General features: G+C 63.8%; 55 protein-coding genes, 1 tRNA gene and 3 pseudogenes (1 of these 59 cut by a window edge). 38 read left to right on the top strand and 21 right to left on the bottom strand.

Annotated features, from left to right (window positions below):
* Nucleotides 1-135: 135 nt before the first annotated feature.
* Complete coding sequence (cobF, locus tag X741_RS146470) at nucleotides 136-900, bottom strand: precorrin-6A synthase (deacetylating) (RefSeq protein ID WP_023779118.1); 765 nt, start codon at nucleotides 898-900, stop codon at nucleotides 136-138.
* 131 nt (nucleotides 901-1,031) lie between these two features.
* On the opposite strand from cobF, the gene X741_RS146465 reads away from it, so the two are divergent.
* The 6 genes from X741_RS146465 (at nucleotide 1,032) to X741_RS146440 (ending at nucleotide 6,658) form a co-directional block, all read left to right on the top strand.
* A complete protein-coding gene (locus tag X741_RS146465) occupies nucleotides 1,032-2,048 on the top strand; it encodes a DUF4424 domain-containing protein (RefSeq protein WP_023779119.1) in 1,017 nt (338 codons plus the stop codon).
* Nucleotides 2,048-2,566: a dihydrofolate reductase gene (locus tag X741_RS146460; RefSeq protein WP_023779120.1), complete on the top strand. Its 519-nt coding sequence runs from the start codon at nucleotides 2,048-2,050 to the stop codon at nucleotides 2,564-2,566. The genes X741_RS146465 and X741_RS146460 overlap by 1 nt, the downstream gene beginning before the upstream one ends.
* Nucleotides 2,567-2,734: 168 nt before the next feature.
* Nucleotides 2,735-3,850, top strand: a complete 1,116-nt coding sequence (gene hflK, locus X741_RS146455; protein ID WP_023765058.1) for an FtsH protease activity modulator HflK — start codon at nucleotides 2,735-2,737, stop codon at nucleotides 3,848-3,850.
* Nucleotides 3,850-4,794, top strand: a complete 945-nt coding sequence (locus X741_RS146450; protein WP_023765057.1) for a protease modulator HflC — start codon at nucleotides 3,850-3,852, stop codon at nucleotides 4,792-4,794. Before hflK ends, X741_RS146450 begins: the two co-directional genes overlap by 1 nt.
* Nucleotides 4,795-4,801: 7 nt before the next feature.
* Complete coding sequence (locus X741_RS146445) at nucleotides 4,802-4,990, top strand: DUF2065 domain-containing protein (RefSeq protein WP_013894746.1); 189 nt, start codon at nucleotides 4,802-4,804, stop codon at nucleotides 4,988-4,990.
* Nucleotides 4,991-5,140: 150 nt separating this feature from the next.
* On the top strand, nucleotides 5,141-6,658 hold the full coding sequence (locus X741_RS146440) for a DegQ family serine endoprotease (RefSeq protein WP_023779121.1): 1,518 nt from the start codon (nucleotides 5,141-5,143) through the stop codon (nucleotides 6,656-6,658).
* Nucleotides 6,659-6,687: 29 nt separating this feature from the next.
* On the opposite strand, the gene X741_RS146435 is transcribed toward X741_RS146440, so the two are convergent.
* The gene (locus X741_RS146435; protein WP_023779122.1) at nucleotides 6,688-7,260 is read right to left on the bottom strand and encodes a GNAT family N-acetyltransferase; all 573 of its coding nucleotides are present in this window, start codon (nucleotides 7,258-7,260) and stop codon (nucleotides 6,688-6,690) included.
* Nucleotides 7,257-8,144, bottom strand: a complete 888-nt coding sequence (gene serB, locus X741_RS146430) for a phosphoserine phosphatase SerB (RefSeq protein WP_023779123.1) — start codon at nucleotides 8,142-8,144, stop codon at nucleotides 7,257-7,259. The genes X741_RS146435 and serB overlap by 4 nt, the downstream gene beginning before the upstream one ends.
* Between serB and miaA the strand changes: the two genes are divergently transcribed.
* Both miaA and X741_RS146425 read left to right on the top strand, forming a co-directional pair.
* Complete coding sequence (miaA, locus tag X741_RS0135480; protein ID WP_031250267.1) at nucleotides 8,134-9,099, top strand: tRNA (adenosine(37)-N6)-dimethylallyltransferase MiaA; 966 nt, start codon at nucleotides 8,134-8,136, stop codon at nucleotides 9,097-9,099. The two genes, serB and miaA, sit on opposite strands and share 11 nt — an antisense overlap.
* A 105-nt stretch (nucleotides 9,100-9,204) precedes the next feature.
* Entirely contained in the window at nucleotides 9,205-9,996 is a 792-nt protein-coding gene (locus X741_RS146425) for a GGDEF domain-containing protein (protein WP_023765052.1), read from the top strand.
* Nucleotides 9,997-10,211: 215 nt separating this feature from the next.
* On the opposite strand, the gene X741_RS146420 is transcribed toward X741_RS146425, so the two are convergent.
* A complete protein-coding gene (locus tag X741_RS146420; RefSeq protein ID WP_023765051.1) occupies nucleotides 10,212-12,047 on the bottom strand; it encodes an ATP-binding protein in 1,836 nt (611 codons plus the stop codon).
* A gap of 166 nt (nucleotides 12,048-12,213) precedes the next feature.
* On the opposite strand from X741_RS146420, the gene X741_RS146415 reads away from it, so the two are divergent.
* The 3 genes from X741_RS146415 to X741_RS146405 are packed head-to-tail and all read left to right on the top strand — an operon-like array spanning nucleotide 12,214 to nucleotide 13,679.
* Nucleotides 12,214-12,777, top strand: coding sequence for an XRE family transcriptional regulator (locus X741_RS146415; RefSeq protein WP_023779125.1), 564 nt, complete (start codon nucleotides 12,214-12,216; stop codon nucleotides 12,775-12,777).
* A gap of 4 nt (nucleotides 12,778-12,781) precedes the next feature.
* Nucleotides 12,782-13,090 carry a hypothetical protein gene (locus tag X741_RS146410; protein ID WP_023779126.1) on the top strand — a complete coding sequence of 103 codons (309 nt, stop codon included), beginning with the start codon at nucleotides 12,782-12,784 and terminating at the stop codon, nucleotides 13,088-13,090.
* 55 nt (nucleotides 13,091-13,145) lie between these two features.
* The gene (locus tag X741_RS146405; protein ID WP_023779127.1) at nucleotides 13,146-13,679 is read left to right on the top strand and encodes a GNAT family N-acetyltransferase; all 534 of its coding nucleotides are present in this window, start codon (nucleotides 13,146-13,148) and stop codon (nucleotides 13,677-13,679) included.
* Here the strand turns inward: X741_RS146405 and X741_RS146400 are convergent, their stop codons facing one another.
* Nucleotides 13,680-14,567, bottom strand: coding sequence for a LysR family transcriptional regulator (locus X741_RS146400; protein ID WP_023779128.1), 888 nt, complete (start codon nucleotides 14,565-14,567; stop codon nucleotides 13,680-13,682).
* A gap of 119 nt (nucleotides 14,568-14,686) precedes the next feature.
* Between X741_RS146400 and X741_RS146395 the strand changes: the two genes are divergently transcribed.
* Genes X741_RS146395 through X741_RS146385 form a run of 3 tightly spaced genes read left to right on the top strand, consistent with a single transcriptional unit; the run spans nucleotide 14,687 to nucleotide 16,646 of the window.
* Nucleotides 14,687-15,838, top strand: a complete 1,152-nt coding sequence (locus X741_RS146395; protein WP_023779129.1) for a gamma-butyrobetaine dioxygenase — start codon at nucleotides 14,687-14,689, stop codon at nucleotides 15,836-15,838.
* Nucleotides 15,835-16,419, top strand: a complete 585-nt coding sequence (locus X741_RS146390) for an HD domain-containing protein (RefSeq protein WP_023779130.1) — start codon at nucleotides 15,835-15,837, stop codon at nucleotides 16,417-16,419. The genes X741_RS146395 and X741_RS146390 overlap by 4 nt, the downstream gene beginning before the upstream one ends.
* 29 nt (nucleotides 16,420-16,448) lie before the next feature.
* On the top strand, nucleotides 16,449-16,646 hold the full coding sequence (locus tag X741_RS146385) for a hypothetical protein (protein WP_023779131.1): 198 nt from the start codon (nucleotides 16,449-16,451) through the stop codon (nucleotides 16,644-16,646).
* A gap of 58 nt (nucleotides 16,647-16,704) precedes the next feature.
* On the opposite strand, the gene X741_RS146380 is transcribed toward X741_RS146385, so the two are convergent.
* A complete protein-coding gene (locus X741_RS146380; RefSeq protein WP_023779132.1) occupies nucleotides 16,705-18,507 on the bottom strand; it encodes an NAD(P)/FAD-dependent oxidoreductase in 1,803 nt (600 codons plus the stop codon).
* A 594-nt stretch (nucleotides 18,508-19,101) separates the two neighbouring features.
* Between X741_RS146380 and X741_RS146375 the strand changes: the two genes are divergently transcribed.
* The 9 genes from X741_RS146375 (at nucleotide 19,102) to X741_RS146335 (ending at nucleotide 28,957) form a co-directional block, all read left to right on the top strand.
* On the top strand, nucleotides 19,102-20,853 hold the full coding sequence (locus X741_RS146375; protein ID WP_023779134.1) for an acetolactate synthase 3 large subunit: 1,752 nt from the start codon (nucleotides 19,102-19,104) through the stop codon (nucleotides 20,851-20,853).
* Nucleotides 20,854-20,936: 83 nt separating this feature from the next.
* Complete coding sequence (ilvN, locus tag X741_RS146370; RefSeq protein ID WP_013894763.1) at nucleotides 20,937-21,512, top strand: acetolactate synthase small subunit; 576 nt, start codon at nucleotides 20,937-20,939, stop codon at nucleotides 21,510-21,512.
* A gap of 77 nt (nucleotides 21,513-21,589) precedes the next feature.
* Nucleotides 21,590-21,829, top strand: coding sequence for a hypothetical protein (locus X741_RS146365; RefSeq protein WP_023779135.1), 240 nt, complete (start codon nucleotides 21,590-21,592; stop codon nucleotides 21,827-21,829).
* A 136-nt stretch (nucleotides 21,830-21,965) separates the two neighbouring features.
* Nucleotides 21,966-22,562 carry a LysE family translocator gene (locus X741_RS146360; protein ID WP_023779136.1) on the top strand — a complete coding sequence of 199 codons (597 nt, stop codon included), beginning with the start codon at nucleotides 21,966-21,968 and terminating at the stop codon, nucleotides 22,560-22,562.
* Nucleotides 22,563-22,777: 215 nt separating this feature from the next.
* Entirely contained in the window at nucleotides 22,778-24,073 is a 1,296-nt protein-coding gene (locus X741_RS146355; protein WP_023779137.1) for an efflux RND transporter periplasmic adaptor subunit, read from the top strand.
* Nucleotides 24,070-27,240 (top strand): efflux RND transporter permease subunit, encoded by a 3,171-nt coding sequence (locus tag X741_RS146350; protein ID WP_023779138.1) that lies wholly within the window; start codon nucleotides 24,070-24,072, stop codon nucleotides 27,238-27,240. The genes X741_RS146355 and X741_RS146350 overlap by 4 nt, the downstream gene beginning before the upstream one ends.
* 79 nt (nucleotides 27,241-27,319) lie before the next feature.
* On the top strand, nucleotides 27,320-27,943 hold the full coding sequence (nthA, locus tag X741_RS146345) for a nitrile hydratase subunit alpha (protein ID WP_023779139.1): 624 nt from the start codon (nucleotides 27,320-27,322) through the stop codon (nucleotides 27,941-27,943).
* Entirely contained in the window at nucleotides 27,940-28,599 is a 660-nt protein-coding gene (nthB, locus tag X741_RS146340) for a nitrile hydratase subunit beta (protein ID WP_023779140.1), read from the top strand. Before nthA ends, nthB begins: the two co-directional genes overlap by 4 nt.
* Complete coding sequence (locus tag X741_RS146335) at nucleotides 28,586-28,957, top strand: nitrile hydratase accessory protein (RefSeq protein ID WP_023779141.1); 372 nt, start codon at nucleotides 28,586-28,588, stop codon at nucleotides 28,955-28,957. The genes nthB and X741_RS146335 overlap by 14 nt, the downstream gene beginning before the upstream one ends.
* Before the next feature lie 41 nt (nucleotides 28,958-28,998).
* Here the strand turns inward: X741_RS146335 and X741_RS146330 are convergent, their stop codons facing one another.
* Nucleotides 28,999-29,298 (bottom strand): DUF1330 domain-containing protein, encoded by a 300-nt coding sequence (locus X741_RS146330; RefSeq protein ID WP_023779142.1) that lies wholly within the window; start codon nucleotides 29,296-29,298, stop codon nucleotides 28,999-29,001.
* Between the two features lie 111 nt (nucleotides 29,299-29,409).
* Here X741_RS146330 and X741_RS146325 point away from each other — a divergent pair, with 111 nt between their 5' ends.
* Complete coding sequence (locus X741_RS146325; protein ID WP_013894771.1) at nucleotides 29,410-30,537, top strand: ATP-dependent RecD-like DNA helicase; 1,128 nt, start codon at nucleotides 29,410-29,412, stop codon at nucleotides 30,535-30,537.
* Between the two features lie 2 nt (nucleotides 30,538-30,539).
* Here X741_RS146325 and X741_RS146320 read toward each other — a convergent pair whose 3' ends face one another.
* Nucleotides 30,540-30,959 (bottom strand): STAS/SEC14 domain-containing protein, encoded by a 420-nt coding sequence (locus X741_RS146320; RefSeq protein WP_013894772.1) that lies wholly within the window; start codon nucleotides 30,957-30,959, stop codon nucleotides 30,540-30,542.
* A 150-nt stretch (nucleotides 30,960-31,109) separates the two neighbouring features.
* Between X741_RS146320 and X741_RS146315 the strand changes: the two genes are divergently transcribed.
* The 5 genes and pseudogenes from X741_RS146315 to X741_RS146305 all read left to right on the top strand — a co-directional run bounded on the left by X741_RS146315 (nucleotide 31,110) and on the right by X741_RS146305 (nucleotide 37,173).
* Complete coding sequence (locus tag X741_RS146315) at nucleotides 31,110-31,850, top strand: pyridoxine 5'-phosphate synthase (RefSeq protein ID WP_023779143.1); 741 nt, start codon at nucleotides 31,110-31,112, stop codon at nucleotides 31,848-31,850.
* A gap of 100 nt (nucleotides 31,851-31,950) precedes the next feature.
* Nucleotides 31,951-33,864, top strand: coding sequence for a potassium transporter Kup (locus tag X741_RS146310; protein ID WP_023779144.1), 1,914 nt, complete (start codon nucleotides 31,951-31,953; stop codon nucleotides 33,862-33,864).
* 177 nt (nucleotides 33,865-34,041) lie between these two features.
* Nucleotides 34,042-35,760: pseudogene (locus tag X741_RS0135485) on the top strand (potassium transporter Kup); the annotation flags it as partial.
* A gap of 8 nt (nucleotides 35,761-35,768) precedes the next feature.
* Nucleotides 35,769-36,101, top strand: a pseudogene (gene trkD, locus X741_RS0135490) (potassium transporter Kup); the annotation flags it as partial.
* A gap of 31 nt (nucleotides 36,102-36,132) precedes the next feature.
* Entirely contained in the window at nucleotides 36,133-37,173 is a 1,041-nt protein-coding gene (locus X741_RS146305; RefSeq protein WP_023779145.1) for an aldehyde reductase, read from the top strand.
* A 34-nt stretch (nucleotides 37,174-37,207) separates the two neighbouring features.
* On the opposite strand, the gene X741_RS146300 is transcribed toward X741_RS146305, so the two are convergent.
* On the bottom strand, nucleotides 37,208-38,101 hold the full coding sequence (locus tag X741_RS146300) for an SDR family oxidoreductase (protein WP_023779146.1): 894 nt from the start codon (nucleotides 38,099-38,101) through the stop codon (nucleotides 37,208-37,210).
* A gap of 134 nt (nucleotides 38,102-38,235) precedes the next feature.
* Between X741_RS146300 and X741_RS146295 the strand changes: the two genes are divergently transcribed.
* Nucleotides 38,236-38,646: a helix-turn-helix domain-containing protein gene (locus X741_RS146295; RefSeq protein ID WP_013894778.1), complete on the top strand. Its 411-nt coding sequence runs from the start codon at nucleotides 38,236-38,238 to the stop codon at nucleotides 38,644-38,646.
* A 47-nt stretch (nucleotides 38,647-38,693) separates the two neighbouring features.
* Nucleotides 38,694-39,944: pseudogene (locus tag X741_RS146290) on the top strand (NAD(P)/FAD-dependent oxidoreductase); the annotation flags it as partial.
* Here X741_RS146290 and X741_RS146285 read toward each other — a convergent pair.
* Nucleotides 39,907-40,635 carry a glutathione S-transferase family protein gene (locus tag X741_RS146285; RefSeq protein WP_023779148.1) on the bottom strand — a complete coding sequence of 243 codons (729 nt, stop codon included), beginning with the start codon at nucleotides 40,633-40,635 and terminating at the stop codon, nucleotides 39,907-39,909. The pseudogene X741_RS146290 and the gene X741_RS146285 sit on opposite strands and share 38 nt — an antisense overlap.
* Before the next feature lie 98 nt (nucleotides 40,636-40,733).
* Here X741_RS146285 and X741_RS146280 point away from each other — a divergent pair, with 98 nt between their 5' ends.
* The 3 genes from X741_RS146280 (at nucleotide 40,734) to ilvC (ending at nucleotide 43,034) form a co-directional block, all read left to right on the top strand.
* Nucleotides 40,734-41,192, top strand: a complete 459-nt coding sequence (locus X741_RS146280) for a MarR family winged helix-turn-helix transcriptional regulator (RefSeq protein WP_023779149.1) — start codon at nucleotides 40,734-40,736, stop codon at nucleotides 41,190-41,192.
* Nucleotides 41,193-41,335: 143 nt separating this feature from the next.
* On the top strand, nucleotides 41,336-41,989 hold the full coding sequence (locus tag X741_RS146275) for a TetR/AcrR family transcriptional regulator (protein WP_023779150.1): 654 nt from the start codon (nucleotides 41,336-41,338) through the stop codon (nucleotides 41,987-41,989).
* A 25-nt stretch (nucleotides 41,990-42,014) separates the two neighbouring features.
* A complete protein-coding gene (ilvC, locus tag X741_RS146270; protein WP_023779151.1) occupies nucleotides 42,015-43,034 on the top strand; it encodes a ketol-acid reductoisomerase in 1,020 nt (339 codons plus the stop codon).
* Between the two features lie 183 nt (nucleotides 43,035-43,217).
* Here the strand turns inward: ilvC and X741_RS146265 are convergent, their stop codons facing one another.
* Nucleotides 43,218-43,781 carry a BA14K family protein gene (locus tag X741_RS146265; RefSeq protein ID WP_023779152.1) on the bottom strand — a complete coding sequence of 188 codons (564 nt, stop codon included), beginning with the start codon at nucleotides 43,779-43,781 and terminating at the stop codon, nucleotides 43,218-43,220.
* A 188-nt stretch (nucleotides 43,782-43,969) separates the two neighbouring features.
* Between X741_RS146265 and X741_RS146260 the strand changes: the two genes are divergently transcribed.
* Both X741_RS146260 and X741_RS146255 read left to right on the top strand, forming a co-directional pair.
* Nucleotides 43,970-45,085, top strand: coding sequence for an endonuclease/exonuclease/phosphatase family protein (locus tag X741_RS146260; protein ID WP_023779153.1), 1,116 nt, complete (start codon nucleotides 43,970-43,972; stop codon nucleotides 45,083-45,085).
* A 2-nt stretch (nucleotides 45,086-45,087) separates the two neighbouring features.
* Nucleotides 45,088-45,804, top strand: coding sequence for a hypothetical protein (locus X741_RS146255; RefSeq protein WP_023779154.1), 717 nt, complete (start codon nucleotides 45,088-45,090; stop codon nucleotides 45,802-45,804).
* Here the strand turns inward: X741_RS146255 and X741_RS146250 are convergent.
* The 4 genes from X741_RS146250 to X741_RS146235 all read right to left on the bottom strand — a co-directional run bounded on the left by X741_RS146250 (nucleotide 45,801) and on the right by X741_RS146235 (nucleotide 49,393).
* A complete protein-coding gene (locus X741_RS146250; protein WP_023779155.1) occupies nucleotides 45,801-46,043 on the bottom strand; it encodes a hypothetical protein in 243 nt (80 codons plus the stop codon). The genes X741_RS146255 and X741_RS146250 overlap by 4 nt on opposite strands.
* 125 nt (nucleotides 46,044-46,168) lie before the next feature.
* The gene (locus X741_RS146245) at nucleotides 46,169-47,386 is read right to left on the bottom strand and encodes an ABC transporter permease (RefSeq protein WP_023779156.1); all 1,218 of its coding nucleotides are present in this window, start codon (nucleotides 47,384-47,386) and stop codon (nucleotides 46,169-46,171) included.
* 2 nt (nucleotides 47,387-47,388) lie between these two features.
* Nucleotides 47,389-48,096, bottom strand: coding sequence for an ABC transporter ATP-binding protein (locus X741_RS146240; RefSeq protein WP_023779157.1), 708 nt, complete (start codon nucleotides 48,094-48,096; stop codon nucleotides 47,389-47,391).
* Nucleotides 48,097-48,100: 4 nt separating this feature from the next.
* Nucleotides 48,101-49,393, bottom strand: coding sequence for an efflux RND transporter periplasmic adaptor subunit (locus X741_RS146235; protein ID WP_023779158.1), 1,293 nt, complete (start codon nucleotides 49,391-49,393; stop codon nucleotides 48,101-48,103).
* A gap of 101 nt (nucleotides 49,394-49,494) precedes the next feature.
* On the opposite strand from X741_RS146235, the gene X741_RS146230 reads away from it, so the two are divergent.
* On the top strand, nucleotides 49,495-50,403 hold the full coding sequence (locus X741_RS146230; protein WP_023779159.1) for a PhzF family phenazine biosynthesis protein: 909 nt from the start codon (nucleotides 49,495-49,497) through the stop codon (nucleotides 50,401-50,403).
* Between the two features lie 107 nt (nucleotides 50,404-50,510).
* A tRNA-Lys gene (locus tag X741_RS146225) sits at nucleotides 50,511-50,586 on the top strand.
* 76 nt (nucleotides 50,587-50,662) lie between these two features.
* On the opposite strand, the gene X741_RS1000000169950 is transcribed toward X741_RS146225, so the two are convergent.
* From X741_RS1000000169950 to cobM, 6 genes are all read right to left on the bottom strand, one after another.
* Nucleotides 50,663-50,932 carry a hypothetical protein gene (locus tag X741_RS1000000169950; protein WP_156934365.1) on the bottom strand — a complete coding sequence of 90 codons (270 nt, stop codon included), beginning with the start codon at nucleotides 50,930-50,932 and terminating at the stop codon, nucleotides 50,663-50,665.
* 88 nt (nucleotides 50,933-51,020) lie between these two features.
* Nucleotides 51,021-52,031: a nicotinate-nucleotide--dimethylbenzimidazole phosphoribosyltransferase gene (cobT, locus tag X741_RS146220; RefSeq protein ID WP_023779160.1), complete on the bottom strand. Its 1,011-nt coding sequence runs from the start codon at nucleotides 52,029-52,031 to the stop codon at nucleotides 51,021-51,023.
* A 39-nt stretch (nucleotides 52,032-52,070) separates the two neighbouring features.
* Complete coding sequence (gene cobS / locus X741_RS146215; protein ID WP_023779161.1) at nucleotides 52,071-52,850, bottom strand: adenosylcobinamide-GDP ribazoletransferase; 780 nt, start codon at nucleotides 52,848-52,850, stop codon at nucleotides 52,071-52,073.
* 3 nt (nucleotides 52,851-52,853) lie between these two features.
* On the bottom strand, nucleotides 52,854-54,167 hold the full coding sequence (locus X741_RS146210) for a cobyrinate a,c-diamide synthase (protein WP_023779162.1): 1,314 nt from the start codon (nucleotides 54,165-54,167) through the stop codon (nucleotides 52,854-52,856).
* Nucleotides 54,164-54,982: a uroporphyrinogen-III C-methyltransferase gene (gene cobA / locus X741_RS146205; protein ID WP_023779163.1), complete on the bottom strand. Its 819-nt coding sequence runs from the start codon at nucleotides 54,980-54,982 to the stop codon at nucleotides 54,164-54,166. The genes X741_RS146210 and cobA overlap by 4 nt, the downstream gene beginning before the upstream one ends.
* A protein-coding gene (gene cobM / locus X741_RS146200) for a precorrin-4 C(11)-methyltransferase (protein ID WP_023779164.1) crosses the window boundary here: on the bottom strand, nucleotides 54,979-55,279 show its 3' end. 464 nt of this gene lie beyond the right edge of the window; 301 of the gene's 765 nt are visible here — the last part of the coding sequence; its start codon lies off the right edge, out of view; it ends in the stop codon at nucleotides 54,979-54,981. The genes cobA and cobM overlap by 4 nt, the downstream gene beginning before the upstream one ends.

A 55,279-nucleotide genomic window follows, 5' to 3' on the forward strand; every position in this document is an offset into this window, starting at 1 on the left:
GGGCAGTAGGGCAGTAGGGCAGTAGGGCAGTAGGGCAGTAGGGCAGTAGGGCAGTAATTCGTAGCTGTTTTCCAGCATAAAAAATCCTTCACCTACTGCCCTACTGCCCTACTGCCCTACTGCCTTATTGTCTTCCTATTCGCCTGGCTTGCGCAGCAGATACGTATCCATGATCCAGCCCTTTTTCCGGCGGGCTTCCTCGCGGGTCTGTTCGATCCTGGCGCCGACATCGCGGAGGCGGCCTGAAATGAGGATCTCGTCCGGCGTGCCGAGATAGGCGCCCCAATGGATGGTGACATCCTGGTCGGTCAGCGTGTTGAAGGCGCATTTGCCGTCCAGCATGACGACGGTGCTGCCGGCATTGCCGGCCAGGCCCTCTTCGGTAAGCCTGCGGCCGGTGGTGACCAGGATGGAATCGCCAATGCGGTTCAGCGCCATCTTGTGGCTGGCCGCCAGCGCCTGGATGGCGGTGATGCCGGGGATGACCTCCAGTTCGAAGGCGACATTGCCCCTCAGCCGCACGCGCTCGAGAATGCGCAAGGCGCTATCGTAGAGCGACGGATCGCCCCAGATCAGGAAGGCGCCGCAGCCGCCTTCGGCGATCTCGTCACGGATCAGGGCTTCGTAGATGGCGGCGATGGCTTCGTGCCAGTCGTCGACGGTCGAGCGGTAGGAGGGCGCAGGCTCGGCGCGCACCGGCACGTCGAACTCGACGCGGCGCGATTTCGGATTGGTGACGAAGCGGTCGCAGATCCCGCGCCGCAGGTCGGCGAGTTCGTTTTTCTTCGCGCCCTTGTCGGGAATAAACAGGACGTCCGCCCTGTTCAAGCCGGTTATGGCCTGCACAGTCATGTGGTCGGGATTGCCGGCGCCGATGCCGATGACGAGAAGCGTGCGCATGGAGCGAACTCCTGCCCGATCGGAGCCTGTTAGTCCAGACACCGTGGCGCGGTCATGGGATATGGAAGGGCTTTGAAACGCCACGTTGAAACGGCTAGGGTCATCGCGACATTCTCGCCGAGGGAGCTTTCATGTTGCGATATATGCTGAGCGCGGTGCTGGCCTTCTCGACCGTGCCCGCATTCGCCAATGATTCCGTCGCCGAACTCGGCACCGGCGGCTTGATCCTGTCGCGCAGCGACGCCGTGGCGATGCAAAGCGAGGATCTCTTCATCTCGCCCGAAAAGGTGACGGTCGACTACGTCTTCCACAACAACACCGACAAGGATGTCGATGCGATCGTCGCCTTCCCGATGCCCGACATTTCCGGCAATCCCGAAGAGATGCCGGCCATTCCCGAGAACCAGAGCGACAACTTCCTCGGCTTCGAGGTGACGATCGACGGTGTCGCGGCAAAGCCGCAGCTCGAGCAGAAGGTGTTCGCGCTCGGCATCGACATCAGCGCCGATTTGAAGGCGCAGAATGTGCCGTTCAATCCGTTCGGCGACGCGGCCAAGGCTGCCCTGGCGAAGCTGCCGCAAGCGGTGGCCGACGATTGGGTCAATCGCGGCATCATCATCGAGGACACCGCCGATGACGGGAGCGGTATGAAGTCCAGCTATGCGCCGTTCTGGCAGCTCCGCTCGACCTATTGGTGGCGCTCGACGTTTCCCGCCAACAAGGACGTTCATGTCGCGCACCGCTACAAGCCGAGCGTCGGCGGCACCTCTTCGGTCAGTTTTTTCAACGAGGGCCAGTTCCAGGGCGCATATGCGGCCTACAAGACTCGCTACTGCATGGACGACACGTTTGAAAAAGCGGTGCGGAAGGCTGCGAAGGACAGTCCCGACGGCTACCCGAAATATTATGAAAGCCGCATCGCCTATATCCTGACCACGGGTGGCAATTGGGCGGCGGGTACCATCGGCAAGTTCAAGCTGACCATCGACAAGGGCAACCCGAAGGCGCTGGTCTCGTTCTGCGGCGACAATGTCAAAAAGGTTGGGCCGACGAGCTTCGAGATGACCGCTGACGATTTCTATCCCGAGCGCGACATCGACATCCTCCTGCTCGAACCGTCGGACAGCAGCGGCGGGGACGCGAACTGATGCATGTCGCGATCTACGTTGCCATCGCCGAGAATGGCGTGATCGGCCGGAATGGCGGGCTGCCCTGGCGGCTCTCCACCGATCTCAAGCGGTTCAAGGCCGACACGATGGGCAAGCCCATCATCATGGGCCGCAAGACCTTTGAAGGCATCGGCCGGCCCCTGCCGGGCAGGCTGAACATCGTCGTCACGCGTGACAAGGCCTGGCGCGCCGAGGGCGTCGAGGTGGCGCATACGCTGGAAGCCGCGATCCAGCTGGCGAATGTGCGCGGACGCTGCATGACCGGCGTGGACGAGGTCTGCGTCATCGGCGGCGGCGAGATCTATGCCCAGGCACTGCCACTGGCCGACCGGCTGCACGTCACCCATGTTCTGGCCACGGTCGATGGCGACGCGCATTTTCCGCCGATCGACCCGAAATCCTGGCGTATGGTGAGTGCGCAGGAGGTTCCCGCCGGGGAAAAGGACAGCCACGCGACGCGCTATTCGGTTTACGAGCGCCGCCGCGAGATACATTGATAGACAAAAAGGGCATTGAAAGACGACAAAGGGTCGCGAGCGGTCCAAATCGGACGAAGTCGGCGGCGCATCGCGTTGAAAGCGTGCCGTGGCGACCCTATAGAAGAACAACACTGGATTTGCGCCGTAACTCCGGCGCTTGAGGGAATTCCAAGCGAAAGGACATTCATGCCCTGGAACGACAAGAGTGGCGGAGGCGGCGGCCCGTGGGGCGGCGGCGGCAACAATCAGGGACCCTGGGGGCAGGGGCCAAAGGGACCGAGCGGCCCGCAGGGCTCGCCTCCCGACCTCGAAGACATCATCCGCCGCGGCCAGGACAGGCTGCGGCGCGCGCTGCCCGGGGGTGGCGGCGCCAGCCCGGCCGTGTTCGGGCTGATCGCCGCTGTACTGGTCGTTCTATGGGCGTTCCAGGCGGTCTATACCGTGCAGCCGGACGAGGTCGCGGTCGAACTGCGCTTTGGCAAGCCGAAGCCTGAACTCTCCCAGCCCGGCCTGCATTTCCACTGGTGGCCGCTTGAAACCGTCGAGACGGCAAAGATTTCCGAGCAGCTCGTCGACATTGGCGGCGGCAACACCAGCGGCAACGGCCTGATGCTTTCGGGCGACCAGAACATCGTCAACGTGCAGTTTTCGGTGGCCTATCAGGTGTCCGATCCTCGGGCCTATCTGTTCGACGTCTCCGACCCGGACGGCATGCTGCGGCAGGTCGCCGAAAGCGCCATGCGCGAAGCCGTGGGCCGCAGGCCGGCACAGGACATCTTCCGCGATGACCGCCAGGGCATAGCGGCGTCGGTGCGCGAAATCATCCAGACGACGCTGGACGGCTACAAGGCCGGTCTCAACGTCAACGCCGTCTCGATAGAGGACGCAGCACCGCCACGCGAAGTGGCCGACGCCTTCGACGAGGTGCAGCGTGCCGAGCAGGACGAGGACAAGTTCGTCGAGCAGGCCAATCAGTATTCCAACCAGAAGCTTGGCCAGGCTCGCGGTGAGGCGGCACAGGTTCGCGAAGACGCGGCCGCCTACAAGAACAGGGTCGTGCAGGAAGCCGAAGGTGAGGCCCAGCGCTTCATCTCGGTCTATGACGAATATGTCAAAGCGCCCGACGTCACGCGCAAACGCCTTTATCTTGAAACCATGGAGAGGGTTCTGAAGGACTCGAGCAAGGTCATCGTCGAGCAGGGCAACGGACAAGGTGTCGTGCCCTATCTGCCGCTGCCTGCACTGCAGCCCAAGCCGCCGGCACCAGCCGCGCCTGCCGCGAACACGGGAGGGAACCAGTGATGGCCAACCGTCTTCCCATCGTCGCCGTCGTCGCGGCGGTCATCCTCTTCCTGATCTATTCCTCCGTCTTCGTGGTCAATGCGCGCCAGCAGGCGCTGGTGTTGAGGTTCGGCGAGATCGTCGACGTCAAGAGCGAACCCGGCATCTATTTCAAGGCGCCGTTCTCGTTCTTCGACGCCGACACGGTGCAACTGATCGAGAACAGGGTGCTGCGCTTCGACCTGGACAATATCCGCGTCCAGGTGTCGGGCGGCAAATTCTACGAAGTCGATGCCTTCATCGCCTATCGCATCTCGGATCCGCGCGTCTTCCGTGCCGCCGTGTCCGGCCAGATCGAACTGGCGGAAGCGCGGCTCAGGACGCGTCTCGACGCTGCCTTGCGCCGCGTCTACGGTCTGCGCGACTTCGAGGCCGCGCTTTCGGAACAGCGTGCGGTGATGATGCGCGAAGTGCGCGATCAGCTCCGGCCCGACGCCACGTCGCTTGGCCTGCAGATCGAGGATGTCCGCATCCGCCGTACCGACCTGACGGCCGAGGTTTCGCAGCAGACCTACGATCGCATGAAGGCGGAGCGGCTGGCCGAGGCCGCCAGGCTGCGGGCACGCGGCAACGAAGCGGCACAGCGCATCACGGCACGCGCCGATCGTGAAGTCGTCGAGATCGTGGCCGAAGCGCAGAAGGAGTCCGAGATCCTGCGCGGCGAGGGCGAAGCCCAGCGCAGCGCCACCTTCGCGGGAGCTTACCAGCGCGACCCGGCTTTCTTCGATTTCTACCGGTCGATGAATGCCTATGGCACCGCGCTGGACAACACCGGGACGACGATGGTGCTGTCGCCGAGCTCCGAGTTCTTCCGCTTCTTCCGCAATCCCGACGGCAAGGAAGGGCCGGCAAACCCGGCACCGGCGCCCGCCGCGCCGGCGACACAACCCAGCACCGGCCAGTAACGGGCCGGTGCAGGATTTCTTCGCGGCGATAGGCCTGGTCCTTGTCATAGAGGGCCTGGTCTATGGCGGTTTCCCCGGCTTTGCGAGGAAGCTCGCGGGCGAGGTGCTGTCCATGCCGGAAAATGCGTTGCGGATCGGCGGCCTGGTGGCGATCGCCATCGGTGTCGGCATCGTCTGGCTGGTGCGCGGCGGATGAGAGCGGCCGGCTTTCGTCTCCGGAATAATGGAGGATTTATCCTCTGCCGACAGTCATAGCCGCAAACGTGCCGTATTTTTTGCCAACATGGCGCAACGCGGTATCTTGGCCATTGCGCTTTCTTTTTCAGACATACCGGGAGGCTTCTCAATGACATCCACACTCTTCTTGCGCGCGGCACGGCGGACGTTCATCGCTGGCGCGGCGGCGCTTCTCGTCGGCGCCGTTGCTGTCCCGTCCTTCGTGACCCCGACATTGGCCGCCGACGGGCCTGCCTCGGTGGCGGACCTTGCGCAAGGCCTGCTCGGCGCGGTGGTTAACATCTCGACCTCGCAGACGGTGAAGGGCACGGAAGGTCCGGGCGCGGTGCCGATGCCGCAGCTGCCCGAGGGCTCGCCCTTCCAGGACTTCTTCGACGATTTCTTCAAGAACCGCGGCGGCGACAAGGACAATGGCGCGCAGAAAGTGCAGTCGCTGGGGTCCGGTTTCGTCATCGACGCCGAACAGGGCATCGTCGTCACCAACAACCATGTGATCGCCGACGCCGACGACATCGAGGTCAACTTCTCCGACGGCATAACGTTGAAGGCGACGCTGGTCGGTACCGACACCAAGACGGATGTCGCGGTGCTGAAGGTCGATCCGAAAGGCCACAAGCTGACGGCGGTGAAGTTCGGCGATTCCACCAAGATGCGCGTCGGCGACTGGGTGATGGCGATCGGCAATCCGTTCGGCCTTGGCGGCACGGTCACGGTCGGCATCGTCTCGGCCCGCAACCGCGACATCAATTCCGGCCCCTATGACGATTTCATCCAGACCGACGCCGCGATCAACCGCGGCAATTCCGGCGGACCGCTGTTCAACAGCGCCGGCGAGGTCATCGGCATCAACACGGCGATCATTTCGCCGTCCGGCGGCTCGATCGGCATCGGCTTCTCAATCCCCTCGCAGCTCGCCTCGGGCGTTGTCGAACAGCTACGCCAGTATGGCGAGACACGGCGCGGCTGGCTTGGCGTGCGCATCCAGCCGGTGACGGACGACATCGCCGAGAGCCTTGGCATGGCGACCGCCAAGGGCGCGCTGGTCGCCGGCGTCATCAAGGGCGGTCCTGTCGACAACGGCACCATCCAGGCCGGCGACGTCATCCTCAAGTTCGACGGCAAGGACATCCATGAAATGCGCGACCTGCCGCGCGTGGTCGCCGAAAGCCCGGTCGGCAAGGCGGTCGACGTGCTGATCGTGCGCAAGGGCGTCGAGCAGACCGTGAAGGTGACGCTCGGCCGGCTCGAGGATGGCGAGAAGGCTGCCAGCGCCGAGGAAGGCGGCAACACCGACCAGGACAAGGGCGACAAGGCTCCGGCCGTCTCGACGGCTTCCGTGCTCGGCATGACCGTCGGCGAACTCAATGACGAGACGCGCAAGAAGTTCAGCATCGCGGCCGACGTGTCGGGCGTCGTCATCACCGATGTCGCCAAGGATTCGGCTGCCTCGGAGCGCGGCATCCAGCCCGGCGAGGTGATCACCGAGATCGCCCAGGAATCGGTCGCTACGCCCAAGGACGTCATGGACCGGATCGGCGCCCTTAAGGAGCAGGGGCGCAAGAACGCGCTGCTGATGCTGGCGTCGAAGACCGGAGAGTTGCGCTTCGTGACGATCAGGATGGATTGAGATTTCAATCCGGCGATTCAAAAAGGCGGCTAACCGGCCGCCTTTTTTCTTGCTTGCCAGTCCTTGCGCGAAAGCCGGTAGAGCACATGCCGCTTGAGTGCGGGGTGGCTGTCGGGAATGTCGGGATGATCGAAATCGGCCGATGGATCGGCTGTCATGCCGAGACGTTCCATGACGGCCGTGGAGGGGCGGTTGGCCGCGACGGCGAATGACACAATTTCATCGAGGCCAAGCGTCTCGAAGCCGTAAGCCAGCCACGCCTCGGCTGCCTCGGTGACGTAACCCTTGCCCCAGAACTCAGGCGCCAGCCGCCAGCCGATCTCGACGGTGCCGGCCGGCAGGGACGGCACATGATCGGTGTCGAGCAGGCCGACAAAGCCGATGCACTCGCCCGTGGCGACAATTTCGGCTGCCGCGAAACCGTAACCATCCTCAGCGATCCGGGCGCGGAACTCATCCATCTTGGCGTCCGCCTGGGCGCGGTCGCCGCGGAACGGGAAGAATTCCATGACCCGTTCGTCGGAGTTGATGCGGTGGAACAGGTCGCGGTCGCGATCTTCCCAGTTGCGCAGGATCAGGCGCTCGGTTCGCATTGGTTTCATTGCACGAATTCTTCCTGGCGATAGCCCTGCAGATAGAGCAATGCGGTCAGGTCGCCATGGTCGATCCGAACCTTGGCCTGGGCCGCCACGGTCGGCTTGGCATGGAGCGCGACACCGGTGCCGGCCATGCGGATCATGTCCAGATCGTTGGCGCCATCGCCGACAGCGATCGCATCGGCCGGAGTCAGGCCGAGGCGGGCCGTGATTTCGAGCAGCGCGTCGGCCTTGGCGGCGCGGCCAAGGATCGGCTCGCCGACCAGCCCGGTGAAGCATCCGTCCTGTTCAAGCAAGCGGTTGGCACGGTGCTCCTGGAACCCAAGCATGGCCGCGATGCGCGTGGTGAAGACTTCGAAGCCGCCAGACACGAGCGCCGTCCAGGCGCCGTTGGCGCGCATGGTCTGGACCAGGGCGCGGCCGCCCGAGGCCAATGTCAGCCGGTTGGTGACGATGCGGTCGACCACGGCGGCTTCGAGGCCCTTCAGCAGCGCCACGCGTTCGCGCAGCGCTGGTTCGAAAGCGATCTCGCCATTCATCGACCGCGCCGTGATGACGGCAACACGATCCTTGACGCCGATCTCGTCGGCCAGTTCGTCGATGCATTCCTGGTCGATCATGGTCGAATCCATGTCGGCGATGAGGATCTTCTTTCGCCTGGCGTCAGCCTGCTGGACGATCACGTCGACCGGCTCCGCGGCCAGCGCGGCGCGCAGGACGGCGGTGGTTTCGGCGGCGTCGGCTTCTTGCAGCAGGGCAAGATCGCAAGCAATTCCTTCGGCCAGCCAGACGACGGCGCTTGCGCCCACCGACCGCGAGGCCATATTCGCAAGCGACGGCGACAGAGCGCGGTCAGCGGGACGGGAAACAAGCGTGGCAATGAGCGGCATCGAGAATTCCGGCGCAGGTGCGGGCCAAGGCCGCGTGACGAACGCGATCCTGATAGCCGGGCCGACCGCCAGCGGCAAGTCGGCACTGGCGCTCGACGTGGCCGAACGCACGGGTGGCGTCATCGTCAACACCGATTCCATGCAAGGCTATTCGGTTCTCGACCTGCTGACCGCCAGGCCGGAGGCAGCCGACCTCGCACGGGCGCCGCATTTTCTCTATGGGCATGTCCATCCCGGCACCGCCTACTCGACGGGAGCATGGCTGCGCGACGTCACGAAGCTGATCGATGACGGCGCGCTCTCGCGGCGGCCGATCTTCGTCGGCGGCACAGGGCTCTACTTCCGCGCGCTGGCAGAGGGCATTTCGGACATGCCCGACATTCCCCAGCAGGTGCGCGACCGTTGGCGCTACGAGCTGAAGGAACGGGGATCGGTCAAGCTGCATGGCATCCTGCTGCGCGAGGATTCGAGAACCGCCATGCAATTGAAGCCCACCGACAGCCAGCGCATCGTGCGCGCGCTCGAGGTGCTCGACGCATCCGGCCGATCGATCCTGGAATGGCAAGCCGAGCGCGGCCGGCCACTCATCGACAGGCAGACGGCGCATTTCCTGGTCATCGAGCCGGACCGGGCCATGCTGGTCAATCGCATCGAAAGGCGTTTCGACCAGATGCTGGACAAAGGTGCGCTGGAGGAAGTCAGGCAACTTGCGGCCCTTCGTCTCGATCCGGACCTGCCGGCGATGAAGGCGATCGGCGTTCGTGAGCTGCAGGGCGCGATGGCCGGGCAATCCAGTTTTCCCGAGGCGATCGAACGCGCCAAGATCGCGACCCGGCAATATGCCAAGCGGCAGGCGACCTGGTTCCGGCATCAACTGGGGCCGGAATGGCAAAGATTGCGCCCTGGTGACGATCTCGAAACCACGATCCAAGCACTTGTTGCTAATACAACCTGAAAAGTTGACCCCAAGGAAAGAGTTCCCGCCGAGGTTGTCCAAGTTAACGCTCCGTAAGTCGGTCCGTGCCATAAAGTCGATGGGCACTTTTCCATCGGGGAGCAGATGCGTTTCCATAAGGCGGAATCAGCATTTTTCGTCTTTATCTTCGTGATCCTGGCCGCGGGCCTGGTGACGCTGCATGCCTATGGACAACTGCAATCCTTCGCCACGGAACTCCATACGGCTTCGGGCCTGGACAAGGTCATCTACCTCAACAAGCTCTTGTTCGCGACCGGCGTGTTGCTTGCGACCGCACTGTTTTTCGGCATCTTCTTCATCTACCCGCTGATCCGCAAACAGGCGACGGAGGAAGGCAAGCTGCGCGCCATGACGGTTTCGCTCAGCGCGCGCTCCGAAACGCTCGAGCACGCGGCCCTGACCGACAGCCTGACCGGGATGCAGAACCGGCGTTATTTCGATGACGCGCTGAAGGAATATCTCGAAGAGTTCAGGCGCATCGAAAAGCCGGTCGGGCTGATGATCCTCGATCTCGATCATTTCAAGCAGGTCAACGACACACACGGCCACGACGTCGGCGACGAGGTGCTGAGGGCCGTGGCCAGTTGCCTGAAGGACATGACGCGCTACCACGACGTGGTGGCGCGGCTGGGCGGCGAGGAGTTTGCCGTGGTTACGCCCAACATGGACGCGGAGCTTCTGGGCAAGTTTGCCGAGCGCATCCGCAAGGCGATCGCCAACATGTCGGTGCTGACAGGCAATGTCCGGCTCAAGATCACGACCAGTGTCGGCCTTGCCGTCTGGGACAGGCAGGAAACGGCGGAAGGTTTCTATCGCCGCGCCGACCGCCAACTCTACGAGGCGAAGAGGCAAGGCCGCAACCGCGTCTGCGCCTAAAATCCCATCATTGAATTCGTGAGGCTGGCCGTTTGCCGCTGTTTTCTGCGCTTCCGGTGCTCACGGACTGAATGTCCGCTCCGCTCCGGTTCTCGAAAACAGCACCACCCGGACTCAGCCTGACGAATTCCCTGATGGGATTTGCCCAAGCTGGCCAACGAAGCTGGCCCTTGGATGTTGCTCGGAGCTATCGACGGACGGACTTGACGCCAGGCTCAATCGTTCTGCGGGCGCAGGCCGAAGGTGGCGGGCTTGAGGCCGTAGCGCATGTCGAAATCGTCGTCCGATTGGACGCGGGTGGTGGCTGGCGGCTTGCGGTAGTCGGGATCGCCTGCCTGCCTGCCGGAATCGACCACTTCGGCGAACGGCATGCCTTGCGGCTGCGGCTTCGGCACGTTGCGCAGCCGCTCGACGATCGCCACCAGATCGACGTCGTCGTTTAATTTCGCCGCCTCCTGCTGCTCTCGCTTCGCAGCGCCTGGAAGCAACTCGGCGGGCAGTCTTTCGAACTTCAGCCGCATGGTTGTCGCCACGCCTTCGCCGAAGGCGATGGCTTCGCGCTGGCCCATGGACGACAGGAAGGCGAGTGTGGAGGCGGACGAGTCGGCGATTGCCGAACGGATGATCGCCTGGTCCTGCTCGTTGGCGAGGCGCATGGCGAAGAAGGTCGAGCATTGCGACAGGATGGTCGGGTCGAGTTCGCCCGGACGCTGGGTGACGACACCGAGATAGCAGCCGTATTTGCGGCCCTCCTTGGCGATGCGCGACAGCGCGTGCCTGGTCGGCGCGAAGCCGAGGCGGGCATCGGCCGGCATGTAGCGATGCGCCTCTTCGCACAGCAACAGAAGCTGCAGCTTGCCTTCGCTCCACAAAGCAAGGTCGAAAGCCAGGCGCGCCAGCACCGAACAGACGGAATTGACCACTTCGGAGGGCATGCCGGCCATCTCGAAGCAGGTCACCGGCCGGCCATGATGCGGCACGCGGAAGATGTTGCCGATCGTCTCGTGGATGGTGTCCTCGATCAGGCGCGAACTGAACATGAAGCGGTAGCGCGGATCGGCGGCCGCCGATTCGATGCGCGTCTTCAATGATTTGAGCGTCGGGCGCTCGTTCTTGCTTTCGAGCATGCCCGTGCGCTCGTCGATCTGCTTGAGCAGGTCGGCGATGCGGTAGGGTACCGGCGTATCGGCGGTCAGCGCATCGTTGCCGCGCCTGAGGTAGGCGCCCGAATTCGGATTGCGGTAGAGGTTCTTGGCGAGCGGAATGAGGTCGCGCAGCGCGTCGATCTCCTCCGGCACCGTCTCGCGCCCGCGAAACAGCACCTCGGCGAACTCCTCAAGCTTGAACATCCAGAACGGCAGGTCGAGCGTCTTGGAATCGACCCTGACGCAATATTCGGGCAGCGATGCCGCGAACTCGTTGTGCGGGTCGAGGATCAGGATGCGCAGATCCGGCCGCGCCGCGATCGATTTGCGCAGCAGGAGCGAGACGGCGGTGGACTTGCCGACGCCGGTGGTGCCGACGATGGCGAAGTGCCGCGCCAGCGTGTCGTCGATGGCGATGTTGGCGGCGATCGTCTCGTCCTGCGACAGCGAACCGATGGTGATGGAATGGCGCCCGGCCAGATCGTAGACCGCCTGCAGATCCCGGCTGCGGATGCGGTGCGCGACGGCGCCGATATGCGGATAGGTGGTGATGCCGCGGTCGAAGATCGGCTTGGCGCCGGGCTCGGCGCCGTCACGCACTTCGCCGATCAACTCGATGCTGACCTCGATGGCGTTCTGGCCTTCATTGTTCCAGGCGCGGTCCGACTTGCCGATCGCATAGACGAGACCAACGGTGCGCGTCGTGCCCAGATTGATCGAGATCATCTTGCCGACCGTCCACAGGCCGGTGACCGCGCCGTCGACTTCGTCGGCAAAGGCGCTGATGGTGGCGCGGGCGCCGTCGCATTGCACGACATTGCCAAGGATGCGCCTGTCGTTCTGCTCTGCGTGGCGGCGCTCCTGCGATGTCGGTTCTCCGACGGAAGCTTCGCGTTCGACAAACATGGACAGGACAATCCCCATTTCCCTGGAGCATCGAACCTACAGGAACGGGGTTAAGGTCGGGTGAGGTCGGATGGTGTAGAGAGGATTAAAGAGCCAGTTAAAATTGTCGTGGGATGGCTCTTCTCCCATCTTGTCTCCAATCTTGGAATTTCGTTATACTGGACGAATGGATGATATAGCGAACGAAATTTCCTCCACCATCGGCAGGCGGATACACGCCGAGAGGATCATGCGCGACTGGTCGCTGGCGGAGCTTGCCGAGCGATCCGCGGTGTCCAAGGCGATGCTGAGCACGATCGAGCGCGGCAAGACCAGCCCGACCGCGGCTCTTCTGGTGCGGATCGCCGCCGCCTTCGGCATGACGCTGTCGACCTTGATCGCGCGGGCGGAATTGCAGGGCGGCGGGCTGCTGCGCGAGGGCGATCAGCCGGTATGGCGCGATCCCGATACCGGCTATGTCAGGCGGCATCTTTCGCCGGCCTGCGACATGCCGCTCGAACTGATCAAGGTGCATCTGCCGGCGGGCGCCAAGGTCAGTTTTCCGGCCGCGTCCTACGCCTTCATCAAACAGCAGATATGGCTGATTTCCGGGCGGCTGGAATTCATCGAAGGCGATGTGGCGCACAAGCTCGAGCCCGGCGACTGCCTGGCGCTCGGAGCGCCGTCGGACTGCACCTTCCATGCGTTGGAGCCGGGCGCCGACTATCTCGTGGCGCTGGTCAGGGGCTGAGATCATGGCAAGACGGCCAAAGCGCTCCCACAATGGGGGGCCGCCTCTCGATGAGTACAAGGGACCGCTATGGGGCAAGGGCGAGCCCTACATCTTCCTCGCCTGGCAGGCCGCTCATGCCAAGGCATGGAAGGCGCCGAGCCGCGATGTCATGCTGATGCGGATGGACAAGGCCGAGCGGCTGGGCCTGACCTATGAGGAATACACGCTCGAGATCCTGGAGCGCGGGCTCCATCTCGGGCAAGAAGACACCGACCGCATCAGCGCCATCAAGGCCGCGCGCAAACGGCGCCGCGTGCGCCAACTGGGCTGACCGGGGGCGAGCTTGCGTCACCCTCCTTTCACTGTTTCCAAAGGATATCGAAGGCATGAATTCCATCGAAATCGAAGCCCTCGGCGCACGTCCGGACACGCTGTCGATGCTGACTGACCTGCTGGTCGAAACGGTTGCCGCCGGCGGATCGGTCAGCTTCATGCATCCGCTGGCGCCGGAAGCGGCGACCGCATTCTGGGAAAGATCGTTGGCAGCCGCGGCAAAAGGGGAAAGGGCGGTGCTTGGCGCCTGGGACGGCAAGGCCCTGGTCGGCACGGTCACCCTGCTGCTCGACTGCCCACCCAACCAGCCGCACCGGGCCGAGATCGCCAAGCTGATGACATCGGTCGAACACCGGGGCAGGGGTATCGGGACGCGCCTGATGCGGGCCGCGGAGCGTGTCGCCGTCGAGAAGGGGCGCACGCTGCTGGTTCTGGATACGGCGACGGAGGAAGGCGCTGCGGGCCTCTACGAGAAGCTTGGTTTCACCCTGGCCGGCGAAATCCCGGACTATGCGCTGAAACCGCATGGCGGCCTGACCGGCACGCTGATCTACTGGAAGCGTATCGGCACACGGGTAGGGGTATAGTCAGGACGAGGCCACACCGGAGAAGCGCCCCAGCAGCCAGGTGCGGAAATCCTGCTCGGCGCTGGTGAGCCGTGCGGTCGATGCCTTGGTCAGGAAATGCCCCGAGCTGCTGGAAAGCTCGAAATCCGAGAGCCTGACCAGCGTGCCGCTGTCGAGCGCCGCATCGATCAGAGGGCGCGACCCCAAAAGCACGCCGGCACCGGCGCTCGCCGCTTCCATGGCGGCGACGAAACTGTCGAAGCGGTGCGATCGCTGGAGGTGGCCAGCCAATCCGGCCGCCGCGAACCATTCCGCCCACATTTCGCGTGCGCCGGCGACCAGAAGCAGCGGCAGGGATGTCCAATCGGCGTCGGCGGCCAAGGCTGGAGCCGCCACCGGCACCAGCCGCTCGGCGGTCAGCCTGTCGGCCTCGCGCCCGGGAAAGGCGCCGTTGCCGAAGCGGATGTCGAGTGCCGACCCCGGCAGATCGTAGTCGGTCGGGCGGTGGATCGTCACAAGATCGAGCTGGATGCGCGGCAGTGCCCCGGCGAGATCGGGAAGTGCCGGAACCAGCACCAGCAAGGCGAAGGAGATCGGCACCCGGATCGAGACGGTCTGGACGGCGCGCGGCTCGAACAGTTCGGTCGTGCTGCTGGAGATGGTGGCGAAGGCCGACTGGATGTGGGGCAGGTAGGCGGCGCCTTCCGGCGACAGCGCGACGCCTCGCGCCAGCCGCGAGAACAGCCGGGTCTTCAGCCGCTCCTCCAGAAACCGGATGTGCTGGCTGACGGCCGCTTGGGTCAGTCCGAGTTCGGCCGCCGCAGCCGTGAAATTCGACAGCCGCGCAGCGGCCTCGAAACTGCGCAGCCAGTCGAGCGACGGCAAGGCGGGAACGGTTTTTCGAGCCATTAGCTATCCACAGTCTTTGGCCAAAAAATGATAATTTGAGTTATGCCTGCCGTGGGGCGAACATGCAATCGAAACCCTGCGGATCGGACCGTGGGGTGTAGCGGACAGGACGGATTTCCATGCTCACCCACGCACTGGTCGGCGACGAAGGCAGAACCATCGAACTTGGCTGGAAGGATGGGAGGCGCACCCGCTTTCACGCCATCTGGCTGCGCGACAACGCGCTCGACGACAAGACTCGCAGCGCCGGCAACGGCCAGCGCCTCATCACTATCCTCGACATTCCGGCCGAGACGAGAATTGGCGCGGCGGCGATCAAGGCCGGCATGCTGGAGGTCAGCTTCGTGCCGGAAGGAAAAACGGTCAGCTTTCCCGCGCAATGGCTGAGTGCCAACGCCTATGACCGCGATGAGCTCCGCCAGCCCGGCTGGACAGGCGATATCATCCAGCGCTGGACCAAAGCGACGATGCAGAATTCGCTGCCGCGCGCCAGTTACCCGGCAGCCAGTCACAGCCGCGGTGTCCTGCGGGAATGCCTTTCGGCGGTGAGGACCTATGGCTTTGCGGTGATGGACGGCCTGCCTGCCGAATCCGGAGCCCTTTGCAAAGTGTCCGACCTGTTCGGCTACATCAGGGAAACCAATTACGGCCGCTGGTTCGAGGTGCGCGCCGAGGTCAATCCAAACAATCTTGCCTACACCAATCTCGGCCTCCAGGCACACACCGACAATCCCTATCGCGATCCGGTGCCGACGCTGCAGATCCTGTCCTGCATCGAGAATACGGTGGAGGGCGGCGAATCGAGCGTTGTCGACGGTTTTGCCGTCGCGGCTGCCTTGCAGGCCGAGAACCCGGAAGGCTTCCGGCTGTTGAGTGCATGTCCGGCGCGTTTCGAATATGCCGGCTCGTCGGGCGTGCGGCTGCAGGCCAAGCGTCCGATGATCGAGCTCGGTCCCGATGGCGAACTGATCTGCATCCGCTTCAACAACCGCTCGCTGGCGCCGGCCGTCGACGTCCCCTTCGCCGACATGGGCGCCTACTACGCCGCCTATCGCCGGTTCGCCGAGCTGATCGAGGATCCGTCCTTCGAAGTTACCTTCAAGCTCGAGCCCGGCCAGGCCTTCATCGTCGACAACACGCGGGTCATGCATGCCCGCAAGGCGTTTTCGGGCACCGGCAAGCGCTGGCTGCAAGGGTGCTATGCCGACAAGGACGGTCTGTTGTCGACGCTCGCCGCGATCGAGCAAGGTTTCAAGGAGGCCGCGGAATGAGCGGCCAGGATTTGAACGCGGACAACATCGTCGAATTCATCACCGACATTTTCGAGCGCCGGGGTGCGGAATCCTATCTGGGCGAGCCGGTGACGATGTCCGAGCACATGCTGCAGGGGGCATGGCTGGCGGAGCAGGACGGTGCGCCCGAGGTGCTGGTGGCGGCCGCGCTGCTGCACGATATCGGCCACTATACCAGCGAGTTCGGCACCTACTCGCCCGAGGATGTCGAGGACAAGCACCATGACGAAGCCGGCGGCGAGGTGCTGGCGCCCTTCTTTCCGCCTGTCATCGTCGAATGCGTGAGGCTGCATGTGGCGGCCAAGCGCTATCTCTGCGCCACCGACGCGACCTATTTCTCCAAGCTGTCGCCGGCTTCGGTTCATACGCTGTCGCTGCAGGGCGGACCGATGAACGCCGACGAGGTGGCCGAGTTCCGCAAGAACCCGTTCCATGAGGAAGCGGTTCGGGTTCGCATCTGGGACGAGGGCGGCAAGGTCGCCGACATGAAGACGCGGGCGTTTCGCGACTATGTGCCGTTGCTGCAGCGGGTCGTTCGCGACTTCGCCAACCGCGCCTGACGCAACCAGTCACCGGGAGGAGACCGCCCATGTGTTTCTGCTTCGACGGCGACAATGCGGTCGCCGCATACCGGCCGGATGCGTGCCGCGATCGCCTGACTGGCGCGGCCCCACCGCATCGCCGATCGATCGCGGGGGCGGCCCGGCCGGCCCGCCCCGCCTTGCCCGACGAGCGCAAGGTTATCGAGCGCTGGGCCAAGGCGAGCGGCGTGACGTTGCGCGGCTGAAACGAAGGCCCGCGCGGCGAACATGCCGCGCGGAGATTCAAGAAGGCTGGGTGTGCCGTTAGCCTTTGTGGTGCACCTGCTGAAGTCCGTAGACCGGCGTCGGCAGCCCGGCATGCCTGGCCTTCAATTGCAGCGACAGGAACTGCGAATAGTGGCGCGACTGGTGCAGATTGCCGCCGTGGAACCACAGCGCTTCCTGTTGCGTCGGCTTCCACATGTTGCGCAACTCGCCTTCCCAAGGGCCGGGATCCTTGGTGGTGTTCGAGCCGAGGCCCCAGCACTTTCCGACCTTGTCCGCCGTTTCGCGCGATATCAGATCGGCGGCCCAGCCATTCATCGAGCCGTAGCCGGTGGCGTAGACGATAAGGTCGGCAGGCAGTTCCGACCCGTCGCTGAGCAGAACCGAATGCTGCTTGATCTCTTCGACGTCGACACCGCTCTTCAGCTTGATCGACCCGTCGATGACCAGCTGGGAAGCGCCGACATCGATATAGTAGCCGGAGCCTCGCCTGAGGTACTTCATGAACAGGCCTGACTCGTCGTCGCCCCAGTCGAGCATGAAACCGGCCTTTTCCAGTCCCATGTAGAACGCCGCGTCGCGTTTCTTCATCTCGGCATAGGCCGGGATCTGGAATTCGTGCAGGATCTTGTAGGGCAGGGAGGCAAAGATCAGATCGGCCTTGGCTGTGGTGATGCCGTTCTGAACCGCCTGTTCCGAGTAGAGGGAGCCCAGGCCGATTTCCATCAGCGTGTCGGATCTGGAGATATGGGTGCTCGAGCGCTGCACCATGGTGACGTCGGCGCCGGCTTCCCAAAGTGCGGCGGCGATGTCGTGGGCGGAATTGTTGGAGCCGATGACAACCGCCTTCTTGCCGGCATAGGCATCGGGGCCGGGATGCTTCGAGGAGTGATGCTGGTCGCCCTTGAAATTCTCCATGCCCTTGAAGTTCGGCAGATTGGCCTTGCCGGACTGTCCGGTGGCCAGCACCAGCTGCTTGGGTTTCAGGGTGATGTCCTTGCCGTCGCGGTGAACCACGACCGTCCATTCCTTCTTCTCGTCGTCATAGGTGGCGCTCTTGGCCTCGGTCGAGGACCAGTAGTTCAGCTCCATCACCTTGGTGTACATTTCCAGCCAGTCGCCGATCTTGTCCTTGGGCGAGAAGACCGGCCAGTTCTTCGGGAAATCGATATAGGGCAGATGGTCGTACCAGACCGGATCGTGCAGGCAGAGCGACTTGTAGCGCTTGCGCCAGCTGTCGCCGGCGCGCTCGTTCTTCTCGATGATGATGGTCGGCACGCCGAGCTGCCGTAGCCGTGCGCCGAGCGCGATGCCGCCTTGGCCACCACCGATGATGACCGTGTAGGGCTGCGTCTTGAAGCCGAGTTCGGCCGCCTCTTTCTCGCGTTCTTCCTTCCATGTCGGGCGGTTCTTGCCCGAGCCATGCCTGGCCCCCATGGGCCGCGCGAAGCCGGCCGGTTCCTCGTGGCCCTTCAATTCGACCATGGTGGTCAGCAGCGTCCAGATCTTGCCGTCCTTCAGCCTGACATGGCCAAAGCCGCGCGCCACTTCGGTCTCGAAACTGATCCAGCCCTCGATCAGCCCGTCGCTCTCGGTCGCGTCCTCACCGCTGGCGAGCGCCCAATGCGACGGCTTTGTCCCGGACAACTGGCTCTTCAGCATGTCGCGGACCTGGTCTTTGCCTTCCATGGTCTTGATGTTCCAGGTGAAGGTGACGAGGTCGCGCCAGTAGCAGTCCTCCTGAAAGCAGCCGACCGCCTTCTCGATGTCATTGGCGGCGAGGGCGGCGCCGAACTGGTCGAGCAGGTCGGACAGTTTCTTGTTTGGGGCCTTGTCGAGCATAAGTTTTCCTCCGTGAAATCCAGGCCGTCATGGTTGCTCCTCCCGACTTGCAAAGCCGGACAATCAAGTATTGGCAATGAGAATAGCCTTCGTCACGCCCCACCATAGTTTCGCGTGGCTTCAAGGACTTATCCGGAAAACATGCTGCCAAGCCGGTTTGACGCCGTGTCCGTCGCGAAATCGTGACGGGTATTTTTCAAACGGGTATTTTTCAAATTGGGAAGCGGCTTCATCGGCGTCGCGATTTTTGCCGTTGACAGCCTGCCTTGCCCGCCCTTAGTGTCCGCCATCNGGGAAGCGGCTTCATCGGCGTCGCGATTTTTGCCGTTGACAGCCTGCCTTGCCCGCCCTTAGTGTCCGCCATCATGAAAAAGGCACTCATTCTCGTAGGAAGGCGCGTGGGCAAGGCGGTGTAACCGCCGGGCGAAAACCTCCCATGCGCAACACACAGGCTCCCTCGGGGGCCTTTTTTATTGCCTAAAACACGACTAAACGACCAGCAGCAGCCAGATGGCAACGCCCAAAGGGCGACAGTACGGGACCAAACCGATGAGCAACGGACAAAGTGAACGGCGCGAAATGCCAAGAGCCGAAATGACGGGCGCCGAAATGGTGGTGCAGGCGCTGAAGGACAATGGCGTCAAGCATGTCTTCGGTTATCCCGGCGGCGCGGTTCTCCCGATCTATGACGAGATCTTCCAGCAGGACGAGGTCGAGCACATTCTGGTGCGGCACGAGCAGGGTGCGGGCCACGCGGCGGAAGGCTATGCGCGCTCGACCGGCAAGGCCGGCGTCATGCTGGTGACCTCGGGCCCCGGCGCCACCAATGCGGTGACGCCGCTGCAGGACGCTTTGATGGATTCGATCCCGCTGGTCTGCCTGACCGGGCAGGTGCCGACGTCGCTCATCGGCTCCGACGCGTTCCAGGAATGCGATACGGTCGGCATCACGCGCCCCTGCACCAAGCACAACTGGCTGGTGAAGGACGTCAACGAACTCGCGGCGACCATCCACGAGGCCTTCCATGTCGCCACGACCGGCCGTCCCGGCCCGGTGGTCGTCGACATTCCGAAGGACGTGCAGTTCGCCAAGGGATTTTATGTCCCGCCGCAGATCGCGCCCCGCACCAGCTACCAGCCCAAGGTCCAGGGCGATCTGGAGAAGATCAAGGCGGCGGTCGAGCTGATGGCGACCGCGAAGAAGCCGATCATCTACTCGGGCGGCGGCGTCATCAATTCCGGCCCGGAGGCGAGCCATCTCTTGCGCGAACTGGTCGATCTCACCGGTTTCCCGATCACCTCGACGCTGATGGGGCTCGGCGCCTATCCGGCATCGGGCAAGAACTGGCTGGGGATGCTCGGCATGCACGGCACCTACGAAGCCAACATGGCCATGCATGATTGCGACGTGATGATCTGCATCGGCGCCCGCTTCGACGACCGCATCACCGGCCGGCTGACAGCGTTCTCGCCGAACTCGCGCAAGATCCACATCGACATCGACCCGTCGTCGATCAACAAGAACGTGCACACCGAAGTGCCGATCATCGGCGATGTCGGCCGGGTGCTGGAGGACATGGTGCGGCTGTGGCGGGCGACCGCCAAGGCCGACAAGAAGGCGCTCTATCCCTGGTGGGAGCAGATCGCCAAATGGCGCGGTCGCGATTCACTCGCCTACAAGATGAACCATGAGGTCATCATGCCGCAATACGCCATCCAGCGGCTCTACGAACTGACCAAGGACATGGACACCTACATCACCACCGAGGTCGGCCAGCACCAGATGTGGGCAGCGCAGCATTATCATTTCGAGAAGCCGAACCGCTGGATGACGTCGGGTGGGCTGGGCACGATGGGCTACGGCCTGCCGGCGGCGCTCGGCGTGCAGATCGCGCATCCCGATGCGCTGGTCGTCGACATCGCCGGCGACGCCTCGGTGCAGATGACGATGCAGGAGATGAGCGCGGCGGTGCAGCATGATGCGCCGATCAAGATCTTCATCCTCAACAACCAGTACATGGGCATGGTGCGCCAGTGGCAGCAGCTGCTGCACGGCAACCGGCTGTCGCATTCCTATACCGAGGCGATGCCGGACTTCGTCAAGCTGGCCGAAGCCTATGGCGGCCACGGCATCCGCTGCGAAAAGCCCGACGAACTGGACGACGCCATCAAGGAGATGATCTCGGTCAGGAAGCCGGTGCTGTTCGACTGCCGCGTGGCGACGCTCGCCAACTGCTTCCCGATGATCCCGTCGGGCAAGGCACATAACGAGATGCTGCTGCCGGACGAGGCGACCGACGAAGTCGTGGCCAACGCCATCGACGCCAAGGGCAGGGAACTGGTCTAAAGCGCGAAGCCAGGGCAGGGCTGTCGCGAGAAGCCGTGCGGAAACAGATCGTTAGATCAAGAGTTGAAATCGAGATTCATGTCATGAACGCACAGCACCTTCAACCGACCGGCTCCGCCTACTTCATCGCCAAGGAAACGGAGCGGCCGGAAAACCACACGCTTTCCGTGCTGGTCGACAACGAGCCGGGCGTGCTTGCCCGGGTCATTGGCCTGTTTTCCGGGCGCGGCTACAACATCGAGAGCCTGACCGTTTCCGAGACCGAACATGAAAAGCACCTGTCGCGGATCACCATCGTGACCCGCGGCACGCCGCACGTGCTGGAGCAGATCAAGCATCAGCTCGAGCGCATCGTTCCGGTGCACCGGGTCGTCGACCTTACCGTGCGTTCGCACGAGTTCGGCCAGGAGCGGCCGCTGGAGCGGGAACTGGCGCTGGTCAAGGTCGCCGGCACCGGCGAGGCCCGCGTCGAGGCGCTGCGGCTGGCGGACGCCTTCCGCGCCTCGGTCATCGACGCCAACACCGAGCATTTCATCTTCGAGATCACCGGCAAGGGCTCCAAGCTCGACCAGTTCATCGCCATCATGAAGCCGCTCGGCCTGGTCGAGATCTGCCGGACCGGCGTTGCGGCGATGAACCGCGGCCCGCAGGGCATGTAAGAATTCATACGGCGTTCAGATTCTGCGTTCACGTTAGGACAAGGCAGTCCGAAAGACGGTTTGAGAATTGGTGGCGCATGACCCCGCGACAAGAACTGGCGATACATGTGATGATGTACGCCATGATCGCATTCTCGATTTGGGTGCTTGCCCATGCCCGGGTGACGATGACTGTCCCTGTCGGACGAACCGTTGAATGGGTCGCCTATGCAGACAATCCAACGAGATTCTGGGATGGAATCTTCTTCCATGCCGGATGCATCGTCGTCTTCAGTTGGTTTCTTTGGTGGCTGAAGTATAGCCGTCGTCGAGACTGATCGCCCGAATTTATCCGGTCGGGCGTGCCCGGGAAATCAGCCGTCGGATCGCGGCAGGCGCATTGGCCCAATCGAATGAAGTTGCGTCCGGCGCCCGGTCGACTTAAGTCAGCATTACTGACCTTTGTGAGCCGTCATGACCCTCGACGCCTTCCTTGCCCTTTTGGTCTACGCCTTGGTGACCTCGATCACGCCGGGGCCGAACAATCTGATGCTGCTGGCTTCAGGTGTGAATTTCGGCCTGGTCCGGAGCGTGCCGCATATGCTTGGCATCAGCATCGGTTTCCTGGTGCTGCTGCTTGCCGTCGGCCTTGGTCTTGGCGCCGTGCTGACGGCGGTTCCGGCGCTGCATACGGCGTTGAAGATCGCCGGCGCCGCCTATCTGCTCTACCTCGCCTGGAAGATCGCCATGTCGCGCTCGTTCGCAGGCAAGGGCGAGGCAAGCGGGCGGCCGATGCGCTTCATCGATGCGGCGGCGTTCCAGTGGGTCAATCCCAAGGCCTGGGTGATGGCGATCACCGCCATGGCCGTCTACAGCAATCCGGAGCACCCGTTCCTGTCGGTGGCGCTGATCTCGGTGACTTTCACCATCGTCAACCTGCCGAGCGTCTCGGTATGGGCGGGATTCGGCACGGCGCTGCGCGGTTTCCTGTCGGATCCGGTACGGCTGAAATGGTTCAACATCGCCATGGGCGTGCTGCTGGCGGCGACGCTTTGGCCGATGTTGAAATAGGATTTCCTCGGGACTGGCGGTAGCTTCGGCCAGCGGCCATGCCGGGTGCGCATCCATTGTGCAGTGCACATTAAATCTTCGTAATGCCGTGTTTTGGCCCTTTTCCGACAAAGGCGTGTTCTATCTATTCGGCGAAATCGCGGCAATGAGCCGTGAGTTGCGCTAGAATACGACCACCTGGCTATGGCGTGTCGGACAGAGAGGGCCTTTTGTCGATGCGTGGAAAAGTCATTCTTTCTTTGCTGGCGGTCGCCTGCGCGGGTGCTGCCTGGCTCTATCTGTCTCCCGACGCACTGAGCCGGGCTCGACAGTTGATCGGCGCAAAGCAGGTCGCGGCGGCATCGGACAAGCAGGCATCTGACAAGCAGGCCCGGGACACTCAGGCTGGGGACCAACAGGCAGGCGGCAAGCAGGCGGCTGGCGGTAATGGTGCGCGTTCGGCCTCGATCGTCTCGGCGACGGCGACGACGGCCGACTTCCCGATCCGGCGCTATGCCATCGGCTTCGTCTCCTCTCCGGCGGTGGTCAATATCAACGCGCGGGTGTCCAGCCAGATCGTCTCCATCGACGTCAAGGACGGACAGATGGTGAAGGCCGGCGATCTCCTGCTTTCGCTCGATGACCGTGCGCTGAAGGCGCAGCTCGCCAAGGACCAGGCGACGCTCGCCAAGGACCAGGCCCTGCTCGCCAGCTCGAATTCCGATCTTCAGCGCGCTAAGGACCTTGTCGCCAAGCAGGCCGGCACGCAGCAAACCTACGACCAGGCGGTTGCCGCGCAGAAGGCCGCGGCGGCGACCGTCGATGCCGACAAGGCGACGATCGATGCCGACAACGTCCAGCTTGGCTTTGCCACTATCACGGCGCCGATCGCCGGCAGGCTGGGTGCCGTCAATGTCGCCGTCGGCGATCTTGTCACCGTCAGCAATGGCAACAGCAGCACGGCGACACCGTTGGTGACCATCACCCAGATGGACCCGCTGCAGGTGAACTTCAACCTGCCGGAAAGCAACCTTGCGCTGCTGCACAAGGCGCTGGCCAATCCGCAGCAAGGGGCGGTGACGCTGACCCAGGACGGCGACCCGACGCCGATCGGCAAGGGTACGCTCGATTTCGTCGATTCCAGCGTCGACACGGCTTCCGGCACCATCGCCACGAGAGCCAGCATACCGAACGCCGATCTCTCGCTGTGGCCGGGCCAATATGTGAATGTCGTCCTCGACGCCGGCGTCATGCCGCGGATGACCTCGGTTCCCACGGTCGCGGTGCAGCCGAGCCAGAAGGGGCCGTTCGTCTATGTGGTCAAGCCCGACAACACCGTCGAGATGCGGCCGGTGCAGGTGGCACTGACCGAAGGCGAGAACAGCGCCATCAGCCAGGGAGTGAAGGCCGGCGAGAAGGTGGTCACCGAAGGCCAGACGAGGCTCAAGAACGGCGCCGCCGTGCATGAGGGCGTCACTACGGCAGCGCCCAAGGTGGCCGAGGCGAGCAATGCCGGCGGGGCGGCCCAATGATCTCCGAATTCTGCATTCGCAGGCCCGTCGCCACGCTGCTGATGTCGTTCGCTCTCGTGCTGGGCGGACTGTTCGCGTACAAATTCCTGCCGGTGGCCGCACTGCCCAGCGCCGAATTCCCGGTGGTCAACGTCTCGGCCTCGCTGCCCGGCGCCTCGCCGGAAACCATGGCGACATCGGTGGCGACGCCACTGATCAAGCAGTTCGCGACCATCGCCGGCATCGATTCGATTTCGACCACGAACTCGCTCGGCCAGACTTCGATCGCCATCCAGTTCGTGCTCAACCGCGATATCGACGCGGCGGCGGCCGACGTGCAGGCGGCGATAGCGCGCACGCAGAAATCATTGCCGCCGCAGATGACGTCTCCGCCGAGCTATCGCAAGGTCAATCCGGCCGACGCGCCGATCCTTTTGATGTCGCTGGTCAGCGACACGGTTCCGTTGACCGACCTCGATGCTTTCGCCGAAAACGTCATCTCGCCGTCGCTGTCGACCATTGACGGGGTGGCGCAGGTCTCGATCTTCGGCCAGCAGAAATACGCGGTGCGCATCCAGATCGACCCGACCGCGCTTGCTGCCCGCGGCATTTCGATCGATCAGCTGCAGGCGGCGGTCGCGTCCGCCAACAGCAACACGCCGCTCGGCGTGCTGCAGAACAACAAGCAGCAGCTCACCATCACCGCCAACACCCAGCTGACCGACGCCGCCGGCTTCTCCAACCTCATCATCGCCACCAAGAACGGCCACCCGGTGCGGCTGGGCGAGGTGACCCGCGTCGTCAATTCCGTGCAGACCACGACGACGGCGAGTTGGTATGACGGTACTCGCGCGATCATCATGGCCGTCCAGCGCCAGCCCGACGCCAACACGGTCGACGTCGTCGACAAGGTCAAGGCGATGCTGCCGTCCTTCCAGGACCAGATGCCGGCCGCGGCCCAGATCAAGCTGCTCAACGATCGCTCGACCTCGATCCGCCAGGCTGTCGACGACGTGCAGTTCACGCTGCTTTTGACCATCGCGCTGGTGGTGATGGTGATCTTCGTGTTCCTGCGCCGGGTGACGGCGACCATCATCCCGGCCGTGGCGGTGCCGATCTCGCTGATCGCCACGCTCGGCGCCATGTTCCTGTTCGGCTTTTCCATCGACAACATCTCGCTGATGGGCCTGACGCTCGCGGTCGGCCTCGTCGTCGACGATGCCATCGTGATGCTCGAAAATATCTTCCGCCACATGGAGGAGGATGGGCTGTCGGCCTTCGATGCGTCGCTGAAGGGCGCGCGCGAAATCGGCTTCACCATCATCTCGATCTCGATCTCGCTGGTCNCGCTGGTCGCCGTGTTCATCCCGGTGCTTCTGATGGGCGGCGTGATCGGGCGCATCTTCAACGAGTTCGCCGTCGTGGTGACGGTTGCCATCCTGGCGTCGATGTTCGTCTCGCTGACGCTGACGCCGATGCTGTGCTCGCGGCTGCTGTCGGTGACCAAGGCCGACCGCGAAGCACACGGCGACGGCCATAAGCGCGATCTCATCACGCGCGGCTACGACCGCGTCCTGAGCTTCTGCCTGCGGCACACCTTCCTGGTATTCCTCGTGTTCGTCGGCACCGCGGCGGCGTCGGTGTGGCTGATCCAGGTATCGCCGAAGGGCTTCTTCCCGCAGGAGGACATCGGCCAGATCTCGGTGACCACCATCGCGCGCCAGGACATATCGTTCGATGCCATGGCCAAGCTGCAGGGGCAGGTGGCCAGCGTGTTCTCGCACTCGCCCTATGTCGATCATGTCGCGTGGTCGGCGGGCAGCGGCAACAATGCGCTCAACCAGGGGCAGCTTTTCGTCCAGCTCAAGGGCAAGGACCAGCGTCCCAATATCGAGAAGGTGCTTTCGGACCTGCGCAAGCAACTGGCCGGCGTGGCGGGCATCGAGACCTACATGCAGCCGGTGCAGAACCTGAGACTGGGTTCGCGCTCGTCGGCCAGCGCCTACCAATTGGTGGTTCAGGGGCTGGACACCGGCCAGACCGATATCTGGGCACAGAAACTCAATGACGCGATGGCGGCCGATCATGCGACCTTCACCGACGTCACCAGCGACTTGCAGAACAATGCGCTGCAGGCATCGCTGGTGGTGGATCGCGACAAGGCCGCCCAACTCGGCATCGACACCGACACGCTGCGCAGCGCTCTCTATGGCGGGTTCGGCACCGACCAGGTTTCGACGATCTTCGGCTCGGCCGACAGCTATGAGGTCATCACCGAGCTCGATCCCAAGATCGAATGGTCGCCCGAGCGGATGCTCGCCATCCAGATGCGGACGGCGAGCGGCAGCCTGGTTCCGCTTGGCGCCTTCGCCCGCGTCGACCGCACGGCCGGCGCCCTGACGGTCAACCAGCTCGGCCAGCTTCCGGCGGTGACCATCTCCTACAACCTGCCGCAAGGCGTAGCGCTCGGCGACAGTACGGCCCGCATCAGCGCGCTGAAGGAGCAGATCGGCATGCCGACGGCGATCTCGACGTCCTTTGCCGGCACGGCCAAGACCTTCCAGGATTCGCTTGCCAACCAGGGCCTGCTGATCGGCGGCGCCATCCTGACCATCTACATCGTGCTCGGCATCCTCTATGAGAGCTTCATCCACCCGCTCACCATTCTGACCGGCCTGCCGTCGGCGGTACTTGGCGCCGTCGTTGCCCTGCGCTTCGCCGGCATGGATCTGTCCGTCATCGCGGTGATCGGCATCCTGATGCTGATCGGCATCGTCAAGAAGAACGGCATCATGATGGTCGATGTAGCGCTCGAACTGCGACGAGACGGCATGTCGGCCACCGATTCCATCCACAAGGCGTGCCTGATGCGGTTCAGGCCGATCATGATGACGACGCTGGCGGCACTGATGGGCACCTTCCCGATCGCGCTCGGCACAGGCGCCAGCGCCGAGCTTCGGCAGCCGCTGGGTGTCGCGGTCGTCGGCGGCCTGCTCGCCTCGCAGGCGCTGACCCTGTTCGTGACGCCGGTGATCTATGTCTACATGGAGAATTTCTCGGGCTGGCTGGTCGGGCTGGTGCCGAAGCGCAAGTCCGAGCTGCACGTCGTCGACGTGGGCGATCAGCCGTCATTGTTCGGTACCAACGACGACATTCAGGGCGAGCCGCAGAAAACCGCCGCCGAGTAAGGGCTTGATGTGGGCCGGATAAAAGCTGGCCCAAGCCGTCATGCTTGCGGCCGGCGGATCGGAGCCATAGTTTGTGGCAATGTCCCACGATCATGATCACGACAACGAACTCGATCCGTTTGCCGCCCGCGTGCGGGCGCTGGAGACCATCCTGACCCGCAAGGGGCTGATCGATCCGGCCGCGATCGACGTCATCGTCGATACCTACGAGACCAAGATCGGTCCGCGCAACGGCGCCAGGGTGGTGGCGAAAGCCTGGAGCGATCCTGCCTATGCCGACTGGCTGAGGCGCGCCGCGACGGCGGCCATCGAATCGCTCAGCTACACCGGCCGGCAGGGCGAGCACATGCAGGCGGTGTTCAACACCGATGAGACGCACAACCTCGTCGTCTGCACGCTGTGCTCCTGCTATCCGTGGTCGGTGCTCGGGCTGCCGCCGGTCTGGTACAAGGCGCCGCCCTATCGTTCGCGCGCAGTCATCGACCCGCGCGGCGTGCTCGAGGAATTCGGGCTGACGCTGCCGGTGGACAAGAAGATCCGCGTCTGGGATTCGACCGCGGAACTGCGCTACCTCGTCGTGCCGCAGCGGCCGGACGGCACCGAAGGCTGGAGCGAGGAGCAACTGGCCGAACTGGTAAGCCGCGACGCCATGATCGGCACCGCGCTCGCCCAAGAACCTTCACAAACGAGGGGGCCGGCATGAACGGTCCCCAGGATCTCGGCGGACAGATGGGGTTCGGGCCCGTGGCCCCTGAAAAAGATGAACCCTACTTCCATGCCGATTGGGAGCGGCGCGCGCTCGGCGTGACGCTGACAGCCAGCGCCATGGGAGCCTGGAACATCGACGAAAGCCGGCACGCGCGGGAATCGCTGCATCCGGCGGTCTACTATTCGTCGAGCTACTACCAGATCTGGATCAAGGCGCTGGAGGTGCTGCTGACGCGCCACGGCTTCATCAGCCAGCGCGATCTGACGGAGGGCAGGGCGGTCGATCCGGCTGCGACGCCCAAAAGGGTGCTGAAGGCGGAAAACGTTCCGGCTGTGCTCGCCAAGGGCGGCCCATGCAACCGGCCGGTCGAGACGGCGCCGCGCTTCAAGGCCGGCGACGCCGTGCGGACAAAGAATTTCAACCCGACCGGCCACACCAGGCTGCCGCGCTATGCGCGCGGCAGACAGGGCACGATCGAGGCGGTGCGCGACGGCTTTGTCTTTCCCGACACCAACGCGCACGGCCAAGGCGAGAACCCGCAATGGGTCTATACGGTGGCTTTCGATGGGACGGAGATCTGGGGCGAGGGCGCCGACCCGACGCTGACCGTGTCGATCGACGCCTGGGAGAGCTATCTTGAACCGGCCTGAAGGGGCTGCGGCCGATTTGCCGCCGGGGGTCGATGCCCCGGTGTTTGCCGAGCCATGGCAGGCCGAGGCATTCGCCTTGACGGTGGCCCTGCACGACAAGGGCCTGTTCTCGTGGAACGAGTGGGCAGATGCCTTGTCGGCGCAGGTGAAGAAGCCGAACGCCGCGGCTGACGGCCACGATTATTACGAACATTGGCTGGCAGCACTGGAAAGCCTCCTTGCGTCGAAGGGGTTGGCCGCCAGGGCGGATGTCGACGCGATTGCGCAGGCCTGGGAACGCGCCGCCCATGCCACCCCACACGGCAAGCCGATCCTGCTGGAGAACGATCCGACCGGTCACGATCAAGCGAGCAGATAACTGCCTTCTCGGTACGTCCTTGTTCTCGTCTTGGCCAATCTTTAATCGGTTGGGATCATGCCTTCGAGAGCAATGATCCTCGTCCTGGCGGAGCGTTCGCGGATAGCTTTGAGCCGTCCGTATTCTGGAGAATCATACCATTCCATGAGGGAAGCCATGTTTGGGAACTCGACAATCACCAGGCGATGAGGTTCCCAATCACCTTCCAACACCTTGGTGGCTCCACCGCGGGCAATGTACCTTCCCCCGTAGCGCGCTTCTGTTGCTGGGACATCCCGGCGGTATTCTTCGAAAACGGCGGCGTCTGTTATGTCCACGTCAGCGATAAGATATGCTGCCATTGCCCTTTCCTCCGCGAAAGGAGGCATTGAAGCACGTTCATTAGCTATCCCGCAAATAAGCACGGTGACGGCTATCTTGTCTTTGTCTTGCGAATCCGGTCTCTCACGCTAATGGAATTTTCACCCCAACAGGACGAGGCGCTGCAAGCGGTTGCCCGCTGGCTCAAAGAGGGCCGGCCGCAGCTGTTCCGTCTGTTCGGCTATGCCGGCACCGGCAAGACGACGCTGGCGCGCTATTTCGCCGAGCATGTCGACGGCCAGGTGCAGTTCGCCGCCTTCACCGGCAAGGCGGCGCAGGTGCTGCGCTCCAAGGGGGCGGTCAATGCCCGCACCATCCATTCGCTGATCTACCGGCCCAAGGGCGAGGAATCGGTGGAGGACGAGGTGACCGGCAAGACCTCGATGTCGCCGACCTTCTCGCTCAACCGGCAGAGCCCGATCTCGCGCGCCAAGCTGGTCGTCATCGACGAATGCTCGATGGTCGACGAGCAGCTCGGCCGCGACCTGATGAGTTTCGGCACGCCGATCCTGGTGCTGGGCGACCCCGGCCAGTTGCCGCCGATCTCGGGCGGCGGTTTCTTCACCGACCACGAGCCGGATTTCCTGCTCACCGAAATCCACCGGCAGGCGCGCGACAATCCGATCCTGCGGCTGGCGCTCGACGTGCGCGAGGGCCGAGAATTCATGCGCGGCGACTACGGCACGGCGCAGGTGATCGGCAAGGAGGACGTCAACCAGGAGCTGGTGCTCAGGGCGGACCAGGTGCTGGTCGGCACCAACCGCACGCGCCGCCGCTACAACCAGCGCCTGCGCGAACTCAAGGGCTTCAATGCCGATTATCCGCAGGCCGGCGACAAGCTGGTCTGCCTACGCAACGATCCCGCCAAGGGGCTGCTCAACGGTTCGCTGTGGAAGGTGATGACCTCGTCGCGCGAGACGGTGAAACCCGGCATCAACCTTCTGGTTTCGCCCGAAGAGGACGATCCGGACCGCGGCGTCGCCAAGATCAAGCTGCTCAAGGCGGCATTCGAGGATCCGGACGCCGAAATTCCCTGGCAGCAGAAGAAGCGCTTCGACGATTTCGACTACGGCTACGCGCTGACCGTGCACAAGGCGCAGGGCTCGCAGTGGAACGAGATCGTGCTGTTCGATGAAAGCTGGGCCTTCAAGGAAACGCGCCAGCGGTGGCTTTATACCGCGATCACCCGGGCCGCCGAGCGGCTGACCATCGTCAGGTAGCGTTACGACGATGGCTTTTCTCGCGCACCGACCCGCTGGACCCCGAGCCATTCCCAGGCGTCGGCTTCGTCCTCGGCCTTGAAATGCCTGAATTCGATGGGTGACGACGCGGGTAAGGCGTGTCGTGCGTCCGCCGTCCAGTCGGGCGTACCGATTGCCGCGCACCTGCCTATGTGCTCCAGTGCGTGGACGGCGCCCTGCTTGAGGGTTTCGTCGGAAATGTCGGTCCAATCGACGCCGTCGTGATCGACCATGCGCACGGCCACGTCGATTCGCTGGTGGAGCGCGTACGCCGCCTCCAGCAGGCCGAACAGGTTTTCCGCATCGGCCGCCGCGACATGCCCGACCACATCGATTGCGAACAGGTCGTCGCGATCGGTGTCGATGCGACGGATCGCCGGCACGGATTGCAGGAAATTCACGGGCGGAGCCTCCTTTGGCGGAAATAGCGGTCTTCTGGAACACCGGAAACCCCCTATCTGTTCCCGTCAAAGGCGCTATAGATGCCCTGTCTCAAGCGCGCCGCGGCTGAACGGCGCACGCCAACCGCCTGATTTCACGGACGCCAGCCCATGCCCGCAAAGCTTTCCGTCAACCTCAACGCCATCGCCATGCTGCGCAACCGGCGCGACCTGCCATGGCCAAGCGTGATCGGCGTCGGCCGCCTTGCCCTTGCCGCCGGGGCACATGGGCTGACGGTCCACCCGCGTCCCGACGAACGTCACACGAGGCATTCCGACCTGCCCGAGATCAGGGCGCTGATCGACGATGAGTTTCCGAAGGCCGAGTTCAACATCGAGGGCTACCCGAGCGAGGATTTCCTGGCGCTTGTGGAAAAACATCAGCCCGAACAGGTGACGCTGGTTCCCGATGACCCGGCACAGGCAACTTCCGATCATGGCTGGAACTTTGGCGCCGACTCGGCGTTCCTGACACCGGTCGTCAGGCGTCTGAAGAAGAGCGGTTTCAGGGTGTCGTTGTTTTCGGACGCCGATCCTGTCGGCATGGCGGCCGCGCGCGACACTGGCGCTGACCGGATCGAACTCTATACCGGCCCTTACGGCAGCTACCATTCGGATTCCGAAAAGGCCGCCAAAGAGCTGGAAAGATTAGGAAAAACCGCCGATGCGGCATTCGCCTCCGGCCTTCAGGTCAATGCCGGGCACGATCTGACAGTGGACAATCTGCCTGCGTTGGCAAGGCGTATTCCGGCATTGGCCGAAGTGTCGATCGGACACGGGTTGACAGCCGACGCGTTGGAGTATGGCATGGCCGGCACGGTGGGTCGGTTTCTAAAGGCTTGCGGCTGGTAGGGGTAGAGAGCGTCGCTTTGCAGGTATGGCAGCCATAGCGTGCAATTGACATCGCATCGCAGCATGCATGAAGCACCGCGCGCTTGTCGGGGAGTGGTCCATGGACCTTGCCACTCGCGTTAGCGAGGCCGAAACCGTCGAGCAATCGAGCCATTCGGGGGCCGAAAAGCAAAGCACCAAAGTTCTGATGCTGGGGGCGCTCGGCGTCGTCTATGGTGATATCGGCACCAGCCCGATCTACGCCTTCCGTGAGGCGCTTCACGCTTCGCCCGGTATCGATACGCGTGTTCACGTGCTTGGCGTGCTGTCGCTGATCGTCTGGGCGCTAACGATCATCGTGACCATAAAATATGTCGCCTTCGTGCTTCGTGCCGACAACAAGGGCGAGGGCGGCACGCTGTCGCTGATGTCGCTGGCGCGCAGCGCCTATCCCAAGGGAGCGAGGCTCATCCTGGCGATCGGCCTCTGCGGCGCGGCGTTGTTTTTCGGCGATTCGATCATAACGCCGGCCATCTCCGTGCTGTCGGCGGTCGAAGGGCTCAGGGTGGTGACCCCGACACTGGACGCTTACGTCGTGCCGATCACGCTGGTCATCCTGGCCGTGCTGTTCTCGGTGCAACGCTTCGGCACGGGGAAGGTGGCGGCGGTGTTCGGGCCGGTGACCGCGCTGTGGTTCCTGGCCATCGGCGTCGCGGGGCTCTATCATCTGACGGACGATCCATCGATCCTGTTGGCCATCAATCCCTATTACGCGGTCGTCTATCTCGCCAGCACACCCACGGCCGCCTTCGTCACCGTCGGCGCTGTGTTCCTGGCGGTCACCGGGGCCGAGGCGCTCTATGTCGATCTCGGCCATTTTGGGCGCAAGCCTATCGTGCTGGCGTGGTTTTCCGTGGTCTTCCCCTGCCTCCTGCTCAACTATTTCGGGCAGGGTGCCTTTGTGCTGGCCAATGGCGGAAGGCCGACCGATCCATTCTTCCAGATGCTGCCCGACTGGGCTCTGATGCCGATGGTGGGACTGGCGACGGCCGCGACCGTCATCGCCAGCCAGGCCGTCATCTCGGGTGCCTTTTCGCTGACCCGCCAGGCGGTGCAGCTCAACCTTCTGCCACGCATCGAGGTGCAGCATACGTCCGAAATGCAACTCGGTCAGATCTACATGCCGCGCGTCAACCTGCTCATCGCGCTGGGGGTGATGCTGCTGGTCGTCGGTTTCGGCAGCTCGAGCTCGCTGGCTTCCGCCTATGGCATCTCGGTCACCGGCGAAATGCTGATGACGACCATCCTGCTGTTCGTGGTGATGCGCAAGCTGTGGAAGTGGAAGCTGGCGCTTGCCCTGGCCTTGACCGTGCTGTTCGGTGTCATCGACAGCGGCTTCTTCCTGGCAAACATCGTGAAGATATTCGAAGGCGGCTGGGTATCGATCACGGTTGCCTGCCTGATGGGGCTGATCATGTGGACCTGGATACGCGGCAGCCGCTACCTGTTCGACAAGACCCGCCGCAATGAGATCCCGCTCGATTTCCTCGCCGGCAACCTTCTGAAGAAGAAGCCGCAGCTGGTGTCCGGCACCGCGGTCTTCCTGACCAGCGATCCATTGAGCGCGCCGACCGCGCTGATGCACAGCCTGAAGCATTACAAGGTGCTGCATGAGCAGAATGTCATCCTGTCGGTGGTGACGGCGCCGCAGCCGGTGGTACCAGACAGCGACCGCGTCAAGATGGAGACGGTCAACGAGCTGTTCATGCGGGTGACGCTGACCTTCGGCTATATGGAGCAGCCCAACATCCCGCGCGCGCTGGCGATCTGCCGCAAGCAGGGCTGGAAGTTCGATATCATGACGACGTCGTTCTTCCTGTCGCGGCGCTCGCTCAAGGCCTCGCCCAATTCCGGCATGCCGGTGTGGCAGGACCGGCTGTTCATCGGCCTGGCACGCACGGCGGCCGATGCGACCGAATATTTCCAGATCCCGACCGGACGCGTCGTGGAAATCGGCACGCAAGTCGCTATCTAAGGCTGATACGCCCATAAAACCTGCTGCCCCGAGCCGCGAATTCAGCCCGCGACCATTGGATTTCAGGCCGTCTCGCAAGGAGCCTGGCGCTGCCAGCATGGGAGCCATTACGCGACGGCACTTGATATTGCATTGCAGCAAGCGTAGAGCACCGCGCGCTTATCGGAGTGTCGTCCCATGGCCCTTACCAATGCTGGTAGTGAGGCAGAACCCGTCGAACAGTCGAGCCATCCGGAGATCGAACAGCATAGCACCAAGGTGCTGATGCTGGGTGCTCTTGGTGTGGTCTATGGGGATATCGGAACCAGCCCGATTTATGCCTTTCGCGAAGCGCTGGTGGCGTCGTCCCACGGCACCGTCGCGGATCGCGGCGATATTCTCGGCGTGCTGTCGCTGATCATCTGGTCGCTGACGATCATCGTCACCATCAAATACATCATGTTCGTGCTGCGTGCCGACAATCGCGGCGAGGGCGGCGTGCTGTCGCTGATGGCACTGGCTCGCGGCAGTTTTCCAAAGCGCTCGGCGGTCATCCTGGGCATCGGCATCGTCGGCGCCTCGCTGTTTTTCGGCGACGCGGTCATCACGCCGGCGATTTCGGTGCTGTCGGCGGTGGAGGGCATGAATGTCGTCACCCCCACCTTCCAGCCCTATGTGGTGCCGCTGACACTGGTCATTCTCGCCATGGTGTTCGCGGTGCAACGTTTCGGCACGGGCGGTGTCGGACTGGTCTTCGGTCCGGTGACGGCGGTATGGTTCCTGGCGATCGGCCTTTCGGGCCTCAACCACATCATCGCCGATCCGGAAATCCTGTGGGCGATCAGCCCCCACTACATCGTCGCCTTCCTGATCCATTCGCCCGACGTTGCCTTCGTGACGATCGGTGCCATCTTCCTCGCCGTCACCGGCGCCGAGGCGCTCTACGCCGATCTCGGCCATTTCGGCCGCAAGCCGATCGTGCTCGCCTGGCTGGCGATCGTGTTTCCCTGCCTGCTGCTCAATTATGCCGGGCAGGGCGCTTTCGTGCTGGCCAAGAACGGCGTCGTCGGCCATCCGTTCTTCGAGATGAACGAGGGTTGGGCTCTGATTCCCATGGTCGTGCTGGCGACAGCGGCGACGGTCATCGCCAGCCAGGCGGTGATTTCGGGTGCCTTCTCGCTGACCCGGCAGGCGGTGCAGCTCAATATGCTGCCGCGGCTCGAAATCCTGCATACATCGGAAAAACAGTCCGGCCAGATCTACATGCCGCGCGTCAACCTGTTGCTGGCGCTGGTGGTGATGATGCTGGTGGTCGGCTTCGGCGAGTCCAGCAAGCTCGCCTCGGCCTATGGCATCTCGGTGACCGGCAACATGCTGGTGACGACGGTGCTGCTCTATGTCGTCATGACCCGCATCTGGAAATGGCGACTCTGGGTTGCAATCAGCCTGACCGCCCTGTTCGCCTTCATCGACATCGGCTTCTTCGCCTCCAACATCGTCAAGGTGTTCGAGGGCGGCTGGGCTTCGCTGGCGGTTGCCTTCACCATCGTGCTGGGCATGTGGACATGGGTGCGCGGCAGCCGCTATCTGTTCGACAAGACCCGCCGCAACGAGATCCCGCTCGATTTCCTGGCCGGCAACCTTCTGAAGAAGAAGCCGCAGCTGGTGTCCGGCACCGCTGTCTTCCTGACCAGCGATCCATTGAGCGCGCCGACCGCGCTGATGCACAGCCTGAAGCACTACAAGGTGCTGCATGAGCAGAATGTCATCCTTTCGGTGGTGACCGCGCCGCAGCCGGTGGTGCCAGACAGCGACCGCGTCAAGATGGAGACGGTCAACGAGCTGTTCATGCGGGTGACGCTGACCTTCGGCTACATGGAGCAGCCCAACATCCCGCGCGCGCTGGCGATCTGCCGCAANCAGACAGCGACCGCGTCAAGATGGAGACGGTCAACGAGCTGTTCATGCGGGTGACGCTGACCTTCGGCTACATGGAGCAGCCCAACATCCCGCGCGCCCTGGCGATCTGCCGCAAGCAGGGCTGGAAGTTCGATATCATGACGACGTCGTTCTTCCTGTCGCGCCGTTCGCTCAAGGCCTCGCCCAATTCCGGCATGCCGGTGTGGCAGGACCGGCTGTTCATCGGCCTGGCACNCCGGCTGTTCATCGGCCTGGCACGCACGGCGGCCGATGCGACCGAATATTTCCAGATCCCGACCGGACGTGTGGTAGAAATCGGCACGCAGGTGGCGATCTGAAGGCCTGACCTGACGACGTTGGGAGGCGGGCATGAGCGGCGAATTGGTGCTTGTCACCGGCGGGTCTGGCTTCCTCGGCGCCCACTGTATCCTCGCACTCTTGAAGGCGGGCTACCGCGTGCGCACGACCGTGCGCTCCGCCAAGCGGCAGGCCGACGTTCTGGCCATGCTCAAGGCCGGTGGCGCCGAGCCGGGCGGCAGCCTCTCCTTTGCCATCGCCGACCTCATGATCGATGCGGGCTGGCCGCAAGCGGTCGCCGGCTGCGACTATGTTCTTCATGTCGCCTCGCCATTCCCGCCCGGCGTGCCGAAGCACGAGGATGACCTGATCGTTCCGGCTCGTGAAGGCGCGCTGCGCGTGTTGCGGGCGGCACGGGACGCTGGTGTGAAACGCGTCGTGCTGACCTCGTCCTTCGCCGCCATCGGCTATGGCAAGTTGCCACCCGACGGGCGGCCGTTCACGGAGGAGAGCTGGACCGATCCGACCGGCAAGGTCAGCGCCTATGTCAAGTCGAAGACGCTTGCCGAGCGCGCCGCCTGGGATTTTATCGCCGCCGAGGGTAGCGGACTGGAGTTGGCGGTCGTCAATCCGGTCGGCATCTTCGGCCCGGTGCTCGGGGCCGACCATTCGACCTCCACGGAATTTGTCCAGCGCATGATGAACGGTGCGATGCCCGGGCTGCCGCGCCTGTCCTTCGGCGTCGTCGACGCGCGTGACGTGGCGGACCTGCATGTGCGCGCCATGATCGATCCCGCCGCGCGCGGCGAGCGCTTCCTTGCGGTATCGGGCGATTTCATGACCGTGCGGGAAATCGCGCAGACCTTGAAAACGCGGCTCGGCGGCTCGGCGTCGCGCGTTTCCACACGGCAGCTTCCCGATTGGCTGGTGCGGATCGTCGGCCTGTTCAACCCGGAAGCGGCGCAGCTGGTGGCGGAATTGGGTAAGGTCAAGAATGCCACCGGCGCCAAGGCGGTTCGCATGCTCGGCTGGGCGCCACGATCGCGCGAAGAAGCACTGGCCGCCACCGCAGAAAGCCTGATCCGGCTCGGCCTGCTCAAGAGTTCGAAGTAGCGCGGCGGGAGGAAGACCTGCCGCCGCGCTGCTTTCAGCCAGCCAACGCGGCTTTGTTGGCCTCGAGGAATTGCTTCAAGGTCTTCGGCGTCCTGCCGGAAAGCGTCTCGATCGCGTCGGTCACCATGGCGATGCGGCCGGAGCGCGTGTTGACGTCGAAGGACACGACGACGTCAGCGAAATCCTCGGGAATGCCGGCCGCCTTTACACCTTCGGCCAGCGCGTCATCGGGAACCTGAATGACCTCAAGCGGCTTGCCGGTAACCTCGCTTACCAGGGCCGCGATCTCGGCCGTGGTGTAGGCATGCGGACCGGTCAGCGTGTAGGTCTTGCTGTCGGTCATGCTGGAAACAAGGCCAGCGGCGATCGCCGCCGCCATGTCGTCGCGTGCGCCGTGGGCGATGCGGCCTTCGCCGGCGGACGTATACCAGTGTCCCGAGGCGATCGCATGCGGCAATGCCAGGAACAGGTTCTCCTGGTACCAGCCGTTGCGGAAGATAGTGTAGGGAATGCCGCTCGCCTTGATCGCCTGCTCGGTGCTGTAGTGGTCATCGGCAAACAGGACCGGCGATACCGGCTCCGGGTTGGGCATCGAGGTGTAGAGCAAATGCGAAACGCCGGCGCTCTTGGCCGCGGCGACGGCATTTTCGTGCTGCTTCAGGCGCCTGCCGCTTTTGAGATCGAGATCGCCGGTCGAAATGATCAGCACCTTGTCGGCGCCCTTGAATGCGGTTTCGAGCGAGGCCGCGTCGTTGAAGTCGGCCGCCCTGACGATGACACCGCGCGCCGCCAGATCGGCAACGCTTTCTGGATTGCGTGTGGTGGCGATGATGTTTGCCGGCAGAACTTTGTGCGTGTCCAAGAGAAAGTTGATGACGCCGCGGCCAAGTTGGCCGGAGGCGCCTGTAACGAGGAGGGTTTCGGTCATGGGAGATCCTGACATTGTGCCGCAAGGGCGGTCGAGTGGTGGTCTCAGAAAGAGACCAGCACTAAAATAGGAATTGACCCGGTGCCGTAAAGAAGGCAGTTTTTTGGGAGGTAGGCACGCGCAGGGAACCAGCCATGGACGGCAAGGTCATCAATCTGAAATCCAAGATGGAGATCTACAAAGCGATCAGCGGCGGCGGCAATATTGCCAATTGTCCGGTTCGCGATGTCATCCAGGGCGTCAGCGGCAAATGGAGATCGCTGCTGATGATGGCGCTGGCTGAACAACCCTATCGCTTCGGCGAGTTGCGGCGCCTTGTGCCCGACATTTCGCAGCGCATGCTGACCCAGACGCTGTACGATCTGCAGCGCGATGGCTATGTGCATCGCGAGGTGTTTCCGACCAAGCCGCCGAGCGTCGAATACAGCCTGACCGATCTCGGGCGCTCGATGTTCGGCGCCTTTCATCAATTGATCCTGTGGGCCGAACGCAACCATGATGCGGTGCGCGAGGCTCGTGCCGATTTTGATGCCGCCCAGGGCTGAACAGCCGAAGGGCCGCCGCGACTTGATTTCATCCGGCCGCTGAAGGATTGTCCCGGCCAGATCGGCTTGGGGGCACTCGCATTTCCTACGATATCGCAATTGCAGGCGCCGGCCCGGCGGGGCTCGCGATGGCGCTCTATCTCAAGCGCGCCGGGCACAGGGTCACCGTCTTCGAGCGCTTCGAGGAACCGAAACCGGTCGGCTCCGGGCTGATCCTGCAGCCGACCGGGTTGACCGTGTTGGCCGATCTCGGCCTGCTCGACGACATACTGGCGCTCGGCGCCCGCATCGACCGGCTGCATGGCGCCGACGCCTCGACCGGCCGCACCGTGCTCGACGTCCGCTACGATGCGCAGCGCGGCCGCCGTTTCGGCCTGGCGGTGCATCGGGCTGCCCTGTTCGGCGTGCTTTTCCGCGCCGCCCGGCGCGAGGCCATCGCCATCGAGACCGGCGTCGAGATCGAGGCCGTGGAGGCCGGCGAACGGGCGACGCTGGTCTGTGGCAACGGACGAAGGGCAGGGCCGTTCGATCTGATCGTCGACGCCAGCGGCTCGCGCTCGAAACTGCGGCAATGCTCTGATAATGGAGGCGCGCCGCGGCCGCTCACCTATGGCGCGTTCTGGGCATCGCTCGGCTGGCGCGGCGAGGGCTTCGACGAGCACGCGCTTTCGCAGCGCTACGACAGGGCCAGCGTGATGATCGGCGTGCTGCCGATCGGCCGGCCGGAACCGGGTGCTGAAAAGATGGCGGCCTTCTTCTGGAGCCTGAAGCCTGATGATGCCGACGCGGTGCGTGCTCAGGGCCTGGACGCCTGGAAGGAGAGGGTGGTCCGGCTGTGGCCGCAAAGCCAGGCGTACACCAGCCAGATCGATAGTTTCGACCAGCTGTCGCTGGCCCGCTACGGCCATCACACGATGAAGCTTCCGGTTGGCCGACGGCTGGCGATCATCGGCGATGCCGCGCATTCGACCAGCCCGCAGCTCGGACAAGGGGCCAACATGGCGCTGCTCGACGCGGCGGCGCTCAGCCATGCGCTGGCACGGACTGACAATATCGAGGCTGCACTCGAAGCGTATGCCAGGGCGCGGCGCTGGCATGTGCGTGTCTTCCAGGCGCTGTCGCTGGCGTTCACGCCGTTCTACCAGTCGGATTCCGTGGCGCTGCCGTTCATCCGTGACCGGCTGGTGGCGACCATCGCGAAAATCCCTCCGGCGCCGCAGCTCCTGGCGTCGATGGTGGCCGGCACGGCGATCGATCCGTTCAAGCGGATTGGGCTGACGGAAGCGCGATGGGCAGATCGTTTCGATGGCTCGACAGAAATGAGCCCTTCGCCCGCAGGAAGGTATCCAGACGCTGCGGATAATCCGGTGCAACGGCGTCCCTGATGGAGAGGCGTTCGCTCAACGTTTTTCGCCAGGCCTGGACACGCGGCTTGCCGTCCAGGATGCCGAAATCGCCGAACCGGTCGAAGGCGTCGAGATATCTGAAAACAGGGCCATAAACAGCATCGACGAGCGAGAAACAGTGGCCGGCAAACCATGGCCCACCCTGCCGGGCTTCGTTCGCCAATTCGGCTTCAAGACGGCCAAACATGGCCGACAGCGTGCTGGTCTCGGCAAGGAAGCCGGCCTCGGTGGGGGCCGAATAGAAGCGGCCGATGGCGTTGAGGATGGCCGAGCCGAATTCGATCCAGGCACGGTGCCGGGCGCGGGCATAGGGGTCGGCGGGGTGGAGGGGATTGGCCTGTGTCTCTTCGAGGAATTCGAGAATGACAGCCGACTCGAAGATTACCGTTTCCTCGCCATTCCGCGGCACGCGCAGCAACGGAACCTTGCCGAGCGGCGAGATCGCCTTGAACCAGTGCGGCTTGTCGGCGAGGTCGATGTCGACGCGTTCGAACGGCACGCCTTTTTCGGTCAGCGAGATCGCCGCGCGCTGGACGTAAGGGCAGAGAGGGTGGCTGACGAGAACGAGTTTGTCGTGCGTCATGGATTTGTCTTTCAGTATTGATGCAATTGCATCTATGTAGATGCGTGTGCATCGATCGTCAAGCTTGATGCATCTGCATCTATCGCCTAATGTGGGCCATGACCGAGAACACCACGCCTTCGCCGGACGCCATCAAGGCATGGGCTCGCCTGATGCGCGTTTCACGCCAACTGGTGGAGAGTGCCGAAGACGCGCTGAAGCGAGGCGGTCTGCCATCGCTCGACTGGTACGATGTATTGCATGAACTCGCCGAGGCGGGCGAGGGTGGCTTGCGGCCGTTTCAATTGATCGAGCGCACCCTTTTTGCGCAATACAACATCTCGCGGCTGCTGGCGCGGCTCGAAGCGGACCGGCTGGTCGAGAAACTACCGGTGGCCGATGACGGTCGCGGCCAGACGATCCGCATCACGGCCAAGGGGCTGGAGATGCGGCGGCGGATGTGGGCGGTCTATGGCCGGTCGATCGCGGAACTGGTTGGCGCCAAACTCCGCGCGGATGAGCTGAACGCCCTGTCGGCACTGCTTGGCCGGCTGCGTCACCCGCCTGCCGGAGACTAACATATGCGATGCGTGGCATCGCAGGGACTTGCAGTTTTTTCTTTGTCCCCCTTGCGCCGAGGACCGGATTGCGCAATATGCCGAACCGTAACGTACGGTACGGCTGCCGGATTGGCGACCAGCCTTGCCGTTTGGGAATGATCGTGTTGCTAGCAAACGCCGACATCGAAACCAGCGAGACGCTGACGGAGCGGCAGAAGGCCGTTCTGGATGCGGCATTGCGGCTGTTGGTCGAGGAGGGCGATCAGCTGACCATGACCGCCGTGGCCAGGCGCGCAAGCTGTTCCAAGGAAACGCTCTACAAATGGTTTGGCGACCGCGACGGGCTGCTGACGGCGACGGTACAGTGGCAGGCCTCCAAGGTGCGGGTGGCGCCGGTCGATGGCAGGGGGCTCGATCTTGCCTCGCTGGCGGCAAGCCTCGAGCGTTTCGCTTCCGACTGGCTGAAAGTGATTTCGAGCGATACCTCGATAGCGCTCAATCGCGTCGCTGTCGGCCATGCCGGGTCAGGCAAGGACAATCTTGGCGCCGTCGTGCTGGACAATGGCCGCTTCGCGCTGGCCAAGCGGCTGAAGCCGGTGCTGGAGGCGGGCCGCCAGGCAGGGCTTTTGGATTTCGCGGATGCCGAGACGGCGTTTCGTACCTTTTTCGGGCTGGTCGCCCGCGACGTGCAGATCCGTCTCTTGCTCGGCGACCGGCTGGAATTGACTGAGGCGGCGATCGGCGGCGACGCCGCGCGGGCGACGCAGCAGTTTCTCGCTCTTTTCGGAGCAAAAACCGGGCCGCGAGGCCTTTGATTCATAAAACGGGAAGGAAGTAAAAATGCGCGTCTATTACGATCGTGATGCCGATCTCAACCTGATCAAGGGCAAGAAGGTCGCCATCATCGGCTATGGCAGCCAGGGCAGGGCGCATGCGCTCAACCTCAAGGATTCCGGCGCCAAGGAGATCGCCATCGGGCTCAAGGCCGGCTCGACGACCGCCAAGAAGGTCGAGGCCGACGGGCTCAAGGTGATGAGCGTGGCGGACGCCGCCAAATGGGCCGACCTGATGATGATGGCGACGCCCGACGAATTGCAGGCCGACATCTACAAGAACGAGATCGCGCCGAATATCCGCGACGGTGCCGCGATTGCCTTCGCGCACGGCCTCAACGTGCATTTCGGCCTGATCGAGCCGAAGTCGACGGTCGACGTGGTCATGATCGCGCCGAAGGGCCCCGGCCATACCGTGCGCGGCGAATACCAGAAGGGCGGCGGCGTGCCGTGCCTGGTCGCCGTCAACCAAGACGCTTCGGGCAACGCGCTCGACCTGGCGCTCTCCTACGCCTGCGGCGTCGGCGGCGGCCGTTCGGGCATCATCGAGACCAATTTCCGCGAGGAATGCGAAACCGATCTGTTCGGCGAGCAGGTGGTGCTGTGCGGCGGCCTGGTCGAACTGATCCGTGCCGGTTTCGAAACGCTGGTGGAAGCCGGCTATGCGCCCGAAATGGCCTATTTCGAGTGCCTGCACGAGGTCAAGCTGATCGTCGACCTGATCTATGAGGGCGGCATCGCCAACATGAACTACTCGATCTCGAACACCGCCGAATGGGGCGAGTACGTCTCGGGCCCGCGCATCATCACCGCCGAGACCAAGGCCGAGATGAAGCGCGTGCTGAAGGACATCCAGACCGGCAAGTTCACCTCGGAGTGGATGCAGGAATACCGCGCCGGCATGTCGCGCTTCAAGGGCATCCGCCGCAACAACGACAGCCACCAGATCGAGGAAGTCGGCGCCAAGCTGCGCGCCATGATGCCGTGGATTTCGAAGAACAAGCTGGTCGACAAAGCCAAGAACTGAGCGAAATCCACGTTCTTGCCTTTGCGTGTCCTCGGGCTTTGCCCTGCGGGCACGCGGGGGATCTCGAAGAACAAACTGGTCGACAAGGCCAAGAACTGAGGCATCCACGCTCGACGAGCAACGAACCAAAAACGGCGCCACCTGGCGCCGTTTTCATTTCCGGACCGTTCCGGCCTTACTCAGTCAGCTATAGGGCGACCAGCATTGCTGGCGCGGGCCGTTGTAGGGCTGGAACGTGTTGTCCCAGGCGCGATACGACCGGTACCTGTTGTAGCACCATTGCACATGGGCGTTCGAAAGCCGTCCCGCGCGGTAATAACGGCGCGGCGCAGGCCTATAATAATCGTAGTTGTTGTACATGCTGCCAAGGCCGAGCCCCAAGCCGAGGCCCAGGACCGCGGCGGCGCCGTCATCATAATAGCCGCCGTGATAGTGGCGGCGGCCGTGATGCCAGCGCCAGTTGTCGCCGCCGTTCCAGTTGCCGCCGCCGTTCCAATTGCCCCCGTTCCAGTGCCGGTTTCCATTCCAGTGGCCCGACCGGCGCCATCTCCAGTCATTGTTGAACGAGCGGTCGTTGCCGCCTGCCCAGCTGTCGCGCACCGGAGTGACCGCAGGTGCTGCCGTGCTGGCGGGAACCGACAGGTTCGGCTGAAGGATCGGACCGGCAGCGGACGGCGCCGTGATGCCGGAGACAATTCCGAGCGCTATCAGCCCGGATTTCATCGTGAAAGAAAAGAGCGAATTCATTGCACTCTCCAAGAGACACAGGCCCCACGCCTACCCTGGAATGGGCCTACTGTGGATGTTCGCATCTGAACGGCGGATGAACGGAAAGGTTCCGTCAACCATGACGCGAACACCGCAGGACCAATCGATCTCCGCTTGTGGTCCCTGCGATCTTGTTTTCTGGCGCACTTGCGGGCAAAGGTCGGGGCATGTCGCTGCGCCTTGCCACCTTCAATGTCGAGAACCTGATGAACAGGTTCGATTTTTCCGGTTATCGCAACCAGCTCAACGAAGACCGGACGCTGGCGCTGTTCGATATCCAGAGCGAGGCCGAATACAAGATGCTGGAGCAGGCCCGGGCGATCGCCCAGTCCGACGACATGCGCCAGCTCACGGCGCTGGCGATCGCCGCCACCCGTGCCGATGTCATCTGCATGCAGGAGGTCGACAACATCGAGGCGCTGAAGGCCTTCGAATACGGCTATCTGTTCAAGATGGTGGGGCAGGGCTACCGCCAGAAATACATCACGTCGGGCAATGATTCGCGCGGCATCGATGTCGCCATCATGATGCGCAACGAGACCGCGCAGGGCCAGCCGATCGAATTCGTTCGCATGACCAGCTACGCCCATGTCACCTACGAGCAGTTCGGGCTGCATACGCCGGAACTGGCGGCCCTCGGCAACCAGGCCAATGGACGCGTCTTCCGGCGTGACTGCCTGGAAATCGATATCACCGTTGGTGGCGTGCCGCTGACGCTCTATCTCGTGCACTTCAAGTCGATGGGCTCGCCGCGCAACGGCCTCGACGGGCGCGAGGCGACGATGCCGGTGCGTATCGCCGAGGCGCAAGCAGTGCGCCGGATCATAGAACAGCGTTTCGGCACGGATCATGCCGCCGACAAGCGGTGGGCGATCTGCGGCGACATGAACGATTACCGCCAGCGCGTGAAGATCGCCGGCGATGAATTCGACGGCTACCGTTTCGAGGTGGTCGACGAGGCCAAGTCTTGCATCGACGTGCTGACGGCGGGCGGCTTCAGTGAAAACATCGTCGAACGGCGGCCGGAAATGAACCGCTGGACCTTCTACCACACACGCGGACCCGAGGAGCGGCATCTCTGCCAGCTCGATTATATCCTGCTTTCCAAGGGGCTGGCGGCGAAGAATGCCACCGCCGTTCCCGACATCATCCGCAACGGCCAGCCCTGGCGCACGATCTTTCCCGCGGGCCAGGAAGTCGAGCGTTTCCCGCGCGCCGGCTGGGACCGGCCGAAAGCGTCGGACCACTGCCCGGTGGCGATCACGCTGGATATTGTCCAGTGAGCATGCGTTTCGATCTGCCGCGCAATGTCATCCTGCCTGTGGATGCCGTCGAGGTCCGGCTCGATCCCGGCCCGCACCCTTTCGCGCTGGAAAACGCTGACGCTATCGCCGAGAACTGGCAGCGTGAGATCGCGGCCAATCCGGCGCTGTTCGACGGTACGGTCGTGCTTTTGTCGCAACTTGCCTGGCGCGACAACCGGCTCGTCGGCCGCTGTCATGCGATCAACTACTCCACCTTCATGCTTTGGCGTCAGCAGCGCGAAAATACCGGCGCCGAGCATGCTTATGCACATGCCATGCTGGTGGCCGGCGACAATGCGCTGGTGGCGATCCGCATGGGGCCGCATACCGTGAGCGCGGGCCGCGTCTATTTTGCCGCCGGATCGTTCGAGCCGATCGACTTTCGCGACGGGCTGGTCGACGTCGATTTCAACATGATCCGCGAGGTGCGCGAGGAGACCGGGCTCGACTTGTCGGCTGCCAGGCGCGGCGTGCGTTATCACGCCCTTTCGATGGCAAGCGGGACAGTCATCTTCCGCCGTTATCACGTGACGGCACCGGCCGATGAGATCGCGCGGCGAATATCAGCCTTCGTCGCCAGTGAGACCGATCCGGAGATCGAAGGGCCGGTCATCATCCGTGATGCCGCCGACCTGCCGGAGGGGCTGTCGCCGCACATGAAGCCGCTGATCGAGTGGCATTTTTCCGGCGAGGGTTAGGGGCGCGTCTTGCCCTGCGCCGCCTTGCGATCGTTTTTGGCCGCGACGAAGAACAAGATGAAGCCGATACCCAGCAAGCCGCCCATCGCCATGCCCATAGTCTGGCCGACGATTGCCTGGAATTCCGAGGTGACGCGGTCGGGATTGGCCATGCCGTAGCGGGCGAGATACCACCAGATGCCGGCCAGGGCGGCTTCGATGATGACCATCACCAGGACCAACCGCGCCTTCTTGCTCATGCGTCATTCCTCAACCAGGGATGTCCTGGCCTAACATTGCGAGCCGCGTGGCGGGAGAGGGGGAAACGTCGAAGGTTGTGCAAAACCAGATCGAAGCGCCGGACACGTTTTCCGATTGGGATTGCCTATTCGTGCCGGAGCGCGTCGATCGGGTCGAGCCTGGCGCCGCGCAAGGCCGGGAAGAAGCCGAACACCATGCCGATCAGCGCCGAAAAGCCGACGGCGAGCAAGATGACCGCCGGGCTTGGCGCGAAGGGGATGGTCAGCGTCGCCGAGGCGAGGCCGGCCAGCGCCAGGCCGATCAGGATGCCGATGATGCCGCCGAGCAGCGACAGCACCGTCGCCTCGACCAGGAACTGGATGAGGATGTGCTTTTCATGCGCGCCAATGGCAAGCCTGATGCCGATCTCTCGCGTGCGCTCGGTGACCGAGACCAGCATGATGTTCATGATGCCGATGCCGCCGACCAACAGGCTGACGCCGGCGACCGCACCCAGCATGCCGGTCATGGTGGTGGTGGCGCTGGCCATGGCGTCGGCGATCTGCGTCATGTCGCGGATGCCGAAATCGCTCTCGCGGTCGGGGGTGATGCGGCGCGCGTCGCGCAAGATGTCCTCGACGCGCGGCTGCAATTCCGTGGTCGGCGTGCGGTCGTCGGCGGCGATGTAGATGTTGTCGATGTCGCGGTTGCCGGCGATGCGGCGCTGGTAGGCATGCAGCGGCATCAGCACGACATTGTCCTGGTCCTGGCCGAAGCCGGTATAGCCCTTGGGTTCGAGCAGGCCGACGACCTTGCAGGAGGTGCGGTTGACGCGGATGATCTCGCCCTCTGGATCGCCGGCGCCGAAGAACTGCTGGCGCACCGTCTCGCCGATCAGGCACACGCCGGTGCCGGAACGGGTTTCGGAATCGCTGAACGGCCGGCCCGACACCAGCTTCCAGTCGCGCGCGTCGAGATAGGCGCTGTCGGTGCCGGTGACGCCGGAGGTCAGGCTCTCGGTGCCGAAGATGACGCGCACCTGTTTCTGCGAGGCCGGCGAGATGGCGCGTGCGCCGCTGAGATGCGCGACCAGCGCTGCCACGTCCTTCTCGGCCAGCGGACGTACCGCCTGGTCAAGGCCGCCGGGGGCGCCGGGACCGGCGGGCCGCCCGGCGCGAACGACCAGCAAATTGCTGCCGAGCTTGGAGATGTCAGCCTTGACCTTCTGCGTGGTGCCGGAGCCGATGGTCAGCATGGCAATGACGGCGGCGACGCCGATGACGATGCCGAGCAGCGTCAGGAACGAGCGCAGCACATTGCGGCGGATCGAGCGCAGCGAGAGGCGGACGGTTTCCCAGATCATGGTCAGGCCACTTCCGTGTTCAGAGAATCGGAAGCGACATGCCCATCGAGGAAGCGGATGGTGCGCTCGGCATATTCGGCGACGTCGGCCTCGTGGGTGACCATGGCGATGGTCAGGCCAAGCTCCTTGTTGAGCCGCGTCAGCAACTCCATGATTTCGTGCGTGCGTGCGGTGTCGAGATTGCCGGTCGGCTCGTCAGCGACAAGCAGCGTCGGCCTGGTGACGATGGCGCGCGCGATCGCCACGCGCTGCTGCTGGCCGCCGGACAGTTCGGCCGGCGTGTGGTGCTCGCGGCCGTCGAGGCCGACCTCGGCGAGCGCCTGCATGGCCAGGTCGCGGCGCTCACGGGCGGCCACCCCGCGATAGATCAGCGGCAGTTCGACGTTTTCGGCCGCCGTGGTGCGGGCCAAGAGATTGTAGCCCTGGAAGACGAAGCCGACATAGAGGTTGCGCAGCATGGCGCGGCGGTTGCGGTCGAGGCGGCCGGCATCGACGCCCATGAAGGAATAGGTTCCGGCCGTCGGCGTGTCGAGGCAGCCGATGATGTTCATCGCCGTCGATTTGCCGGAGCCGGACGGGCCCATGATGGCGACGAATTCACTGCTGCGGATCGCGAGATCGACGCCGGCCAGCGCATGCACCTTGGCCTCGCCCTGGCCATAGCTCTTCCAGACCTTGTCGAAGGTGATGAGGGCAGCACCGGCGGCCACGGCCTCAGTTCCGCTGCTGCGAGGCGGTGATGACCTGCGCGCCTTCCTCCAGGCCGGAGGTGATCTCGGTCAGTTCGCCATCGGTCGAGCCGATCTTGACGTTGACGGGATGCGGCCGGCCGTTCTCCAGCACATAGAGCGTGCGCGATCCATCGGTGGGGGCCGTCGCTGCCTGGCGCTGGCGATTGCCGCCCGGGCGGCCCATGCGGCCGGTGAACAGGTCGCTGAAACTCCAGGGTCGCGCGGCCTGCTGCGCCGGGCGGTAGCGGAAGGCGCCGGCGGGCACGGTGAGCACATCCTTGGCCTGCCGCGTCACGACTGAAACCGTGGCGGTCATGCCGGGACGCAGCAGCAGTTCGGAATTGTCGACCTCGAGCCGCGCATTGTAGGTGACGACGCCGTCGGTGGTGACCGAGGCATAGGAGATATCGCGGATCTCGGCGTCGAACGGCCGGTCCGGAAATGCGTCGACCGTGAAACGCGCATGCTGGCCCGGCTTGACGGCGCCGATGTCGGCTTCGTCGACCGCCGCCACCAGTTCCATGTTCCTCAAATCCGCGGCGATGATGAACAGCACCGGCGCCTGCAGCGAGGAGGCGACGGTCTGGCCGGGATCGACCGAACGCGTCAGCACGATGCCGTCGATCGGCGCGTAGATGGTGCTGTTGGCAAGGTCGGTCTGCTGCGATTTCAGATCGGCATTGGCGATGGCGAGATTGGCCTCGGCGCTGTCGAGCGCCGCCTTGGAGCGGTCGCGCGTCGCGGTCGCCGCCTCAAGCGACTGGTCTGTCGCCATGCCGCGCTTGGTCAAGGCCGCCGTGCGCACCAGCGCGCTTTCATTCTCGGCAAGCGTTACCTTGGCGTCCTCGACATTGGCCGCCGCCGCCTTGGCGGACGCTTCAGCCCGTTCGATCTGGACCTGCAGCTTGGCGGTATCGAGGGCCGCAAGCACGTCGCCCTTCTTCACTTGCTGGTTCTCGTTGACCGAAACCGAGCGTATGATGCCGGAGAGCTGGCTGGAAATATCGACCTGGGTGAGCGGCTGCAACGTGCCGGTGGCGGACACCTGGACGGTGAGGTCGGCCTTGGCGGCCGGTACGGTGGTGTAGTCGATCTTGGCCGGCGTGCCAGCATACCATTGGTAGAGGCCAAGACCGGCGGCAAGCACGATCAGGGTCAGCAACGCATAGAGCCAACCACGCCGGCGCGTCTTGCGCAGACCTTGTCGGTCGAGCCCAAGCGCCGTCTCGATGGCGGAATCCGGTTCCGTCTTTGGCAGATTGACAATCTGGTCCACGCCGGACCCCTATGAAGCGCAATGTCCCTATCTGCGTACAGATCAGGCTTGATGGTTCAAATATCAAATTAAATTTCGCCCATGTTGGGATTGAGGCAGGAATGCAAACCCGGAATTACTTGCTTTACGATGTGTTCACGACCGAGCGACTGGCCGGCAATCCGCTGGCCGTGGTGTTGGATTGCAAAGGTCTGGACACGGCGGCGATGCAGGCCATCGCGCGCGAGTTCAACCTGTCCGAATCGGTCTTTGTGCTGCCGCCGGACAATCCCAAGCATAAAAACCGCATCCGTATCTTCACGCCGGACTATGAAATGCCGTTCGCCGGCCACCCGACGGTGGGGTCGGCAATCGCGCTGGCCGAACTTGCCGGCGAGGGCGAGGCCGGCATCTTCGTGCTGGAGGAAAACATCGGCCCGGTGCGTTGCGCCGTCAGCAGGCACGATGGCGCGACCTTTGCCGAGTTCGACCTGGCGAAATTGCCGGAGCCGTTGAAGCTCGAAGCCGATCCGGAGGCGATCGGTGCCGCCCTTGGCCTGACGCCGCATGAGATCGGCTTCGAGAATCACCGCGTTGGGTTCTGGTCGGCGGGCGTACCCTATGTGACCATTCCGGTCGCCAATCTCGAAGCGGCGGGCCGCATCCGGCTGGACAACCAGGCCTGGTCGGAACTGGCGCCGCGCAAGAGCGACTGGGCCTTCGCCAGCCCCTATGTCTACTGCCGCGAGACGGTGAATCACGAAAGCGCGTTCCATGTGCGCATGATCGTGCCCGGCACGCCTTCCTACGAAGATCCGGCGACCGGCTCGGCGGCGGCCGCCTTCGCGGGCGCCATCATGCATTTCGACGGCCCGACGGACGGGGTTTCGCAGCTGTGGATAGAGCAGGGGTTGGAGATGGGACGGCCGTCGCGCATCCGCCTCGAACTGACCGTGCAAGGCGGAAAACTGACCTCGGCACGCATTGGCGGCAACGCGGTCAAGGTGGCGGAAGGCAAGCTTTTCGTCTGACCATCTGCGGCACTTGAGCGATTTGTCGGGAAATGATTCCAGCAGGGCTGGACAGGACCGGTATCGGCGGCTATATGCCCGCCAACGCCGGTTTTTGCCGGCCGAGTGGGTGCGTAGCTCAGTTGGTAGAGCAGCTGACTCTTAATCAGCGGGTCCACAGTTCAATCCTGTGCGCACCCACCAAATTCCTTGAAGACTTGGTGGAAAGACCCTGAAAGCGGGAAACCGGTGAGGCTCATCCAAGGTGAGCCATCGGCGTTCAAAGGCGATTATTGCCACGCCCAAAAACGCGGCCCAGAAACCTGCCGAATCGAAAAGCGATACCACCGTTTATGCTTTGATGTCCGTCGACGTCACTGCCGGCCTTTCCTCCTGAAAAATCGCTGATGAGCCACCAGAAAAAAATCAGGAAAAGAACAAGAATCCCGGTGTCGATTGGGCCGTAGGTGGAGTATCCGCTGCGCCAAAGCACAGCAGCACATATTGCAGCGATGGTTGCAGCAGCAGCGACTGGATGTAGCTTTTTCATCCTAAAACTCTATTGGAGAATCGCCGGGAACGAAAGCTGCCGTCCTGTCGGGCAGCCCTGTCGGCCGCACCCACCGGAAATCCCCTGATTACTTCTCCGACACACCAGCCTCGGCAAAACTCGCCATCCTCGCGTGACACTCGAGCGCCGAGCGGACGATGTTGACGGCTAGGCAGGCGCCGGAGCCTTCGCCGAGCCGCATGCCGAGATCGAGCAGCGGCGGCAGGGCGAGCGCTTCGAGCAGGCCGCGATGGCCTGATTCGGCCGAGACGTGCGCAGCGATCGTGTGGGCGAGGCCGGTAGGATGCAGTCTTGCCAGCGGAGCCGCTGCGGCGGTGCAGACGAAGCCGTCGAGCAGCACGGGTATGCCCAGACGGCGTGCGGCCAGCGTGGCACCGAAGATGGCGGCGAGTTCGCGCCCGCCGAGCGTTGCGGCCACGCCCAGCGGATCGGCAAGAGCGGCGGCGTGACGCTTCAGGCCGGCCTCGATGGCGACCACCTTGCGCTTCAGGCCGGCATCGTCGACGCCGGTGCCGCGTCCGGTCCATTTCTCGGCACCACCGCCGAACAGGGCGGCTGAAATGGCCGCGGCCGGCGTGGTGTTGCCGATCCCCATCTCGCCGAAGCAGATCAGGTCCAAATCCTTCGTCACCGCGTCATGGCCGGCCGAGACGGCGGCCAGGAACGCTTCCTCGTCCAGGGCCGGCACTTGCGTGAAATCACCGGTCGGATGGTCGAGGTCGAGCGGGATGACGTCGAGTTCGGCGCCGGCAATGCGGGCAAGCTGGTTGATGGCCGCGCCTCCGCCGGCGAAATTCGCCACCATCTGCACGGTCACTGCCGACGGGAAGGCCGATACGCCCTGGGCAGTCACGCCGTGGTTGCCAGCGAAGACGAAAACCTTCACACGGTCGAGCTTCGGCATGTCGCGGCCCTGCCAGCGCGCCAGCCATGCGGCGATAGTTTCAAGCCGGCCGAGGCTGCCTTGCGGCTTGGTTAGCGTGTCCTGGCGGCGGGCGACCGCATCGGCGGCCGCATCGCTGCCGGCGGGCAGGTCGAGGCAGGCTGCGCGCAGTTGATCAAGTGATTTGAAGGGCATGGGGGAAAAATCTCCAAAAGGGAATCAAGCCAAGGGAAATCAAGAGAGGGCGACGGAAGCGACGAGCAGCACCGCGATTTCGCTCACCTGCTGCAATGCGCCGATCGTGTCGCCGGTCTGGCCATCGATCTGGTTGAGGCAAAGGGCGTGGAAGGCGGCAAACAAAAGGGCAAGCAGGATGAGCGCGGCGATGGCGCCGCCGATCCCGAGCAGGAAGAGCGCGATGGCGCCGAGCACGGCGCCGGCGATTGCCGTTTCCCGCGAGACGGTGCCGGCGCCGGCCGAAAGGCCGTCGTCGCGGGCCGGGGGCAAGATGTGCATGAAGGCGCCGAGCATGCCGCGCGAGGCCGCGTGCGCGGCAATGAGGGCGAAGAGAGCCTGTGTCGGGTCGACGAGTTCGGAGAGCGCGCTCCAACGGATCAAGAGCGACAGTGCCAGCGCCATGGCGCCGTAGGCGCCGATGCGGCTGTCGCGCATGATCTCGAGTTTGCGGCCGCGCGACTTGCCGCCGCCAAAGCCGTCGGCGACATCGGACAGCCCGTCCTCATGCAGGCAGCCGGTGGTGACCACGGTTGCAACCAGCGCAAGCGCCGCCGCCGGGCCCATGGCAAGGCCAAACCGTTCCGCCGTGGCAAAGACGATCGCGCCGATCAGGCCGACGACGGCGCCGGCGATGGGCGCCGCCCAGATCGCGGCGGCAAGGCCGCGGCCGCGAAAGTCAAACACGGGCAGCGGCAGCCTGGTGAAGAAGACCAGGCAGAGCGCAATGCCATCAAGGATTTGCCGGGGTGAGAAGGTCAAGTGGGGGAGCTTCTTCATAGCCTAGCCCCTCGCAATGGCGTGGAAGAAGGTGCCGCTGACATGGCCGCGCCGATAGCCCGAAGCGCCGATCGGATTGCCTTGGCCGTCGGCGAGGTCGGCCAGCGGCTCGTCATTGCCGGTGGCCGTCATCTGCGCATAGTGGAATTCGTGGCCCCGGATCAGCGCACCCGGTGAGCCCAACGGACAATCCGCACGCAGCCGCACCTCGCGATAGCCGAGGTTCATCTTGCGTTTGGCGAAGCTGGTCGAATGACCGAGCAGGCCGAGCATGCGATGCGTCTCGCCCGAAGCATCCTCAAGCGCCTCGCCGAGCACCATGAAGCCGCCGCACTCGCCATGGATGGGCTTTGTTGCAGCGAAGCGTGTTGTCCCTGCCTTGAAGGTCTCCGCTGCTGCCAGGCGACCGGCATGGAGCTCGGGATAGCCGCCGGGCAGCCAACAGACATCGCAGCTGTCGTCAGGTGCTTCATCGGCGAGCGGCGAGAACGGGACGATCTCGGCGCCGGCCTTGCGCCAGTAGGCCACCACATGCGGATAGAGGAAGGTGAAGGCGGCATCTTCCGCCAGCGCGATGCGTTGGCCGGGCGGCTGGAGCGCGTCTTCAAAGCCGCCGGTTGCCGGGGCGAGGGGCGTTGCCAGCCTCATCACGGCGTCGAGGTCGAGCGATTTCTCCGCCATGTCGGCCAGCCGGTCGAGATGCGCCATCAAATCATCATATTCGCCGGCCTGGACGAGGCCGAGATGGCGTTCTGGTAAATTGAGCGTGGGATCGCGCAGGATGGCGCCGACGACGGGCAGGCCGATCGCCTCGATAGCGTCGCCGGACAGCCGCCGATGGCGCTCGCTGCCCAGCCGGTTGAGCACGACGCCGGCCATGCGCACATCGGGATCGTAGGTCGCGAACCCCTTGGCGACGGCCGCCGCCGTGGTCGATTGACCGGACACGTCGAGCACCAGCAGCACCGGCAGGGCGTAGAGCCGGGCAAGATCCGCCGCCGAGCCGGTGCGGCCCGGCGCGGCCGGAATGCCGTCGAACAGGCCCATGGCGCTTTCGAGGATTACGAAGTCCGTATCGTCTGCCTGTTGCGCGGCGAGCGCGTTGAGCAGCGATGGCGGCATAGCCCAACTGTCGAGGTTGACGCCGGACAGCCCAGTGGCGGCAGTGTGGAAGCCGGGATCGATGTAGTCAGGGCCGGATTTGGCGCCGCGCACTTTGAGCCCACGCCGGGTGAGCGCGCGCAGGATGCCGATGGTGACGCTGGTCTTGCCGGAGCCGGAGCGCGGCGCACCGATGATGATGGCCCGTGCCGTCATGCCACGCCCGCCAGTGCCGCGCGCATGGCGACAATGCCGCCGATGACGATCAGCGCCGGCGAGGCGAGCCCGGCGGCGGCCGCTTGCTCGGCGATGGTGGCGAGCGTGGCGACGACGGTTCGCTCCTGCGGCGTGGTGGCGGCGACGATCACCGCCGCCGGTGTCGACGGCGCCAGCCCGCCATCAAGCAGTGCGGCTGCGATCAGGGGCAGGTTGGCCATGCCCATATAGACGACGACGGGGTGGCCGGTGCGGGCGATTGCCGCCCAGTCGAGGTCGTCGTCGGTGCCGGCGGCGTGGCCGGTCGCCAGGATCACAGCCTTGTTGATGCCGCGCATGGTGGCCGGGATGCCGGTGGCGGTCAGCGCGCTGAGGCCCGAGGTCAGGCCGGGCAGGACGCGGAAGGGAATGCCTTCACGGGCGAGTGCCAGGGCTTCTTCACCGCCGCGCCCGAAAATATAGGGATCGCCGCCCTTCAGCCTGATAACGCGGCGGCCTTCGCGGGCAAGCCGCACCAGCAGCGCGGTGATGTCATCCTGCTTCATCGACGGTTTTCCGCCGCGCTTCCCGGCAAAGAACAGCTCGGCATTTTCGGCAACCGCGACGACATCAGGCGAGACCAGAGCGTCGTAGACCAGCGCATCCGCTTCGGCCAGTGCCGCCAGCACTTCCAAGGTCAGGCAACCGGGGTCGCCGGGACCGGCGCCGGCCAGCCAGACATGGCCCGGATCGAGCTGGCGCGGCTTGAAGTTCAGCCGCGACAAGGCCTGTTCGAGCGTGGCGTTGCCGCCCTTGTTTTTGCTGGTGCCGCTCACAATCCGTCCCGTCCGCGAAAACGCCGCTGGTAATGGGCGTCGTAAAGAGAACTCTCGCCAAATCCTTCCGCTGCAAGCGAGCGGCCGACGAAGATGATCGCCGTGCGCTCCATCGGATCGGCCGCAAGCTGTGCCTCGATCGTCTCCAGCGTTCCGGTCAGCACGCGCTCATCCGGCCATGAGGCGCGGAAGACGATCGCCACCGGGCAATCATCGCCATAGTGCGGTGTCAGCTCGGCGACGACGCGGTCGATGGCGTGGATGGCCAGATGAATGGCCAGCGTGGCACCGGTACGG

It is taken from the genome of Mesorhizobium sp. LNHC221B00, assembly GCF_000502935.1.
Classification (GTDB): domain Bacteria; phylum Pseudomonadota; class Alphaproteobacteria; order Rhizobiales; family Rhizobiaceae; genus Mesorhizobium; species Mesorhizobium opportunistum.

Bases quoted from the DNA above. Each gene is read 5' to 3' on its own strand.
- hflK (WP_023765058.1), top strand. From the start codon at position 2,735: ATGCCCTGGAACGACAAGAGTGGCGGAGGCGGCGGCCCGTGGGGCGGC.
- X741_RS146315 (WP_023779143.1), top strand. From the start codon at position 31,110: ATGCCCGCAAAGCTTTCCGTCAACCTCAACGCCATCGCCATGCTGCGC.
- X741_RS146295 (WP_013894778.1), top strand. From the start codon at position 38,236: ATGGACGGCAAGGTCATCAATCTGAAATCCAAGATGGAGATCTACAAA.
- ilvC (WP_023779151.1), top strand. From the start codon at position 42,015: ATGCGCGTCTATTACGATCGTGATGCCGATCTCAACCTGATCAAGGGC.
- X741_RS146360 (WP_023779136.1), top strand. From the start codon at position 21,966: ATGACCCTCGACGCCTTCCTTGCCCTTTTGGTCTACGCCTTGGTGACC.
- ilvN (WP_013894763.1), top strand. From the start codon at position 20,937: ATGAACGCACAGCACCTTCAACCGACCGGCTCCGCCTACTTCATCGCC.
- X741_RS146450 (WP_023765057.1), top strand. From the start codon at position 3,850: ATGGCCAACCGTCTTCCCATCGTCGCCGTCGTCGCGGCGGTCATCCTC.
- X741_RS146410 (WP_023779126.1), top strand. From the start codon at position 12,782: ATGGCAAGACGGCCAAAGCGCTCCCACAATGGGGGGCCGCCTCTCGAT.
- X741_RS146390 (WP_023779130.1), top strand. From the start codon at position 15,835: ATGAGCGGCCAGGATTTGAACGCGGACAACATCGTCGAATTCATCACC.
- X741_RS146250 (WP_023779155.1), bottom strand. From the start codon at position 46,043: ATGAGCAAGAAGGCGCGGTTGGTCCTGGTGATGGTCATCATCGAAGCC.
- cobF (WP_023779118.1), bottom strand. From the start codon at position 900: ATGCGCACGCTTCTCGTCATCGGCATCGGCGCCGGCAATCCCGACCAC.
- serB (WP_023779123.1), bottom strand. From the start codon at position 8,144: ATGCCGCTCATTGCCACGCTTGTTTCCCGTCCCGCTGACCGCGCTCTG.
- X741_RS146440 (WP_023779121.1), top strand. From the start codon at position 5,141: ATGACATCCACACTCTTCTTGCGCGCGGCACGGCGGACGTTCATCGCT.
- X741_RS146310 (WP_023779144.1), top strand. From the start codon at position 31,951: ATGGACCTTGCCACTCGCGTTAGCGAGGCCGAAACCGTCGAGCAATCG.
- X741_RS146380 (WP_023779132.1), bottom strand. From the start codon at position 18,507: ATGCTCGACAAGGCCCCAAACAAGAAACTGTCCGACCTGCTCGACCAG.
- X741_RS146415 (WP_023779125.1), top strand. From the start codon at position 12,214: ATGGATGATATAGCGAACGAAATTTCCTCCACCATCGGCAGGCGGATA.
- X741_RS146465 (WP_023779119.1), top strand. From the start codon at position 1,032: ATGTTGCGATATATGCTGAGCGCGGTGCTGGCCTTCTCGACCGTGCCC.
- X741_RS146210 (WP_023779162.1), bottom strand. From the start codon at position 54,167: ATGACGGCACGGGCCATCATCATCGGTGCGCCGCGCTCCGGCTCCGGC.
- X741_RS146375 (WP_023779134.1), top strand. From the start codon at position 19,102: ATGACGGGCGCCGAAATGGTGGTGCAGGCGCTGAAGGACAATGGCGTC.
- X741_RS146260 (WP_023779153.1), top strand. From the start codon at position 43,970: ATGTCGCTGCGCCTTGCCACCTTCAATGTCGAGAACCTGATGAACAGG.
- X741_RS146395 (WP_023779129.1), top strand. From the start codon at position 14,687: ATGCTCACCCACGCACTGGTCGGCGACGAAGGCAGAACCATCGAACTT.
- X741_RS146245 (WP_023779156.1), bottom strand. From the start codon at position 47,386: ATGATCTGGGAAACCGTCCGCCTCTCGCTGCGCTCGATCCGCCGCAAT.
- X741_RS146355 (WP_023779137.1), top strand. From the start codon at position 22,778: ATGCGTGGAAAAGTCATTCTTTCTTTGCTGGCGGTCGCCTGCGCGGGT.
- X741_RS1000000169950 (WP_156934365.1), bottom strand. From the start codon at position 50,932: ATGAAAAAGCTACATCCAGTCGCTGCTGCTGCAACCATCGCTGCAATA.
- nthB (WP_023779140.1), top strand. From the start codon at position 27,940: ATGAACGGTCCCCAGGATCTCGGCGGACAGATGGGGTTCGGGCCCGTG.
- X741_RS146280 (WP_023779149.1), top strand. From the start codon at position 40,734: ATGACCGAGAACACCACGCCTTCGCCGGACGCCATCAAGGCATGGGCT.
- cobS (WP_023779161.1), bottom strand. From the start codon at position 52,850: ATGAAGAAGCTCCCCCACTTGACCTTCTCACCCCGGCAAATCCTTGAT.
- X741_RS146285 (WP_023779148.1), bottom strand. From the start codon at position 40,635: ATGACGCACGACAAACTCGTTCTCGTCAGCCACCCTCTCTGCCCTTAC.
- X741_RS146435 (WP_023779122.1), bottom strand. From the start codon at position 7,260: ATGAAACCAATGCGAACCGAGCGCCTGATCCTGCGCAACTGGGAAGAT.
- X741_RS146425 (WP_023765052.1), top strand. From the start codon at position 9,205: ATGCGTTTCCATAAGGCGGAATCAGCATTTTTCGTCTTTATCTTCGTG.
- X741_RS146405 (WP_023779127.1), top strand. From the start codon at position 13,146: ATGAATTCCATCGAAATCGAAGCCCTCGGCGCACGTCCGGACACGCTG.
- nthA (WP_023779139.1), top strand. From the start codon at position 27,320: ATGTCCCACGATCATGATCACGACAACGAACTCGATCCGTTTGCCGCC.
- X741_RS146300 (WP_023779146.1), bottom strand. From the start codon at position 38,101: ATGACCGAAACCCTCCTCGTTACAGGCGCCTCCGGCCAACTTGGCCGC.
- X741_RS146420 (WP_023765051.1), bottom strand. From the start codon at position 12,047: ATGTTTGTCGAACGCGAAGCTTCCGTCGGAGAACCGACATCGCAGGAG.
- X741_RS146255 (WP_023779154.1), top strand. From the start codon at position 45,088: ATGCGTTTCGATCTGCCGCGCAATGTCATCCTGCCTGTGGATGCCGTC.
- miaA (WP_031250267.1), top strand. From the start codon at position 8,134: ATGAGCGGCATCGAGAATTCCGGCGCAGGTGCGGGCCAAGGCCGCGTG.
- X741_RS146305 (WP_023779145.1), top strand. From the start codon at position 36,133: ATGAGCGGCGAATTGGTGCTTGTCACCGGCGGGTCTGGCTTCCTCGGC.
- X741_RS146325 (WP_013894771.1), top strand. From the start codon at position 29,410: ATGGAATTTTCACCCCAACAGGACGAGGCGCTGCAAGCGGTTGCCCGC.
- X741_RS146365 (WP_023779135.1), top strand. From the start codon at position 21,590: ATGACCCCGCGACAAGAACTGGCGATACATGTGATGATGTACGCCATG.
- X741_RS146230 (WP_023779159.1), top strand. From the start codon at position 49,495: ATGCAAACCCGGAATTACTTGCTTTACGATGTGTTCACGACCGAGCGA.
- X741_RS146265 (WP_023779152.1), bottom strand. From the start codon at position 43,781: ATGAATTCGCTCTTTTCTTTCACGATGAAATCCGGGCTGATAGCGCTC.
- cobT (WP_023779160.1), bottom strand. From the start codon at position 52,031: ATGCCCTTCAAATCACTTGATCAACTGCGCGCAGCCTGCCTCGACCTG.
- X741_RS146330 (WP_023779142.1), bottom strand. From the start codon at position 29,298: ATGGCAGCATATCTTATCGCTGACGTGGACATAACAGACGCCGCCGTT.
- X741_RS146460 (WP_023779120.1), top strand. From the start codon at position 2,048: ATGCATGTCGCGATCTACGTTGCCATCGCCGAGAATGGCGTGATCGGC.
- X741_RS146400 (WP_023779128.1), bottom strand. From the start codon at position 14,567: ATGGCTCGAAAAACCGTTCCCGCCTTGCCGTCGCTCGACTGGCTGCGC.
- X741_RS146385 (WP_023779131.1), top strand. From the start codon at position 16,449: ATGTGTTTCTGCTTCGACGGCGACAATGCGGTCGCCGCATACCGGCCG.